This window comes from Klebsiella sp. GG_Kp173, assembly GCF_040062415.1.
Classification (GTDB): domain Bacteria; phylum Pseudomonadota; class Gammaproteobacteria; order Enterobacterales; family Enterobacteriaceae; genus Klebsiella; species Klebsiella quasipneumoniae.
This window is the reverse complement of record NZ_JBEAFZ010000086.1, coordinates 112,537-168,314: the sequence shown is the minus strand read 5'-3', so window position 1 is coordinate 168,314 and position 55,778 is coordinate 112,537. Positions and strand designations below refer to the sequence as shown.

Annotated in this window: 57 protein-coding genes (2 of these 57 only partly in view); 30 read left to right on the top strand and 27 right to left on the bottom strand. The window is 59.4% G+C overall.

Features of this window, described 5'->3' with window-relative positions; genetic code table 11:
* Positions 1-790, top strand: partial view of an N-hydroxyarylamine O-acetyltransferase gene (gene nhoA, locus ABLU50_RS21595; protein WP_004202712.1) — the 3' portion only. Its footprint begins 56 nt before the window's first position; the window shows 790 of its 846 coding nt (coding positions 57-846); its start codon lies off the left edge, out of view; the stop codon is at positions 788-790.
* Positions 791-999: 209 nt separating this feature from the next.
* On the opposite strand, the gene ABLU50_RS21590 is transcribed toward nhoA, so the two are convergent.
* Positions 1,000-1,575 carry a TetR family transcriptional regulator gene (locus ABLU50_RS21590; RefSeq protein WP_004202704.1) on the bottom strand — a complete coding sequence of 192 codons (576 nt, stop codon included), beginning with the start codon at positions 1,573-1,575 and terminating at the stop codon, positions 1,000-1,002.
* 119 nt (positions 1,576-1,694) lie between these two features.
* Between ABLU50_RS21590 and kmrA the strand changes: the two genes are divergently transcribed.
* Positions 1,695-3,194: an efflux MFS transporter KmrA gene (gene kmrA / locus ABLU50_RS21585; RefSeq protein ID WP_060655900.1), complete on the top strand. Its 1,500-nt coding sequence runs from the start codon at positions 1,695-1,697 to the stop codon at positions 3,192-3,194.
* Here kmrA and ABLU50_RS21580 read toward each other — a convergent pair.
* On the bottom strand, positions 3,189-4,079 hold the full coding sequence (locus ABLU50_RS21580) for an IclR family transcriptional regulator C-terminal domain-containing protein (RefSeq protein ID WP_072140467.1): 891 nt from the start codon (positions 4,077-4,079) through the stop codon (positions 3,189-3,191). The two genes, kmrA and ABLU50_RS21580, sit on opposite strands and share 6 nt — an antisense overlap.
* A gap of 117 nt (positions 4,080-4,196) precedes the next feature.
* Here ABLU50_RS21580 and ABLU50_RS21575 point away from each other — a divergent pair, with 117 nt between their 5' ends.
* The 7 genes from ABLU50_RS21575 (at position 4,197) to benD (ending at position 10,452) form a co-directional block, all read left to right on the top strand.
* Positions 4,197-5,360, top strand: coding sequence for a muconate cycloisomerase family protein (locus tag ABLU50_RS21575; protein ID WP_176391547.1), 1,164 nt, complete (start codon positions 4,197-4,199; stop codon positions 5,358-5,360).
* Between the two features lie 19 nt (positions 5,361-5,379).
* Positions 5,380-5,670: a muconolactone Delta-isomerase gene (gene catC / locus ABLU50_RS21570; protein WP_004202698.1), complete on the top strand. Its 291-nt coding sequence runs from the start codon at positions 5,380-5,382 to the stop codon at positions 5,668-5,670.
* Positions 5,671-5,739: 69 nt separating this feature from the next.
* Positions 5,740-6,666, top strand: a complete 927-nt coding sequence (gene catA, locus ABLU50_RS21565; protein WP_087833042.1) for a catechol 1,2-dioxygenase — start codon at positions 5,740-5,742, stop codon at positions 6,664-6,666.
* A gap of 109 nt (positions 6,667-6,775) precedes the next feature.
* The gene (locus ABLU50_RS21560; protein WP_087833043.1) at positions 6,776-8,158 is read left to right on the top strand and encodes a Rieske 2Fe-2S domain-containing protein; all 1,383 of its coding nucleotides are present in this window, start codon (positions 6,776-6,778) and stop codon (positions 8,156-8,158) included.
* Positions 8,158-8,643, top strand: a complete 486-nt coding sequence (gene benB, locus ABLU50_RS21555; protein ID WP_023318372.1) for a benzoate 1,2-dioxygenase small subunit — start codon at positions 8,158-8,160, stop codon at positions 8,641-8,643. The genes ABLU50_RS21560 and benB overlap by 1 nt, the downstream gene beginning before the upstream one ends.
* Positions 8,644-8,652: 9 nt before the next feature.
* Positions 8,653-9,669, top strand: coding sequence for a benzoate 1,2-dioxygenase electron transfer component BenC (benC, locus tag ABLU50_RS21550; protein ID WP_087833044.1), 1,017 nt, complete (start codon positions 8,653-8,655; stop codon positions 9,667-9,669).
* 9 nt (positions 9,670-9,678) lie between these two features.
* Positions 9,679-10,452 carry a benzoate diol dehydrogenase BenD gene (benD, locus tag ABLU50_RS21545; RefSeq protein WP_087833045.1) on the top strand — a complete coding sequence of 258 codons (774 nt, stop codon included), beginning with the start codon at positions 9,679-9,681 and terminating at the stop codon, positions 10,450-10,452.
* Here the strand turns inward: benD and yddG are convergent.
* On the bottom strand, positions 10,449-11,327 hold the full coding sequence (yddG, locus tag ABLU50_RS21540) for an aromatic amino acid DMT transporter YddG (protein WP_004202687.1): 879 nt from the start codon (positions 11,325-11,327) through the stop codon (positions 10,449-10,451). The two genes, benD and yddG, sit on opposite strands and share 4 nt — an antisense overlap.
* A gap of 225 nt (positions 11,328-11,552) precedes the next feature.
* Between yddG and fdnG the strand changes: the two genes are divergently transcribed.
* Genes fdnG through fdnI form a run of 3 tightly spaced genes read left to right on the top strand, consistent with a single transcriptional unit; the run spans position 11,553 to position 16,145 of the window.
* Positions 11,553-14,600, top strand: a complete 3,048-nt coding sequence (fdnG, locus tag ABLU50_RS21535; protein WP_106479190.1) for a formate dehydrogenase-N subunit alpha — start codon at positions 11,553-11,555, stop codon at positions 14,598-14,600.
* An 11-nt stretch (positions 14,601-14,611) separates the two neighbouring features.
* Positions 14,612-15,496, top strand: coding sequence for a formate dehydrogenase subunit beta (gene fdxH, locus ABLU50_RS21530; RefSeq protein ID WP_023318367.1), 885 nt, complete (start codon positions 14,612-14,614; stop codon positions 15,494-15,496).
* A complete protein-coding gene (gene fdnI / locus ABLU50_RS21525) occupies positions 15,489-16,145 on the top strand; it encodes a formate dehydrogenase-N subunit gamma (RefSeq protein WP_087833047.1) in 657 nt (218 codons plus the stop codon). Before fdxH ends, fdnI begins: the two co-directional genes overlap by 8 nt.
* Positions 16,146-16,188: 43 nt before the next feature.
* On the opposite strand, the gene ABLU50_RS21520 is transcribed toward fdnI, so the two are convergent.
* The 4 genes from ABLU50_RS21520 to ABLU50_RS21505 all read right to left on the bottom strand — a co-directional run bounded on the left by ABLU50_RS21520 (position 16,189) and on the right by ABLU50_RS21505 (position 18,220).
* Positions 16,189-16,512 carry a CcdB family protein gene (locus tag ABLU50_RS21520; protein WP_023318365.1) on the bottom strand — a complete coding sequence of 108 codons (324 nt, stop codon included), beginning with the start codon at positions 16,510-16,512 and terminating at the stop codon, positions 16,189-16,191.
* Positions 16,512-16,700 carry a hypothetical protein gene (locus ABLU50_RS21515; RefSeq protein ID WP_023318364.1) on the bottom strand — a complete coding sequence of 63 codons (189 nt, stop codon included), beginning with the start codon at positions 16,698-16,700 and terminating at the stop codon, positions 16,512-16,514. The genes ABLU50_RS21520 and ABLU50_RS21515 overlap by 1 nt, the downstream gene beginning before the upstream one ends.
* 178 nt (positions 16,701-16,878) lie before the next feature.
* A complete protein-coding gene (gene ppk2, locus ABLU50_RS21510; protein ID WP_004202673.1) occupies positions 16,879-17,697 on the bottom strand; it encodes a polyphosphate kinase 2 in 819 nt (272 codons plus the stop codon).
* An 85-nt stretch (positions 17,698-17,782) separates the two neighbouring features.
* A complete protein-coding gene (locus tag ABLU50_RS21505) occupies positions 17,783-18,220 on the bottom strand; it encodes a VOC family protein (protein ID WP_004202671.1) in 438 nt (145 codons plus the stop codon).
* Positions 18,221-18,498: 278 nt separating this feature from the next.
* On the opposite strand from ABLU50_RS21505, the gene araJ reads away from it, so the two are divergent.
* Complete coding sequence (gene araJ, locus ABLU50_RS21500) at positions 18,499-19,653, top strand: MFS transporter AraJ (RefSeq protein WP_087833048.1); 1,155 nt, start codon at positions 18,499-18,501, stop codon at positions 19,651-19,653.
* Between the two features lie 6 nt (positions 19,654-19,659).
* On the opposite strand, the gene ABLU50_RS21495 is transcribed toward araJ, so the two are convergent.
* The 7 genes from ABLU50_RS21495 to adhP all read right to left on the bottom strand — a co-directional run bounded on the left by ABLU50_RS21495 (position 19,660) and on the right by adhP (position 27,950).
* Positions 19,660-20,751, bottom strand: coding sequence for an alkylhydroperoxidase domain protein (locus tag ABLU50_RS21495; RefSeq protein ID WP_087833049.1), 1,092 nt, complete (start codon positions 20,749-20,751; stop codon positions 19,660-19,662).
* Positions 20,752-20,760: 9 nt separating this feature from the next.
* Complete coding sequence (locus tag ABLU50_RS21490) at positions 20,761-21,747, bottom strand: putative FMN-dependent luciferase-like monooxygenase (protein WP_023318360.1); 987 nt, start codon at positions 21,745-21,747, stop codon at positions 20,761-20,763.
* On the bottom strand, positions 21,747-23,363 hold the full coding sequence (locus tag ABLU50_RS21485; RefSeq protein ID WP_087833051.1) for an ABC transporter ATP-binding protein: 1,617 nt from the start codon (positions 23,361-23,363) through the stop codon (positions 21,747-21,749). The genes ABLU50_RS21490 and ABLU50_RS21485 overlap by 1 nt, the downstream gene beginning before the upstream one ends.
* Positions 23,360-24,208, bottom strand: a complete 849-nt coding sequence (locus ABLU50_RS21480; protein ID WP_017900524.1) for an ABC transporter permease — start codon at positions 24,206-24,208, stop codon at positions 23,360-23,362. The genes ABLU50_RS21485 and ABLU50_RS21480 overlap by 4 nt, the downstream gene beginning before the upstream one ends.
* Positions 24,205-25,149, bottom strand: a complete 945-nt coding sequence (locus tag ABLU50_RS21475) for an ABC transporter permease (protein ID WP_087833052.1) — start codon at positions 25,147-25,149, stop codon at positions 24,205-24,207. Before ABLU50_RS21475 ends, ABLU50_RS21480 begins: the two co-directional genes overlap by 4 nt.
* A gap of 10 nt (positions 25,150-25,159) precedes the next feature.
* On the bottom strand, positions 25,160-26,782 hold the full coding sequence (locus ABLU50_RS21470; protein ID WP_004202659.1) for a TIGR04028 family ABC transporter substrate-binding protein: 1,623 nt from the start codon (positions 26,780-26,782) through the stop codon (positions 25,160-25,162).
* A gap of 157 nt (positions 26,783-26,939) precedes the next feature.
* The gene (gene adhP / locus ABLU50_RS21465) at positions 26,940-27,950 is read right to left on the bottom strand and encodes an alcohol dehydrogenase AdhP (protein WP_004202657.1); all 1,011 of its coding nucleotides are present in this window, start codon (positions 27,948-27,950) and stop codon (positions 26,940-26,942) included.
* Between the two features lie 254 nt (positions 27,951-28,204).
* Here adhP and ABLU50_RS21460 point away from each other — a divergent pair, with 254 nt between their 5' ends.
* Together ABLU50_RS21460 and ABLU50_RS21455 are read left to right on the top strand one after the other, a co-directional pair.
* Entirely contained in the window at positions 28,205-28,804 is a 600-nt protein-coding gene (locus ABLU50_RS21460) for an inorganic diphosphatase (RefSeq protein ID WP_004202655.1), read from the top strand.
* A gap of 143 nt (positions 28,805-28,947) precedes the next feature.
* On the top strand, positions 28,948-29,901 hold the full coding sequence (locus tag ABLU50_RS21455) for a helix-turn-helix domain-containing GNAT family N-acetyltransferase (RefSeq protein WP_087833053.1): 954 nt from the start codon (positions 28,948-28,950) through the stop codon (positions 29,899-29,901).
* 34 nt (positions 29,902-29,935) lie between these two features.
* Here the strand turns inward: ABLU50_RS21455 and ABLU50_RS21450 are convergent, their stop codons facing one another.
* The 4 genes from ABLU50_RS21450 to ABLU50_RS21435 form a co-directional block, all read right to left on the bottom strand.
* On the bottom strand, positions 29,936-31,648 hold the full coding sequence (locus ABLU50_RS21450; RefSeq protein ID WP_087833054.1) for an ABC-F family ATP-binding cassette domain-containing protein: 1,713 nt from the start codon (positions 31,646-31,648) through the stop codon (positions 29,936-29,938).
* A 359-nt stretch (positions 31,649-32,007) separates the two neighbouring features.
* Positions 32,008-32,694, bottom strand: a complete 687-nt coding sequence (locus ABLU50_RS21445; RefSeq protein ID WP_087833055.1) for a hypothetical protein — start codon at positions 32,692-32,694, stop codon at positions 32,008-32,010.
* The gene (locus ABLU50_RS21440; protein ID WP_087833056.1) at positions 32,695-33,402 is read right to left on the bottom strand and encodes a glycosyl transferase; all 708 of its coding nucleotides are present in this window, start codon (positions 33,400-33,402) and stop codon (positions 32,695-32,697) included. It lies immediately after the preceding gene.
* A 183-nt stretch (positions 33,403-33,585) separates the two neighbouring features.
* Entirely contained in the window at positions 33,586-35,283 is a 1,698-nt protein-coding gene (locus ABLU50_RS21435) for an NAD-dependent malic enzyme (protein WP_004202648.1), read from the bottom strand.
* 78 nt (positions 35,284-35,361) lie between these two features.
* Between ABLU50_RS21435 and ABLU50_RS21430 the strand changes: the two genes are divergently transcribed.
* Positions 35,362-35,469 carry a hypothetical protein gene (locus tag ABLU50_RS21430; protein ID WP_032425875.1) on the top strand — a complete coding sequence of 36 codons (108 nt, stop codon included), beginning with the start codon at positions 35,362-35,364 and terminating at the stop codon, positions 35,467-35,469.
* On the opposite strand, the gene sra is transcribed toward ABLU50_RS21430, so the two are convergent.
* Both sra and ABLU50_RS21420 read right to left on the bottom strand, forming a co-directional pair.
* A complete protein-coding gene (sra, locus tag ABLU50_RS21425; RefSeq protein ID WP_004202647.1) occupies positions 35,466-35,606 on the bottom strand; it encodes a stationary-phase-induced ribosome-associated protein in 141 nt (46 codons plus the stop codon). The two genes, ABLU50_RS21430 and sra, sit on opposite strands and share 4 nt — an antisense overlap.
* A 177-nt stretch (positions 35,607-35,783) precedes the next feature.
* Complete coding sequence (locus tag ABLU50_RS21420; protein ID WP_087833057.1) at positions 35,784-36,635, bottom strand: Vmh family MBL fold metallo-hydrolase; 852 nt, start codon at positions 36,633-36,635, stop codon at positions 35,784-35,786.
* A 114-nt stretch (positions 36,636-36,749) separates the two neighbouring features.
* Here ABLU50_RS21420 and ABLU50_RS21415 point away from each other — a divergent pair, with 114 nt between their 5' ends.
* Positions 36,750-37,643 carry a LysR family transcriptional regulator gene (locus ABLU50_RS21415; protein ID WP_049116411.1) on the top strand — a complete coding sequence of 298 codons (894 nt, stop codon included), beginning with the start codon at positions 36,750-36,752 and terminating at the stop codon, positions 37,641-37,643.
* A gap of 67 nt (positions 37,644-37,710) precedes the next feature.
* Here ABLU50_RS21415 and ABLU50_RS21410 read toward each other — a convergent pair whose 3' ends face one another.
* A complete protein-coding gene (locus ABLU50_RS21410; protein WP_004202643.1) occupies positions 37,711-37,956 on the bottom strand; it encodes a YmjA family protein in 246 nt (81 codons plus the stop codon).
* A 190-nt stretch (positions 37,957-38,146) separates the two neighbouring features.
* Positions 38,147-39,061, bottom strand: a complete 915-nt coding sequence (locus ABLU50_RS21405; RefSeq protein WP_004202642.1) for an SDR family oxidoreductase — start codon at positions 39,059-39,061, stop codon at positions 38,147-38,149.
* Between the two features lie 658 nt (positions 39,062-39,719).
* On the opposite strand from ABLU50_RS21405, the gene ABLU50_RS21400 reads away from it, so the two are divergent.
* The 5 genes from ABLU50_RS21400 (at position 39,720) to ABLU50_RS21380 (ending at position 42,872) form a co-directional block, all read left to right on the top strand.
* The gene (locus ABLU50_RS21400) at positions 39,720-39,905 is read left to right on the top strand and encodes a general stress protein (protein WP_004143718.1); all 186 of its coding nucleotides are present in this window, start codon (positions 39,720-39,722) and stop codon (positions 39,903-39,905) included.
* Between the two features lie 366 nt (positions 39,906-40,271).
* Complete coding sequence (locus ABLU50_RS21395) at positions 40,272-40,487, top strand: hypothetical protein (protein ID WP_004202641.1); 216 nt, start codon at positions 40,272-40,274, stop codon at positions 40,485-40,487.
* 23 nt (positions 40,488-40,510) lie between these two features.
* The gene (locus tag ABLU50_RS21390) at positions 40,511-41,017 is read left to right on the top strand and encodes a ferritin-like domain-containing protein (RefSeq protein WP_032456113.1); all 507 of its coding nucleotides are present in this window, start codon (positions 40,511-40,513) and stop codon (positions 41,015-41,017) included.
* Positions 41,018-41,033: 16 nt separating this feature from the next.
* Positions 41,034-41,207 carry a hypothetical protein gene (locus ABLU50_RS21385; protein ID WP_023318350.1) on the top strand — a complete coding sequence of 58 codons (174 nt, stop codon included), beginning with the start codon at positions 41,034-41,036 and terminating at the stop codon, positions 41,205-41,207.
* A gap of 39 nt (positions 41,208-41,246) precedes the next feature.
* Positions 41,247-42,872, top strand: a complete 1,626-nt coding sequence (locus ABLU50_RS21380; RefSeq protein WP_087833058.1) for an alpha-amylase family protein — start codon at positions 41,247-41,249, stop codon at positions 42,870-42,872.
* On the opposite strand, the gene ABLU50_RS21375 is transcribed toward ABLU50_RS21380, so the two are convergent.
* The 3 genes from ABLU50_RS21375 to ABLU50_RS21365 all read right to left on the bottom strand — a co-directional run bounded on the left by ABLU50_RS21375 (position 42,869) and on the right by ABLU50_RS21365 (position 45,509).
* Positions 42,869-43,864 carry an SDR family oxidoreductase gene (locus ABLU50_RS21375; RefSeq protein ID WP_087833059.1) on the bottom strand — a complete coding sequence of 332 codons (996 nt, stop codon included), beginning with the start codon at positions 43,862-43,864 and terminating at the stop codon, positions 42,869-42,871. The genes ABLU50_RS21380 and ABLU50_RS21375 overlap by 4 nt on opposite strands.
* 686 nt (positions 43,865-44,550) lie before the next feature.
* Positions 44,551-44,997: a YetF domain-containing protein gene (locus tag ABLU50_RS21370; protein ID WP_004202634.1), complete on the bottom strand. Its 447-nt coding sequence runs from the start codon at positions 44,995-44,997 to the stop codon at positions 44,551-44,553.
* A gap of 8 nt (positions 44,998-45,005) precedes the next feature.
* A complete protein-coding gene (locus tag ABLU50_RS21365; RefSeq protein ID WP_087833060.1) occupies positions 45,006-45,509 on the bottom strand; it encodes a hypothetical protein in 504 nt (167 codons plus the stop codon).
* A 145-nt stretch (positions 45,510-45,654) separates the two neighbouring features.
* Here ABLU50_RS21365 and ABLU50_RS21360 point away from each other — a divergent pair, with 145 nt between their 5' ends.
* The 4 genes from ABLU50_RS21360 to ABLU50_RS21345 all read left to right on the top strand — a co-directional run bounded on the left by ABLU50_RS21360 (position 45,655) and on the right by ABLU50_RS21345 (position 47,750).
* The gene (locus ABLU50_RS21360; protein ID WP_004202632.1) at positions 45,655-46,059 is read left to right on the top strand and encodes a YdeI family stress tolerance OB fold protein; all 405 of its coding nucleotides are present in this window, start codon (positions 45,655-45,657) and stop codon (positions 46,057-46,059) included.
* Between the two features lie 15 nt (positions 46,060-46,074).
* Positions 46,075-46,221 carry a hypothetical protein gene (locus ABLU50_RS21355; protein WP_087833061.1) on the top strand — a complete coding sequence of 49 codons (147 nt, stop codon included), beginning with the start codon at positions 46,075-46,077 and terminating at the stop codon, positions 46,219-46,221.
* Between the two features lie 114 nt (positions 46,222-46,335).
* Positions 46,336-46,767, top strand: a complete 432-nt coding sequence (locus tag ABLU50_RS21350) for an OsmC family protein (protein WP_004202630.1) — start codon at positions 46,336-46,338, stop codon at positions 46,765-46,767.
* A gap of 113 nt (positions 46,768-46,880) precedes the next feature.
* On the top strand, positions 46,881-47,750 hold the full coding sequence (locus ABLU50_RS21345) for an oxygenase MpaB family protein (protein WP_032456112.1): 870 nt from the start codon (positions 46,881-46,883) through the stop codon (positions 47,748-47,750).
* Position 47,751: 1 nt separating this feature from the next.
* On the opposite strand, the gene ABLU50_RS21340 is transcribed toward ABLU50_RS21345, so the two are convergent.
* Positions 47,752-48,438, bottom strand: coding sequence for an ABC transporter substrate-binding protein (locus tag ABLU50_RS21340; RefSeq protein WP_049116415.1), 687 nt, complete (start codon positions 48,436-48,438; stop codon positions 47,752-47,754).
* 222 nt (positions 48,439-48,660) lie between these two features.
* On the opposite strand from ABLU50_RS21340, the gene ABLU50_RS21335 reads away from it, so the two are divergent.
* The 4 genes from ABLU50_RS21335 (at position 48,661) to ABLU50_RS21320 (ending at position 54,413) form a co-directional block, all read left to right on the top strand.
* Positions 48,661-49,602, top strand: a complete 942-nt coding sequence (locus ABLU50_RS21335) for a cation diffusion facilitator family transporter (protein WP_060655881.1) — start codon at positions 48,661-48,663, stop codon at positions 49,600-49,602.
* A gap of 243 nt (positions 49,603-49,845) precedes the next feature.
* A complete protein-coding gene (locus ABLU50_RS21330) occupies positions 49,846-50,763 on the top strand; it encodes a bestrophin family ion channel (protein ID WP_060655880.1) in 918 nt (305 codons plus the stop codon).
* Positions 50,764-51,084: 321 nt separating this feature from the next.
* Positions 51,085-53,385, top strand: coding sequence for an FdhF/YdeP family oxidoreductase (locus tag ABLU50_RS21325; RefSeq protein ID WP_087833062.1), 2,301 nt, complete (start codon positions 51,085-51,087; stop codon positions 53,383-53,385).
* A gap of 146 nt (positions 53,386-53,531) precedes the next feature.
* Positions 53,532-54,413, top strand: a complete 882-nt coding sequence (locus tag ABLU50_RS21320) for a LysR family transcriptional regulator (protein ID WP_023318340.1) — start codon at positions 53,532-53,534, stop codon at positions 54,411-54,413.
* Positions 54,414-54,421: 8 nt separating this feature from the next.
* Here the strand turns inward: ABLU50_RS21320 and ABLU50_RS21315 are convergent, their stop codons facing one another.
* Positions 54,422-55,778, bottom strand: partial view of an MFS transporter gene (locus ABLU50_RS21315; RefSeq protein WP_023318339.1) — the 3' portion only. The gene runs 50 nt beyond the window's last position; only the last 1,357 of its 1,407 coding nucleotides appear in the window; its start codon lies off the right edge, out of view; it ends in the stop codon at positions 54,422-54,424.

The following is a 55,778-nucleotide window of genomic DNA, read 5'->3' as shown; positions in this document are numbered from 1 at the left end:
TGTTTCTATTGATACCTTGCGCCAACTGCATCTGCAGCATAACAGCGCTATCCCTTTCGAAAACCTCGACGTCCTGCTGCCGCGCGAGATCCATCTTGACGACCTGGCGCTGGAAGCGAAGCTGATCGCCGGCCGACGCGGGGGGTATTGTTTTGAACAAAATGGCCTGCTGGAGCGCGCGCTGCGCGAAATAGGCTTTAATGTCCGCAGCCTGCTGGGGCGGGTGGTGCTGGCCAATCCGCCGCAGATGCCGCCGCGTACGCACCGTTTATTGCTGGTGGAGGTGGCGGGCGAGCGCTGGATCGCCGACGTTGGCTTCGGCGGCCAGACGCTGACCGCGCCGATTAAGCTGCTGGCCGATATCCCGCAGCAGACGCCGCACGGCAGCTATCGTCTGGTGCATGAAGGGGATGAGTGGACGCTGCAGTTCAACCATCACGAGCATTGGCAGTCGATGTATCATTTCGATCTAGGTCGCCAGTATGCGTCTGATTATGTGATGGGTAACTTCTGGTCGGCGCACTGGCCGCAGTCACACTTTCGTCACCACCTGCTGATGTGTCGTCATCTGCCGGACGGCGGCAAAATGACCCTTACCAATTTCCACTTTACCCACTGGGAAAATAACCACGTGGTGGAGAAGGTCGATTTTGCCGATGTCTCCGCGCTGTACGAAGGGCTGCAAACCCGCTTCGGCCTGGGCGTGGACGATCCTAAACATGGCTTCAGCGAAGCGGCGCTGGCGGCGGTGATGGCGGCTTTCGATACGCATCCGGAAGCCGGGAAGTAAATTTCCTCATGCCCGGCGGCGCTGCGCTGACCGGGCCTGGGGAAAGATATCGAAGGGAGATAGAAGCGTTTATGTAGGCCGGGTAAGGCGTGGCCGCGATCCGGTAAACTAACGGCACAACGCGTTAAATAGCTTCCGCCAGCAGCCAATGCCTGCGATGGATCTACGCCGCGCCGTATAGGATCGTTATCGTCGCAATTCAAAGTCAGCTAAAACAATTCCAGGGTTATCATCTTATTGACGTAACGGCTAAATGCCGTCTCGTCCAGGGTCTGGGTACCGAGGGCATAAATCCCGTCGAGGCCGCACACCAGGGCGATAAAACGCCAGGCGATATCCGCCGGCGGCTCGGTCGAATGAAACTCACCGCAGGCGAGGCCCTGCTCAACGATCGCCACGGTCTCGGCATGCCACATGGTCATGGTTAGCAGGTAGGCCGCTTTGATGTCCGGGTCGCTGTCGGCCAGTACCTGGCCTTCCCGCCACAGGCGGATATAGGGTTCCAGCCGGCCATCCTCGCTGCCGATCATCGAGAATAACCGCTCGCGCCAGCTGGCGTCCTCGGCCACCAGCGGCATGTCGAGCATCTCGCGGATAAGACGGATGAACACCTGGGACTTCAGCTCGCCGATGGAGGCGAAGTGGTGGTGCAGTTGCCCGGCGGCCACTTGCGCTTCGCGGGCGATCTGTCGGACGGTCATGGCGCTGAAGCCGCCGCGCAGCGCCAGGCGCATGGCGGCCTGCATAATCCCTTCCCGTCGCTCATCCCGCTGTAAATAGTGCATAGAACCCCGCTGATATCTGGCTTTGGCCGAGTGTAACAAAAAGTTGGACATGCGTTCAACAATCCGGCAGGATCGCCATCCTGGACGTGTGTCCAAGTTCTAACATTGAGGTACAAGCTATGTCACGGCAATGGATGACGCTGATGGCGATTTTGCTGGTTTATATTCCGGTGGCGATTGACGCCACGGTGTTGCATGTGGCCGCACCGACCCTCAGCGTCGCGCTGGGCAGCAGCGGCAATGAGCTGCTGTGGATCATTGATATCTATTCATTGGTGATGGCCGGGATGGTGCTGCCGATGGGCGCCCTTGGCGATAAAATCGGCTTTAAACGTCTGCTGCTGCTCGGCAGCGCTATTTTTGGCGTCGCCTCGCTGTGCGCCGCACTGTCGCCGACGGCTCTGACGCTGATTGCCTCCCGTGCCCTGCTGGCGGTGGGGGCGGCGATGATCGTGCCGGCGACGCTGGCCGGCATCCGCAGCACCTTTGCCGAGGCCAGCCAGCGCAATATGGCGCTGGGGCTGTGGGCGGCGGTGGGCTCCGGCGGCGCGGCCTTTGGCCCGCTGGTGGGCGGCATGCTGCTGGAGCATTTCTACTGGGGATCGGTGTTCCTGATCAACGTTCCGATTGTGCTGGTGGTTATCGCCATTAACGCGAAAGTGGTGCCGCGCCAGCCCGCGCGCCGCGACCAGCCGCTGAACCTGCTGCAGGCGCTCATTTTGATTGCGGCGATCCTGATGCTGGTGTTTAGCGCCAAATCGGCCCTGAAGGGCCAGCTGGCGCTGTGGCTCACCGCGCTGGTGGCGATCGGCGGGGCGGCGATGCTCACCTGGTTTATCCGCAAACAGCTGTCGGCGGCCCGGCCGATGGTGGATATGCGACTGTTCACTCATCGCGTTATTTTAAGCGGGGTGATGATGGCGATGACCGCCCTGATTACCCTGGTGGGTTTTGAGCTGTTGATGGCTCAGGAGCTGCAGTTTGTGCATCAGAAAACGCCGTTCGAGGCGGGGATGTTTATGCTGCCGGTGATGGTGGCCAGCGGCTTTAGCGGGCCGATTGCCGGGATGCTGGTGTCGCGGCTTGGGCTGCGCGAGGTGGCGACCGGCGGGATGCTGCTCAGCGCCTTCAGCTTTCTCGGCCTGGCGTTGACCGATTTCAGCACTCAGCAATGGTTGGCCTGGGGGCTGATGACGCTGCTCGGCTTTAGCGTCGCCAGCGCGCTGCTGGCCTCCAGCTCCGCCATTATGGCGGCGGCGCCGAAGGAGAAAGCGGCGGCGGCCGGGGCGATCGAAACCATGGCCTATGAGCTGGGCGCTGGCCTCGGCATTGCCCTGTTCGGCCTGATCCTGACCCGCAGCTACAGCGCCACCATTGTGCTACCGCCCGGGCTGAATGAGACCATGGCGCAGCGGGCGTCGTCATCGATCGGCGAAGCGGTTAGCCTGACCCAGGCGCTACCCGCCGGGGTGGCGGAGGCGCTGATGGCGGCGGCGAAGGCGGCCTTTACCCAGGCGCACAGTCTGGTGCTGGCGACAGCGGGGGTCATGCTTCTGCTGCTGGCCGCCGGGATCTGGCGCAGCCTCGCCACGGTGACGAAGCCGCAGACGGCTCTATAGCTGTAGCGACAGGTCCATCGCCGCGCGGCGTAGCGGGGCGAGGGCCTTCTCTTTTAACGCCGCGGCGCTGACCGTCGCGGCCGGCACCCCGACATTCAGCGCGGCCACCACCTGGCCATGACGCGACAGCACCGGCACCGCCAGCGAGCACAGGCCCACCTCTATCTGCCGGTCGGCGAGGGCATAGCCCTGCATGCGCACCCGATCAATCTCCGCGCGTAGCCCGGCCATATCGCACAGGGTGTGTGGGGTGTAGCGAATGAGCACGGCACGTGACAGTGTCACCTCCAGCTGCTCTTCCGGCAGCGCGCTGAGCAATACCCGACCCATCGACGTCGCCCACGCCGGCAGGCGACTGCCGCGTCCGATATCGACGCTCAATAAATTATTCACCGCCGCGCGGGCAATATAGAGCACATTATCCCCGTCGAGTGTCGCCGCCGAACAGGATTCGCCGAGGGCTTTGCCGAGGCTGTCCAGCGCCGTCTGCGCCACTTTCGCCAGCGGGGTGCCGGCGAGATAGGCATGGCCCACCGCCAGCACCCGGGGGAGCAGCTCATAATGGCGGCCATCCGGGCTATGGACCATGCCCAGCGCGGCGAGGGTATACAGGCAGCGGCGTACCGCCGCGCGGGAAATTTGCGTTTTCTGGCTTAACTGGGAAATGGTCAGCCGCTGACGCTGTGGGGTGAAGGCGTTAAGCACCTCCAGACCGCGGGCCAGAGACAGCATAAAGTTGGGATCGTGCTCGGCCTGCCTGGCGCTCAGCGTATTGGGGATATTGTCGCTCATCGCATCCTTCTCCGTTGCAGCGTAAAGCTCACGGCAGATCACTATACCTTGCGCAAAATGGGGCGCGCTGAATTGTGCCGGTTTTACCACCACGATCACATTAATAACCGTCTTTTAACAAACGCGTCGATAATCGCACAACATTTCGATTATCGCCGTTGACCATCCGCCAGGCCGAACCCTATTGTCAATGGCATAGCCCTCCCCGTTATGGATGTGGGTACAAAAAGTTATACATCTCATCAGGAAGCGAAAATGACTGCCACCGTAGAACGTATTGAGAGCTGGATTGTGGATGTCCCAACCATCCGGCCACATAAATTGTCGATGACCACCATGGGATGTCAGACGCTGGTGATCGTGCGCCTTACCCGCTCCGACGGCATCTGCGGCATTGGCGAGGCCACCACCATCGGCGGCTTGAGCTATGGCGTCGAGAGCCCGGAGACTATCTCGTCGGCGATAACGCATTACCTGACGCCGCTGCTGCTGGGGCAACCGGCTGATAACCTGAATGCGCTGACCGCCCGCATGAACAGCGCCATTAAAGGCAACACTTTTGCCAGGTCCGCCATTGAAACCGCGCTGCTGGATGCCCAGGGCAAAGCGCTGGGGCTGCCGGTGTCGGCGCTGCTCGGCGGCGCGCTGCAAACGGCGTTGCCGGTGCTGTGGACGTTAGCCAGCGGCGATACCGCGAAAGATATTGCCGAAGGGGAAAAACTGTTAGCCGAGCGGCGCCATCAGGCTTTCAAGCTGAAAATTGGCGCACGCGAATTAGCGACCGACCTGCGCCATACTCGCGCCATTGTGGAGGCGCTAGGGGATCGCGCCAGCATCCGCGTCGACGTCAATCAGGCCTGGGACGCCGCAACCGGCGCGAAAGGCTGCCGCGAGCTGGCGGCGATGGGCGTCGACCTCATCGAACAGCCGGTCAGCGCCCACGACAACGTGGCGCTGGTGCGGTTAAGCCAGCATATTGAAACCGCGATCCTCGCCGACGAAGCGGTGGCCACCGCTTACGATGGCTATCAACTGGCGCAGCAGGGCTTTACCGGCGCTTACGCGCTGAAAATCGCCAAGGCCGGCGGACCGAACAGCGTACTGGCGCTGGCCCGCGTCGCCCAGGCGGCGGGTATTGGCCTGTATGGCGGCACCATGCTGGAGGGGACCGTCGGGACTGTCGCCTCGCTACACGCCTGGTCGACGCTGCCGCTGCAGTGGGGCACCGAAATGTTCGGCCCGCTGTTGCTGAAAGACGATATCGTCAGCGTACCGCTCTCCTTTGCCGACGGCGAGGTGGTGCTGCCGCAAATCCCGGGTCTTGGCGTCGAGCTGGATGAAGACAAACTGCGTTTTTACACCCGCCAGGCGTAGCGGGAAACAGGAGAAACAGATGCTATTTAAAGTGGATATGACCGTGAATATACCGCTCGGCTTTCCCGTCGCCGAAGCGGAGGAAATAAAACAACGCGAAAAAGCCTATTCGCAACAATTACAGCGGGAAGGCAAATGGCGACATATCTGGCGCGTCGCCGGTCTTTACGCCAATGTCAGTATTTTCGATGTCAAAGATACCGAAGAGTTACATCAAATATTAATGGGATTGCCGCTGTATCCTTTTATGGATATTCGCGTCGAGGCGCTGTGCCGCCATCCCTCGTCTGTTCGTGACGATGATAGCTAATAATAATAACACCTGACCTCATGCCGGGGTGACCCGGTAAATACCCTACAACGATAAGAGAGAATAATAATGAGTAATGCTTTCGTACAACAAGAAACCGTGCAGAAATTATTACGTGAAGGGGCGGGTTTACATGTCCCTGGCGGAAACGAACGTTTTAAAGCCATTATTCACCGTCTGCTGGAGAATATCTGTACGCTGATCGACGACTATAACATCACCGAAGAAGAGTTCTGGCATGCGGTGAACTATCTGCATGCGCTGGGTGGTCGTCAGGAGGCGGCGCTGCTTGCGGCAGGGCTGGGTCTGGAGCATTTCCTCGACCTGCGTCAGGACGCCATTGACGCAGCGGCGCGCAGGGAAACCGGCACCCCGCGCACCATCGAAGGGCCGCTGTATGTGGCCAATGCGCCGCTGGCCGAAGGTCACGCCCGGATGGATGATGGCGCCGACCCGGGGGAAGTGATGTGGCTGCATGGCCAGGTCAAAGATACCGAGGGCCGGCCGGTGGCCAACGCCATCGTCGATATCTGGCACGCCAATACCCTCGGCAATTACTCCTTCTTCGACCCGAGCCAGAGCGAATACAACCTGCGCCGTCGGATCCGTACCGGCGCCGATGGCCGCTATAGCGTGCGCAGCATCCTGCCTTCCGGCTACGGCTGTCCGCCGGATGGACCAACGCAGAAATTGCTGGATCAGTTAGCCCGCCACGGCAACCGTCCGGCGCATATTCACTTCTTCGTCTCCGCGCCGGGGCATAAACATCTCACCAGCCAGATCAACCTCAGCGGCGATAAATACCTGTGGGATGATTTTGCCTTCGCCACCCGCGACGGTCTGATTGCCGACCCGATTAAAGTGACGGACCGCGAGACTATCGCGCAGCGCGACCTTGAGGGAGAGCACACTGAGGTTTGTTTTGATTTCACCCTGTGTAAAGCGCTCAGCGCCGACGAAGAGCAGCGCGGCGCCCGCCTGCGCGCCAAAGCGTAATCTGCTGTAACGACCCCGGGCACGCGGTTGCCCGGGCCAGACATTGCACCTGAAAGCTAACAATTCACCCGGTTTATTTCATCCTGAATACTGCAGGAGGGACTGACTCATGCAAAAAACGCTATCAGCGCTTAAAGACAAAATTAACAACGCCTTAATTGTCGATCGTGAAAATCATATTTACCGCTGCCACCGGTCGATATTTACCGACCCGCAGCTGTTTGAATTTGAAATGAAGCATATCTTCGAAGGTAACTGGGTATTTCTCGCCCATGAAAGCCAAATTGCCGAACCGGGTGATTATTATACCCTGACGCTGGGGCGTCAGCCGGTGATTATTACCCGCGATAAAAAGCATGAGCTGCATGCGTTAATTAACAGCTGCGCTCATCGCGGCGCCATGTTATGTCGAAGGAAAACCGGGAATAAAAACTCTTTTACCTGTCCGTTTCACGGCTGGACCTTCAGCAATAACGGCAAATTATTAAAAGCCAAAGATGAAAGCACCGGCGCTTATCCTGACACCTTCAAACAGGAAGGATCTCACGACCTGCAAAAGCTGCCGCGTTTTCAGTCCTATCGCGGTTTTTTATTCGGTAGCCTCAATGCCGACGTGCAGCCGCTGGAAGCCTATCTCGGGGAAACTTGTAAAATCATCGATCTGATCGTCGACCAGGCGCCGGAGGGGCTGGAAGTGCTCAAGGGTTCGTCGAGCTACATTTACGAAGGCAACTGGAAGCTGGGCGCGGAGAACGGCGCTGATGGCTACCATGTCAGCGTGGTGCACTGGAACTACGCCTCCACCATGTCGCGACGCAACTATGAAGCGCAAGGCACCCATGCGGTGGACGCCAACGGCTGGTCAAAAAGCCTCGGCGGCGGCTACGGATTTGATAACGGCCATATGCTGCTGTGGACCCGGGCGCTGAATCCGGAGGTGCGCCCGGTGTATGCCCATCGCGAGCGTCTGCAGGCGGAATTCGGCGAACGGCGCGCCGACCAGATGGTCAACGAAACCCGCAACCTGTGCCTGTACCCCAACGTCTATCTGATGGATCAATTCTCCACCCAGATCCGCGTCATTCGTCCGCTGGCGGTGGACAAAACCGAAGTCACTATCTGGTGCTTTGCCCCGAAGGGGGAATCCGACCAGGCGCGGGCGTTACGCATCCGCCAGTACGAAGATTTCTTTAACGTCAGCGGAATGGGGACGCCGGACGATCTGGAAGAGTTCAGCGCCTGCCAGCGCGGCTATCTTGGCGAAAATCTGGCGTGGAGCGATCTCAGCCGCGGCGCGCTACGTTGGGTCGACGGCCCGGATGAACACGCCAGGCACGCGGGTTTTACGCCGCGGCTAAGCGGGGTGAAATCGGAAGATGAGGCGCTGTATATCGCCCATCATCACCACTGGCAAACGGTCATGCTGGCGGCGCTGGAGCAGGAACAGCAGCGCTATGACCAGTCGATCACCCAGCGCGTGGAGGTGGCCTGATGCTGAACCTCGAACAGGTACGCCAGTTTCTCTATTACGAAGCCCGTCTGCTGGATGACCGTCAGTGGGATGAATGGCTCAGCTGCTACAGCCCGCAGGTGATCTACTGGATGCCGGCATGGGGCGACGACGATCAGCTGACGCGCGACCCGCAAAAAGAGATTTCGCTTATCTACTATCCCAACCGGGAAGGGCTGGAGGATCGCGTCTACCGCATTAAAACCGAGCGCTCCGGGGCCAGCACGCCGGAGCCGCGGACCACCCATATCATCAGCAACGTCGAACTGCTGGGGGAGAGCGACGAGGGGCTGGAGGTGCGCTACAGCTGGGTGACCTGGAGCCACCGCTATCAGCACACCGATGCCTTTTTCGGCGCCACCTGCTGCACGCTGACCGAGCAGGACGGCCGGCCGCAGATCGTGCGCAAAACCGTGCGCCTGAATAACGACTATATCCGTCAGGTGATTGACGTTTACCACATTTAAGAGGCGCCTATGACCTTCACTATTGCTCTTAATTTTGAGGACGGTATCACCCGCTTTATTCAATGCCATGCCGGAGAGAAAGTCCTGGATGCTGCCTATCGGCAGAAGGTGAATCTGCCGATGGACTGCTCGGACGGCGTGTGCGGCACCTGCAAATGCCACTGCGCCAGCGGGGAATACGATCTCGGCGAGGAGTATCTCGACGAGGCGTTAAGCGATGAGGAAGCGCAGGCCCGCCAGGTGCTGACCTGCCAGATGGTGCCCACCAGCGACTGCGTTGTCGATGTGCCGGTGGCCGCCGCGCAGTGTAAAACCGCCATGACGAACACCGGGGCGCAGGTGCGACAGGTGAATTGTCTGTCCGATACCGCCATCGAGCTGGTGGTCGCCCTCGATGAGCCGCTGGACTTCCTGGCGGGGCAGTACGTCAACATTCAGGTGCCAGGCACGCCGCACGTTCGCGCCTATTCCTTCAGCTCACGGCCAGGCTCGGCAGAAGGGCGTTTCCTGATTCGTAACGTGCCCGGCGGCATGATGAGCCAGTGGTTAACCCTGCAGGCGCGGCCCGGGGATCGTCTTACTCTCAGCGGCCCGATGGGAAGCTTCTATCTGCGCCACGGCGAACGTCCGCTGCTGATGCTGGCCGGCGGTACCGGGCTGGCGCCGCTGCTCTCCATGCTCGAGACCTTGCAGGCGCAGAACGCCGCGCGCCCGGTGACCCTGATGTATGGCGTCACGCGCGACGCGGACTTGGTGAAGACCGAGGCGCTGGAGGCATTCCGTCAGCAGTTAAACCACTTTCGCTGGCTGCCGGTAGTGGCGGAGGAAAACAGTCCTTGCCCGCAGCGCGGCTTCGTCACCGATCATCTTGACGACGCCATGCTGAATAATGGCGTGGTCGATATCTACCTTTGCGGCCCGCCGCCGATGGTCAACGCGGTCGCCACGGCGCTGCGTGAGCGAGGGATCACCCCGGCGGGCTTCTGGTACGAGAAATTTATCGCCAGCCAGAGCGCGGCGGCATAAGGAGGCAGTATGCGTTTTAGCGATAAAGTGGTCGCCATCACCGGCGCGGCCCAGGGCATTGGCCGACAAACCGCGGAGCAGGCGGCTGCGGAAGGCGCGGCTCTGCTGCTCATCGATCGTTCGCCCTGGGTGCATGAGCTGGCGGCGACGCTGGCTCAGTCCGGCAGTCAGGTGCTGGCGCTGGAGGCGGACCTGGAACAGTGGCCGAGCGCCGAGCAGGCGTTTGCCGACGGGGTGGCGCATTTTGGCCGCATCGATGTGTTAATCAATAACGTCGGGGGGACCATCTGGGCGCGGCCGTTTGCCGAATACCAACCGGATCAGATTGAGAAAGAGATCCGCCGCTCGCTGTTTCCCACCCTGTGGGGCTGCCGCGCGGCGCTGCCGTGGATGCTGAAGCAGGGCAAAGGCTGCATCGTCAATATCTCGTCGGTGGCGACGGCGGGGGTCAACCGGGTGCCTTATTCGGCGGCGAAGGGAGGTGTGAATGCGCTGACCCGGTCGATTGCCATGGAGTACAGCGGCAGCGGTATCCGCATCAATGCCGTCGCGCCGGGCGGGACGGAGGCGCCGCCGCGCCTGACGCCGCGTAACGACGAGCAGCCCAGTGAGCAGGAGAAGGCGTGGTATCAGCAGGTGGTCGATCAGACGGTGGCCAGCAGTCTGATGCACCGCTACGGCACGCTGGCGGAACAGGCAAACGCGATCCTGTTTCTCGCCAGCGATGAGGCCAGCTATATCACCGGCGTCACCCTCCCTGTGGCGGGCGGCGATCTCGGCTAACGGCGGGTCGCGTACCAGCAGAGCAGGGAGCCGAGACACACCATCCCGGCCCCCTGCCAGAACGACCACGAGAGCGCGGCGCTAAGCAGGATCGCCGCCAGCGCGGAGGAGAGCACCGGCGTGAAGTAGGAGGCCGCCGCCAGCAGGCTGACGTTGCCGTGGAGGATCCCCACGTTCCACGCGGCGTAGGCCAGACCGAGCGCCACCGCTACCGTCAGCAGCTTGATGCTGACCGGCCAGCTGAAGACCATCGGCGGCTGCGGCGTGGCGAGAAACTTCAGCCACAGCGTCAGCGCGGTTAACAGGACGAACAGGGTAATGGCATTTTTGCCGCCGGCATATTTGGCCGTTACCGTGCAGTAGGCCGCCCAGATAAAGGCGCCGACAAAGGCCAGCAGATAGCTGAGCGGACTGGAGATGACGTTGCTGATAATCTCCTCCAGCTGCAGGCCGTGCTCACCCCCCAACACCCAGCCGACGCCAAGCAGGGCGAGAAGCAAACCGGGGATCACCAGCCAGCTGCTTTTCTGACCATTGAACAGGATGGCGAACAGGATGGTCAGGCTGGGCCACAGGTAATTGACCATCCCCACCTCAATGGCCTGTTGACGGCTGGCGGCATAGCCCAGGGACAGCGCGAGGCAGATTTCATAGCTGACAAACAACACGCTGCCGGCCAGCAGATAGCGGCGCGGGATCTGGCGCAGGTTAGGGAAACCGACGGTAAAAATCAGCAGCAGGCCGCTGAGGCTGTAAATCATCGCCGCGCCGCCGACCGGGCCCAGTCCTTCGCTGACGCCGCGAATCAATCCGACCATCGTGCTCCATAAAATAATGGCGGCGAAGCCGATAGTCGTGGCTCTCTTTTTCTCCATGCTTATCCTGAGGGTTACGCGAATGCAGCCGGCATATATATCATCTTTTGACCGCCGCGGGGCGAAATTTTCCGCCATGGGTAACCCCTGGGGATTAGTGAAAACGGCCGCGGCTGGCGATTAAGGGGGAGTGGGTTTTGCTCCTTGATTTGACGCAAATTTTCCCGGGATTTTACTGTTAGTTTCCTCCGCGCGATGAATCAACATCCTGCATGGAGGAATGCAATGGACGTCAGCCGCAGAAAGTTCTTTAAGATCTGCGCAGGCGGTATGGCCGGAACCACAGCTGCCGCCCTGGGCTTTGCCCCCAAAATGGCGCTGGCTCAGGCACGCAACTACAAATTGCTGCGTGCGAAAGAGATCCGCAACACCTGCACTTACTGCTCCGTTGGCTGCGGGCTATTAATGTATAGCCTCGGCGACGGCGCGAAAAACGCCAAAGAAGCGATTTACCATATCGAAGGAGATCCGGACCATCCGGTGAGCCGCGGCGCGTTATGCCCGAAAGGCGCCGGCCTGCTGGACTATGTCCACAGTGATAACCGCCTGCGCTACCCGGAGTACCGCGCCCCGGGATCCGATAAATGGCAGCGACTCTCCTGGGATGAAGCCTTCAGCCGCATTGCCCGGCTGATGAAAGCCGACCGCGACGCCAACTTTATGGAAAAGAACGAGCAGGGCGCGACGGTTAACCGCTGGCTTTCCACCGGTATGCTGTGCGCCTCGGCGGCGAGTAATGAGACCGGCATGCTGACGCAAAAATTTGTGCGATCGCTCGGCATGCTGGCGGTAGACAACCAGGCGCGCGTCTGACACGGACCAACGGTAGCAAGTCTTGCTCCAACATTTGGTCGCGGTGCGATGACTAACCACTGGGTGGATATCAAAAACGCGAACGTCGTGGTGGTGATGGGCGGTAACGCCGCGGAAGCCCACCCGGTGGGATTCCGCTGGGCGATGGAGGCGAAGAACAACAACGACGCCACGCTTATCGTCGTCGACCCGCGCTTTACGCGCACTGCGTCGGTGGCCGATATCTATGCGCCGATTCGCTCCGGTACCGACATTACCTTCCTGTCGGGGGTGCTGCTGTACCTGATCGAACATAACAAAATCAATGCCGAGTACGTGAAGCACTACACCAACGCCAGCCTGCTGGTGCGGGATGATTTTGCCTTCGAAGAGGGGCTGTTCAGCGGCTATGATGCGGACAAACGCCAGTATGATAAATCGTCCTGGAACTACCAGTTCGATGAAAACGGCTACGCCAAACGCGATGAGACGCTAAGCCATCCGCGCTGCGTGTGGAATCTGCTGAAGCAGCACGTTTCCCGTTACACGCCAGAGGTGGTCGAAAACATCTGCGGTACGCCGAAAGCGGACTTCCTCAAGGTGTGCGATGTGCTGGCCTCAACCAGCGCCGCTGATCGCACCACCACCTTCCTGTATGCCCTGGGCTGGACGCAGCACACCGTCGGCGCGCAGAACATTCGCACCATGGCGATGATCCAATTGCTGCTCGGCAATATGGGCATGGCCGGCGGTGGCGTGAATGCCCTGCGCGGTCACTCTAATATTCAGGGGCTGACCGACCTTGGCCTGCTGTCTACCAGCCTGCCAGGCTACCTGACCCTGCCTTCTGAAAAGCAGCCGGATCTGCAGACGTACCTGGCGGCCAACACGCCAAAAGCGACCCTGCCGGACCAGGTGAACTACTGGAGCAACTACCCGAAATTCTTTGTCAGCCTGATGAAATCCTTCTACGGCGAGGCGGCGCAAAAAGAGAACGACTGGGGCTTTGAGTGGTTACCGAAGTGGGACCAGGCTTACGACGTTATCAAATACTTCAACATGATGGATAACGGCAAAGTCACTGGCTATATCTGCCAGGGCTTTAACCCGGTCGCGTCCTTCCCGGACAAAAACAAAGTGGTTCGCAGCCTGAGCAAGCTGAAGTATATGGTGGTTATCGATCCGCTGGTCACCGAAACTTCCACTTTCTGGCAGAACCACGGCGAGTCTAATGACGTCGACCCGTCGACGATCCAGACGGAAGTCTTCCGCCTGCCATCGACCTGCTTTGCTGAAGAGGACGGTTCGATCGCCAACTCCGGCCGCTGGCTGCAGTGGCACTGGAAAGGTCAGGATGCCCCAGGTGAAGCACGTAACGACGGCGAGATCCTGGCCGGGATTTACCATCGCCTGCGCGAACTGTACCGCACCGAAGGCGGTAAAGGCGCAGAGCCGCTGCTGAAGATGAGCTGGCGCTATAAGCAGCCGGATCGCCCCGAGTCTGAAGAGGTCGCGAAAGAGAACAACGGCGTGGCGCTGGCGGATCTTTATGACGCCAACGGCACTCTGGTGGCGAAAAAAGGCCAGCTGCTGAACAGCTTCGCGCTGCTTCGCGACGACGGGACGACGGCGTCTTCCTGTTGGATCTATGCCGGCAGCTGGACGGAGCAGGGCAACCAGATGGCGAATCGCGATAATGCCGACCCTTCGGGTCTGGGTAATACGCTGGGCTGGGCCTGGGCATGGCCGCTTAATCGCCGGGTGCTCTATAACCGCGCGTCAGCCGACATCAACGGCAAGCCGTGGGATGCGAAGCGGATGTTGATCCAGTGGAACGGCAGCAAGTGGGTCGGGAATGATATTCCGGACTTCAATACCGCGCCGCCGGGGAGCAACACCGGGCCATTTATCATGCAGCAGGAGGGGCTGGGTCGCCTGTTCGCGCTGGATAAGCTGGCGGAAGGGCCGTTCCCGGAACACTACGAGCCGATGGAAACCCCGCTTGGCACTAACCCGCTGCACCCGAAGGTGATCTCCAGCCCGGTGGTGCGTTTGTATGAAGAGGACGCCATCCGCTTAGGTAAGAGGGATAAGTTCCCGTATGTCGGGACCACCTATCGTCTGACCGAGCATTTCCATACCTGGACCAAGCATGCGCTGCTCAATTCCATCGCGCAGCCGGAACAGTTTGTCGAAATCAGCGAAGGGCTGGCAAAAGCGAAAGGGATTGCCAACGGCGACCGGGTGAAAGTCAGCAGCCAGCGCGGCTTTATTCGCGCGGTAGCGGTGGTGACGCGCCGCCTGCAAACGCTCAACGTCAACGGCCAGCAGGTGGAGACCGTTGGGATCCCGCTGCACTGGGGTTTTGAAGGCGTGGCTCGCAAAGGCTATATCGCTAACACCCTGACGCCGAACGTTGGCGATTCCAACTCACAAACGCCGGAGTATAAGGCGTTTCTGGTCAACATCGAGAAAGCGTAAGGAGCGATTCAATGGCGATGGAAACACAAGACATTATTAAACGCTCCGCGACCAACCCGATCACCCCCGCGCCGCGCGCGCGGGACCATAAGGCGGAAGTCGCCAAGCTTATCGATGTCTCCTCCTGCGTGGGCTGTAAAGCCTGCCAGGTGGCCTGCTCCGAGTGGAATGACATCCGCGATGACGTGGGGCACTGCGTCGGGGTGTACGATAACCCGGCGGATCTTAGCGCCAAATCCTGGACGGTAATGCGCTTTAGCGAGACCGAACAGAACGGCAAGCTGGAGTGGCTTATCCGCAAGGATGGTTGTATGCACTGCGCAGAGCCGGGTTGTCTGAAGGCCTGCCCATCCGCCGGGGCGATTATTCAGTACGCCAATGGCATCGTCGATTTCCAGCAGGAAAACTGCATCGGCTGCGGCTACTGCATTGCTGGCTGTCCCTTTAACGTACCGCGTCTCAATAAAGAGGATAACCGGGTCTATAAATGCACCTTGTGCGTGGACCGGGTCAGCGTCGGTCAGGAACCGGCGTGCGTGAAAACCTGTCCTACCGGCGCGATCCACTTCGGTACGAAGAAAGAGATGCTGGAGGTGGCCGAGGAGCGGGTGGCTAAGCTGAAAAAACGCGGTTATGCCAGGGCCGGGATTTACAACCCGCAGGGCGTCGGCGGCACCCATGTGATGTACGTATTGCATCATGCCGACCAGCCCGAGCTGTATCACAAGCTGCCGAAGGAACCGCAGATCGATACCAGTATCAATCTGTGGAAGGGGGCGCTGAAGCCGCTGTCGGCGGCGGGCTTTATCGCCACCTTTGCCGGGCTTATCTATCACTACATCGGTATCGGGCCGAACAAGGAAGTTGACGACGACGAGGAGGAGCATGATGAGTAAATCGAAGATGATAGTGCGCACGACCTTTATCGATCGCGCCTGTCACTGGACGGTGGTAATCGCTTTCTTCCTCGTGGCGCTGTCGGGAATATCGTTTTTCTTCCCGACGCTGCAGTGGCTGACGGAAACCTTCGGTACCCCGCAGATGGGGCGTATTCTGCACCCCTTCTTTGGCGTGCTGATTTTTATCGCCCTGATGTTTATGTTCGTGCGTTTTGTCCACCACAACATCCCGGATAAACAGGATATTCCGTGGCTGAAAGGCATCGTCGAGGTGCTGAAAGGCAACGAGCATAAGGTGGCGCGGGTCGGTAAATATAACGCCGGGCAGAAGATGATGTTCTGGACCATCATGAGCATGATTTTCGTGCTGCTGGTGACCGGGGTGATTATCTGGCGGCCCTGGTTTGCCCAATATTTCCCGATTCCGGTTATTCGTTACAGCCTGCTGATACACGCCACTTCGGCGATTATCCTTATCCACGCGATCCTTATCCATATGTATATGGCGTTCTGGGTGAAGGGGTCGATTAAGGGGATGATTGAAGGCAAGGTGAGCCGCCGCTGGGCGAAGAAACACCACCCGCGCTGGTATCGCGATGTCGAACGCCTGGAAGCGATCAAAGAGAGTCGTGAAGGGATGAAGTAAGCCGTCTGGCCAGGAGACCCGCTCCAGTTTTGCTGGAGCGGGTTTATGTGTTAGTGATTAATGCGTCCATCGCTGATATCACGGTAGTTCTTTCTTTAGCCAAATTGCAGATAAAATATTTTTTATCCAGCCTTTGCTTTGCCACGCTGGTGATTGCCGGCGTGTTGATGAATAGTTTCTCAAACTCCATATTAATAACCGGGGCGGCAGCATGATAATGGCCAGTCAAATGAGAATGATAGCTCAGCGGCACAATTAAACGTGTACCAAGGTCATTAAAATAATCATGTTGGATTACCATTAAATAAGGTTGAAACGCATTGGTTCTCGGTGATGGGTTACGAAAGATATCAAATTGCGCCGCCATTAAATCCCTCCGAAAAAAGGATCCTCTGACAACAACCCTGCACGGGCAGTGAACTCATTCAGTGCCTTAATGAATTCCTGGTCTTTTCGGCGTTTGTCCGCATCGACGATGGTCAGTGCCTGGTTGCGCGGGTTAACCGTTGTTGCACGATCGCGAGTCTGTGACTTGTTAACGGCATTCTGTTTCATTATCTGCTCCTTGTTGTTGGCGAGCTGATTATCACGCGGTGTGCGATGAAAAGAAATACCTGGTTCGGGTTTGGTTTTTATTTTGCGAGGCAGCTTCCAGAGGAAAGTAATCGCCTGAAATATTAATGGTTATAGTAATAAACCCGGCGCTGGTATTAACCAGCGCGGCGGGAAATAATCAGAACTTCTCCGGAATAAAGCGGAAGGGGAAATTGGTCTGTTTCATTTTACCAATTTTGCGCTTCGGCAGCGTGACATGCTCCACTGGCAAAGCTTCGTAGGGGATCTGCGACAGCAGGTGGGTGATGATATTCAGACGCACCCGCTTTTTATCCTCGGAGCGGGCGACGAACCACGGCGCCCAGGCGGTGTCGGTAGCGGCGAACATGGCGTCGCGGGCGGCGGTATATTCATCCCAGCGATTGAAAGACTTGATGTCCATCGGCGAAAGCTTCCAGATCTTGCGCCCGTCGTCGATGCGATCCCGCAGGCGCCGCTCCTGCTCCTGCGGGGAGACCTCCAGCCAGTACTTGAGCAGGATAATGCCCGACTCGACCATGCCGCGCTCCACCATCGGCGCGCCGTCAAGAAATTTCTGCACCTCCTCCGGGGTACAAAAGCCCATCACGCGTTCGACGCCGGCGCGGTTGTACCAGCTGCGATCGAAAATCACGATTTCCCCAGCTGCCGGGAGATGCTTGATATAGCGCTGAAAATAGAGCTGACTTTTCTCGCGTTCGGTGGGCGAGGGTAAGGCGACGACCCGGAAGATACGCGGGCTGACGCGCTCGGTGATCGCCTTAATGGTGCCGCCTTTGCCGGCGCCGTCCCGGCCTTCAAAGACGATGCACACCTTCAACCCTTTATGCACCACCCAGCGCTGCAGTTTCACCAGCTCCACGTGGAGCTTGCGCAACGCCTTCTCATACGCTTTATTGTCAAGCGGGGCGATCTTCACCGCCGCGTCGACCGGATTACCGCTTTTCTTATTACCCATCGCCATGCTCCGTGTTGCCGAGGTATCCCTTTGAAGTGTAATCCTTCACCGGCGAGGCGGTGGAAAATATTCCGCCCGGGACGGGCTAGCGGGCGCTCCCCGCGGCGATGACTTCCAGTCCCACCCGCTGCCCCCACGACAGCTCCAGGGTGTTACCGTCCGGGTCGGCAAAGAAAGCGAAATAGCCTACCGGATCGCCCAACTGCTCCGGTTCCCGACGCAAAACGCCTTCCCGCCGCGCCTGAGCGACTTTCTCATCGATCTCCGCCTGGGTGGCGCAGGCGACGCCGAGATGGCCGAACGGTCCCAGCGGCGTATCGGCCGGATCGTCACTTTGCACCAGCACCAGGGCGAAAGGCCGGGTGCGGTCGCTGAGCCATGCCACTTTACGCGCCGAGGGGAGGTCGGGTTCGCGCTGGTGAATAACGGTCATCGCCGTATAGCGGGTATAAAAATCGATGCTGCTGGCCAGACAGCGGACGGTAAAGGCGACATGGGTAAAGCCGACATCAACATTTTGCATGGATGATTCTCCCGAGGTGAACGATGTCTCGACTTTACAACCTCAAGTTAACTTGAGATCAATCCGCGATGTCTCCCTGCGTGCCCACCAATTTTTACAGGGGATTATCCACCGCCAGGCGCCTCTGCCGTCGGCAGGAAAGCCAACAGTGGCGCTGGCGAGCGCATGAACGAATCAGGCCGTTGTATGGAGGATACTGCAGTCGGGCGTTTTTAGCTGGTGTGGCGAGGCGGGATGGTCAATAATGCCGGCCGTCTCTCAATACCCCTATAAGATGTATGAAAAAAACGATTTTTTCACTGGCGCTGGGCACTTTCGGACTCGGCATGGCGGAGTTTGGCATTATTGGCGTGCTGCCGGACATGGCGCACGATGTCGGAATATCCATTCCCGCCGCCGGCAATATGATTGCCTGGTATGCCTTCGGCGTGGTGATCGGTGCGCCGATCATGGCGCTGCTCTCCAGTCGGTTTTCGTTGAAATCGGTGATGCTGTTTCTCGCCGCCCTGTGCATTCTCGGCAATACCCTGTTTACCTTCTCCAGTAGCTACGCCATGCTGGCGCTAGGCCGGCTGGTTTCCGGGTTTCCCCACGGGGCGTTCTTTGGCGTCGGCGCGATTATCCTGTCGAAAATCGCGCCGCCAGGGAAGGTGACCGCCGCGGTGGCCGGGATGATTGGCGGCATGACGATCGCTAACCTGGTGGGCGTCCCCGGCGGCACCTGGCTTGGGCATCACTTTAGCTGGCGCTATACCTTCGCGCTCATCGCGGTGTTTAACGTCGCGGTGTTTCTGGCCATCTACTGCTGGGTGCCCACGCTGTATGACCGGGCCAGCACGCGGCTGCGCGAGCAGTTCCGTTTTCTGGCTTCCCCGGCGCCGTGGCTGATTTTTGCCGCCACCATGTTCGGTAACGCCGGGGTGTTCGCGTGGTTCAGCTATATCAAGCCCTTTATGCTCAACGTCTCCGGCTTTGCCGAAAGCCGGATGATGCTGATTATGATGCTGGCGGGGCTGGGTATGGTGGTTGGCAATCTGTTCAGCGGTAAAATTTCCGGGCGCTACAGTCCGCTGCGCATCGCGGCCATGACTGACGGGGCGATCGCCGTGACGCTGCTGCTGATCTTTGCCTTCGGGGAGCATAAAGTCGCTTCGCTGACGCTGGCGTTTTTCTGCTGTGCCGGGCTGTTTGCCCTGTCGGCGCCGCTGCAGATCCTGCTGCTGCAGAACGCCAAAGGCGGTGAGATGCTGGGGGCGGCAGGGGGGCAGATCGCCTTTAACCTCGGGAGCGCCATCGGCGCCTTCTGCGGCGGAATGATGATTGCCCAGGGCTTCGGCTGGAACAGCGTGGCGCTTCCCGCCGCCACGCTGTCGTTTCTGGCGATGAGCGCCTTGCTCATCTACGGTCGCCATCAGCGCCGACAGGCTTGCTAACGACGCTTACTCACGCCAGGGTTCGCCGAGCGTCAGCATCAGCCGGTTGGCCCAGGCGAAAAAGGCCGCTGACTGCAGCAGATCCAGCTGGGCCAGAGTATCCAAGCCCTGCTCATCAAGCGCAGCCAGATGGCTGGCTTTCAGCGCGGGCGGCGTCACCGACAGCGCGGCGGCGACATCGATCTCCGCCTGCCAGCGCGGCGACTGCCCGCCGCGCAGATCTTCTCCCGGCGTCACCGCCAGCAGCGTGTCGACGGCGGTCTCGTCCTTCGCCAGCTGCGCCGCTTTGCGGGCATGCACCGAGGCGCAGTAAATACAGCCATTGATTTTACTGGCCACCGTGGCGGCCAGCTCACGTTCGGCGCGCGGCAATCCCCCTGGGGTATAGAAAATGCCTTTATCAGTCAGCGTCCGATGCTCCAGCACCGGCTGGTTGCGCGCCAGCAGGCGGAAGTAAGGAGAATCGCTATGGCCATATTTGGCCAGGATCGCCTGTTCTTCAGGGCTAAATTCCGCCAGCGGTTTATCCGCCAGCCAGGGTTCCCAATGCAGTTCATCACGGGTGAAACGCACCGGAGCCGCTTTGCCGCTCTGAGTTTGTGGGGTGGTGTGCCAGTACCCGGCCACCACCGGCGTGTCGGCGCTGACGATGGGCTGATGGTTGAGCGCCCGCAGGCCCAGCAGCAGGCGGCTCTGGAAGCCGATAAAGGCCACCAGCTGCGCCAGGGTGACGATGCCCCGCAGGCTCCAGCCTGCTTTTGTCAGAGCGTGCAGCGCGGCGGGGGTCGCTTCGACAGGAGTGAAGGTCAGCAGGCGGGCAAAGGCCAGCGCTGGAACCAGACGGTCCGTGGTCGGGTCGGCAAGGCCGAAGCCGGCATAGTGCGCCGCCAGCGCGTCCGCCTGGTGCAATTTCGCCACCTTCGCGGCCACGGCGAAGCGTTCATCAAGAGGAAAGTCAGTATCCTGCTGGCTGAACAGCACTTCATAACTTCCCTGGGCGTGACGGGTGGCGGCGTCGCGGATTGCGCGCGCCTGATCGAGCGGGGAACCGATGGCGATCTCCGCCAGTTCGGCCAGAATATCCTGACTCAGCGTCATGGTGACTCCTTATCTGATGTGGGGGGCAATATGCTGAGCGATCAGCTCAATGGAACGCAGCGTATCCCGGTGCGAAGGCTCCACCGAGTGCACCTGAAACGAAATATCGGTAGCGCGGGCCAGCACGCTGTCTTGCGCCAGGGAGGCGATAACATGCTCAGGATCGCCGACGTGGGCATCAAGCTGCTGCAGATAGTCAGTGACACTGTCACCTTCTATCCGATGACCCGCTTCCCGGTGCTGTGCCGCCTGTTTGCGCAGGCCGGGTTCGGCGACCTGCAGGGCGTGGGCGTGGCTGTCAGCGACAAAGGCGGTGCGCGAGGCGAGGATCCGCGGCGCAACGCCGTCCGGCAGCGCCGACAGATAGGCGTCGATGATCGGGTTCTGAATGGCGTCCAGCGGCAGGCGCGGCTCACCGGGCGGCCGGGGCTGCGTGCGGGACAGCATCAGCCCGTGTCCCGCCTGACCGGCACGGATGGCGCCCTCCACCGAGAAGGTGGCGATCCAGATTCGCGCCGCCAGCTGCGGCGCCGGCGGATAGAGATGGTTGTCCGGGTGGCTGAGGGTGTCGCCGCGCCAGGCGCTGTGGATCAGGTGCAGATGGTCGGCAAACACCGCTCCGCGCTGCTCACTGGTCAGGCCGAAGGGCAGAAATGAGGTTGGCGTGCCGCCGGAGCCAAACCCCACCTCCAGACGCCCGTCGGTGAGTAAATCCAGCACCGCCGCGTCTTCGGCGACGCGTAGCGGATTTTCCATCGGCAACGTGATAATGGCTGTGCCGAGGCGAATGCGGTCAGTCTGCGCCGCGACGTGGGCGAGAAACACCAGCGGGGAAGGCAGGCCGCCTTCCTGTTCATGAAAATGGTGTTGGGCAATCCATGCGCTGTCGAAGCCGACGCGCTCCGCGTGGCGGATCTGTTCGGCCGCCAGCCGGTAGCGCGTTTGCGCAGAGCCCTGATCGAGCAGACGGGTAAAAAAGCCGAGGCGTTTAGGCATTATGCGTTCTCCGTATAGGGCTGCGCTAAGCGGTGGGAAACCTGGGGGATAGCGGCGATCAGCTCGCGGGTGTAGGCCTGCTGCGGGGCGGCGAACAGGCGGCCAACGTCGCCATGCTCCACCACCTGGCCGGCGCGCAGCACCGTGACGCTGTCGGCAATCCGCCTCACCGTCGCCAGATCGTGGGTAATGAACAGATAGCTCAGACCAAGCTGCTGCTGTAGCTGCTGCAGCAGGGCGAGGATCTGCGCCTGAACGGTGACGTCGAGCGCCGAGGTCGCTTCGTCAAGGACCAGGATCGCCGGCTCGAGGATCAGCGCTCGGGCAATCGCCACCCGCTGCCGCTGGCCGCCGGAAAGCTCCCGCGGCGTCCGCGACAGCAGCTCCGGGGCCAGTGCCACCCGGGCGGCGACGTGCTCCACACGCTGGCGACGCGTCGCCGCGCTGAGGCGCTCAAAGTTTTTTAATGGCTCTTCGATAATCGCGAACAGCGTTTGGCGCGGGTCGAGCGAGGCGAAGGGGTTCTGGTAGACAAACTGGATTTTGCGCCGCAGCTGACGCTGCGCCTCGCGGCTGAGATGCCCGGCGTCGATACCGTCGATGGTCACCTGTCCGGCGTCGGCGCGCTCGAAGCCCAGCAGGATCCGCGCCAGGGTGGTTTTTCCGGAGCCGGATTCGCCCACCAGCGCATGGGTGCTGCCGCGCCTGACCTCAAAGCTGACGCTGTCGAGCGCCTGCAGCGCCTGTTTGCCCAGCGAGAAGCGTTTGCTGATCCCGTCGACGCGAATGGCCGGCGTGGCCAGCGGACGAGGACGATCCGCCGTCAGCCTCAGCGGCGCGTCCTGCAGATCGCGGAGCAGCTGGCGGGTGTAAGGGTGCTGCGGACGCCGGACAATCGTCTCGGTGGCGCCTTGTTCCTGAATCTCGCCCTGGCGAAACACCATGATCCGGTCGGCGCGTTCGGCGGCCAGCGCCAGATCGTGGGTGACAAACAGCACGGCGGTTCCCGACTCGCGACGCAGGATATCGAGCAGGTCGAGAATGCGCTTCTGCACCGTGACGTCAAGGGCGCTGGTAGGCTCGTCGGCAATAATCAGATCCGGCTGCAGGGCAATGGCGATGGCGATCAGCACCCGCTGCTTCATCCCGCCCGACAGCTGATGCGGGTACTGGTCAAGACGCTGTTCCGGGTGGCTGAGCCCGACTTTAGCGAGCAGGTTGAGGACCTGCTGCCGGCGTTCGGCGGCGGAGAGGGATTGATGCAGTTGCAGAATCTCTTCCACCTGCTGACCAATGGTTTTTACTGGGTTAAGCGAATTGCCTGGGTCTTGCGGCACCAGGCTGATGCTCACTCCGCGCAGGCGGTTCAGGCGTTTTGCCGACCAGTCGCTAATCACTTCGCCATTGAGAATAATTCGCCCGGCGTCGCGGCGGGCATTATCCGCCAGCAGGCCGATAATCGCCTGCGCGGTAGTGGTTTTCCCCGAGCCAGATTCCCCAACGAAGGCCAGCATTTCGCCGCGCTGAATGGAAAAGCTGACGTTATGCACCACTTCGCGCCATTCGCCCCGCGAGCGGTAGCTGATGCGAAGATCTTCAACAGACAGAACGTTCATGGGCGTACTCCACTCCACTGGCGGCTAAGACGATTGGCGGCAAGGACCACCGCGACCACGGCGAGGCCGGGGAAGGTGGTCAGCCACCAGGCGGTCGACAGGTAATTACGACCTTCGGCGATCAGTAATCCCCACTCCGGGACCGGCGGCGGGGTGCCGTAGCCGAGGAAGCTGAGGGTGGCCAGAGCCAGCATCGCCTGACCAAACTGCAGCGTTGCGAAGGCGAGCACCGCGGTGAGCGAGTTGGGCAGGATATGACGCCAGAAGATGGCGAGAAAGGTGCCGCCGCTGCCCCGGGCCGCTTCGACGTAATCGCTGTGGCGCACGCGCACCACTTCCGCCCGCGCCAGGCGCGCGAAGCTGGCGATAGCCGCGACGCCGACCGCCACCGCCGCATTCACCGTGCCAAAACCCAGCAGAATGATCACCGTCAGCTGCAGCAGCAGCGAGGGGATGGCCAGCAGGACATCCACCAGGCGCATGAGGGTGGATTCCACGCGTCCGGCCAGTGCCCCGGCGAGGGTGCCAAGGGCGGTGCCGACCACCAGGCCGATGGCGACGGCGATTAGCGCCGCCGACAGAGAATGTACCGCGCCGTAAACCACCCGCGTCCACAGGTCGCGGCCCAGCTGGTCGGTGCCCAGCCAGTAGTGCGCCTGCGGCGCCAGGCGCTGAGCGCCGGGGATCCCTTCCAGTGGGTTAGCGGAGGTAAACCACTGTGGGGCAAGGGCCATTAACAGGGCGGTGATCATCACCGCCCACGCCAGCCACAGGCCTGGCTGCAGACGCACTCTGCGCCACTCCGGGCGGCGGCGAACCGCGATGGCATAGTCGACCAGGCTCATTTCACACCTCCGGTCTGTAATTGGAGTCGGGGATCAAGCCGCGGCATGACCAGGTCGACCAGCAGGTTGATCAGGACGAAACCGAGGGCGGAGATCATCACCACCGCCTGCAGCACAGCAATATCCTGGTTATTCACCGCCTGCTGGGTCAGCTGCCCGAGGCCGCTGCGGCCGAAGATGGTCTCGGTGATCAGCGCCCCGGCAATCAGCTCGCCCAGCAGTAGCCCGGCTATGTTCAGCGCAGGCAGCAGGGCGTTACCCATCACATGGCGCCAGAGGACGCCGGTCTCGCTCATTCCCTTGGCGCGGGCGACCGCGACGAAGGGCTGAACCGCCACCTGATCCATGCTGCGCATCAGGATCTGCGCCAGCGGGGCGGAGATGGGCAGCGCGACGGCGATAACCGGTAAAATCAGCCCTTCCAGCGGACCGGGGTTGATCACCGGGATCCAGCGCAACTGAAACGAAAAGAGCTGGATCAGGGCGATACCCAGCCAGAAGGTGGGCAGCGAGATAAACAGCACCGGCAGCGACTGCAGGAGGTTGCTCAGCCAGCGCAGCCCCGGCAGACGCGAGGCGAAGGCGAGGGTGAACGCCAGGATCACGGCCAGCAGGAAGGCCGGCAGGGCGAGGCTTAAGGTATCCGGCAGGTAGCTGGCAATCAGGCTACTGACCGCCAGACCCGCCTGCAGGGAATAGCCAAAGTCGCCGTGCAGCATTGCCAGCAGCGTGTGCAGGTACTGGCGCCACAGCGGGCTGTCGGCGCCGTAGGCCAGCCGCATGTCGGCGATTTGCGCCGGGCTCAGACCGAGGTCCGGGTTCTGAAACTTGATCAGCACCGCATCCCCTGGCAGCACCTGCAGCAGGAAAAAGGTGAGGGTAAAGGCCGCCCACAGGACCAGCAGCCCCTGACCGAACCGTCGCAGAAGATAAGCGCTCATATCCGGCCTCTTAATGTTTATCCAGCCAGGCGCTGTAGAACGACGGACGACCGACGGCCTCGAAGCTGACGCCTTTCACCCACGGCGCGCCGGCGAACACCTGCGGCTCTTCGAAAATCGGGATCACATAGGCGTTTTCGATCAGATAGCGCTGGGCATCGCCGGTTAACTGCAGACGCTGCTGTGGCTCCACCGCCGCGGAGATGCCGGTCAGCAGATCGTTCAGCTTATCATCGCGGAAGTGCTGTACTTTATCGCTGGAGCCGCCTTTCTGCAGCAGCGCGTCGCGGTTGTTGGGGAAAAACATGCTTTTTACCACATCCGGATCGGCGCGGCCCACTTCCGAAACGGTGAGCGGCGTTTTCTGCGGGTCGAGGTTGTCAAGCGTACGGCTGCCGGCATCCCCGGCTTTGACCGTTAACGCGACTCCCACCTGGCGCCATTGCTGGGCGATCAGCTGCAGCACCTCTTTATTCTGCGGCTGCGGGAGCGACTCATAGACCGTCAGTGCCAGCCGCTGCCCGTCTTTGCTGCGAATCCCGTCGGCGGCCGCTTTCCAGCCGGCCTCATCCAGCAACTGCCGGGCTTTGGCCTGGTCGAAGGTCAGTTTATCGCTCAGATTGACATAGCCGGCGGCAGAGCTGGCCAGCACGGAGGTGGCTTGCGGGTAGTTAGCGGAGAACAGCGTCTCCACCACCTGTTTGGCGTTGGTGGCATGGAGCAGGGCCTGGCGCACCCGCAGGTCGGCGACCAGAGGGTTATCCGGGCGGAAGCTCAGGCTGTCGTTGACCCCGCGGGTAGGGGCGGCGTAGACCTTAAATCCCTGATCGGTCGCCTGCTTTTCATCGTAGGCCTGCACCTGGCGAATAAAGCCCGCCTGGCCGGCCAGCAGCGCGCCGATGCGCACGCTGTCTTCCGGGGTCACAATATAGGTGATGCCGTCGAGGTTGGCGGGCCCCTGCTGGGCGATGTTTTTCGGCCCCCACTGATAATCCTTGCGCGCCACCAGCGTCAGCTCGCGGCCCGGTTTTTCATCCTGCACCACAAAGGGACCGGAGCCGATGATATGCCGGGCATCGCCCAGCTCCTCAAAATTGCGCTGCAGGGTGCTGAGGGACACCAGACCGGAGCCGATGGTGGCGGTCCCTTGCAGAAAGCCCGGCGACGGTTTGTTGAAGTAAAATTTCACCGTCAGCGGGTCGATCACTTCGCTGCGCTGGTAGTTATTGATCACCTCCGAGACAGGCAGGCGGTGGGCTTTATCGCCCAGCCCATAGGTGTCGAAGTTTTTGGCGACGGCGGCGGCATCCAGCGGCGTACCGTCCGAGAAGGTGACCCCTTTGCGCAGGTGGAAAGTGTACTCGGTTTTATCGGCATTACTGGTCCAGCTCTCGGCGATCCACGGCTCAATCTCCAGCGTTTTCGGGTTCTGCCAGGTCAGCTTGTCGGTGATCTGATTGAGAATGCCGCCGTTTGGATAAAAGCCGCCGGCGGGTGGATAGAGATTGGTGTGCGGTTGCTGCTCCAGATAAATTAAGGTACCGCCTTTAACCGGCGTGTCGGCGGCCCAGACGGAAAAGGCGCCGGAAAGAAACAGCGCGGCCAGCGCGGGCAGGCGAAAATGACGATGCATGGTGAATTCCTTTGTTATCTATTGTCTTGCCATCATCGGGCGCGGCTAAAAACAAAGGAACCAAGGAATTGCGCTAAGCATTTGCGGAAATTGCATTTACTTTTCGCGGCGGGAAGCGAGGGGAAGCGCCTCTCCCGGGCGGGAGAGGCGCTGGCGATTAGCTACGCAGATCGATAACCATACGGCCGCGGATCTGACCCTGCTCCATCTCTTTAAAAATGGCGTTGATATCTTCCAGCGGGCGCAGGGTGACTTTCGGCACCACTTTGCCTTCGGCGGCGAACTGGAAGGCTTCCACCAAATCCTGACGGGTACCGACCAGCGAGCCGACCACTTCGATGCCGTCGAGCACCAGACGTGGAATATCGAGGCTCATTGCTTCCGGCGGCAGGCCTACCGCCACCACGCGGCCGCCGGCGCGAACGGCATCCACCGCCGAGTTAAAGGCCGCTTTAGCCACCGCGGTCACCACGGCAGCATGCGCGCCGCCGGTTTTTTCCTGAATCACTTTCGCCGCATCTTCATTGCGCGAGTTAATGGTCAGATCGGCGCCCATCGAGGCCGCCAGCTCCAGCTGGCCGTCGTTGACGTCGATGGCGATCACTTTGGCGTTAAAGACATTCTTGGCATACTGCAGCGCCAGGTTGCCCAGGCCGCCGAGGCCGTAGATAGCGATCCACTGGCCCGGTTTGATGTGGGAGACCTTAACGGCTTTGTAGGTGGTGACCCCGGCGCAGGTGATGCTGCTGGCGGCGGCGGAGTCGAGGCCGTCCGGGACTTTAACCGCGTAGTTGGCGGTGACGATGCACTCTTCCGCCATGCCGCCGTCGACGGTATAACCGGCGTTTTTCACCGAGCGGCACAGCGTCTCGTTGCCGCTGTTACAGTATTCGCAGTGGCCGCAGCCTTCGAAGAACCACGCCACGCTGGCGCGATCGCCCGGCTTCAGGGAGGTGACGCCAGGGCCGACTTTTTGTACTACCCCGATCCCTTCATGACCAAGAATAACGCCGGTTTTATCGCCAAAATCGCCGTTTTTCACGTGCAGGTCAGTATGACACACGCCGCAGCATTCCATTTTCAACAGCGCTTCGCCGTATTCCAGCGGGCGCAGCGTTTTTTCCGTAACGTTAACCTGATGGTCGTGGGTAACAACAGCTGCCTTCATGCCTGTCTCCTTGTGAGGGGAATGATTAATTTTATTAATGCAATACTACCTAATAAGGATTAGACGCTATGGGGGAAAAAAACAAGGCGCTTTAGTATAGGATGTGGTTTTTTGCTACAACGATAGCACAAAATTCAGACAATACCTCTAATTTTGGTAGGTAATAATAGCGTCACTGAATGGTCATGTTTTCTTCATCACTCAACTCTATTGTTTTGCGCATCAATTTCTTATAACAACAGAGTGATACATCAATGCATCTGGTCAAAACGCTCCTCACTGCCGGTCTGCTTTTTTCCGCCGCCGCACAGGCTCACAATGTGCTGGAATTCCCGCAGCCGGAAAACAATCCCGAAGAGTTTTACGCGGTCACCGAGATCCCGGCTGGCGGGATCATTAAGTATGAAACCGACGCCAAAACAGGATTTATCATCGCCGACCGCTTTCAGTCGATGCCGGTGGCTTACCCGGCAAACTACGGTTCATTAACCCAGTCGCTGGCCGGGGATGGCGACCCGCTGGACGTGGTGTTTTACACCCGCGCGCCAATGGCCCCGGGCACGCTGATTAAGCTGCGGCCGATCGGCGTCCTTAAGATGGTAGACGGCGGTGAGAAAGACGACAAAATCATCGCCGTGCCGGCCAGTAAAATTGATCCCACCTATGACGATATCAAGACCATCGCCGATTTGCCGAAAATCGAGCAGCAGCGGCTGGAGGCCTTCTTCCGGGTCTATAAAGAACTGCCGGAGGGGCGGAAAAAGGTCGAGCTGGCTGGGTTTAATGATGCCGCCGCCGCGAAGCAGGAGATCAAATCGGCCTGGGAAGCCTGGAAGGGGAAGAACCCGCAATAATATTCATCGCGGGCGCAGTCCGGCGCCCGCAGCATTCCATCATCCGATACGCTACCCAGCCGTACTGGAGGGTTTATCCTCTTGACGCGTCCTGCAATAGATGGTTGTATAATACAACTATATCTTGATCTGGACGCATCGCTATGGCTGACACCTCCTTAATCCAACAGATCCGTACCGCCTCACGGTTAATGGTGCGCGAGCTCGGTTTTATGAACACCACGCTGGCCGCCACCCACTATTCGCCGTCGGCGGTGCATACCCTGCTCGAAGTGTCGGTGAGAGGGGCGATGACCGCCGCCCAGCTGGTGACTTTGCTGGGCCTGGAAAAATCGAGCGTCAGCCGGATGGTTGCCCGTCTGCTGGCGGCCGGGGAGCTGGAGGAACGTCCCTGCGCGGAGGATGCGCGGTCTAAATCGCTGGCGCTGACCGCCAAGGGGCACGATACGGTGGCGATAATCAACGCGTGGGCTACCCGCCGGGTGGTGGAGGCGTTAGGCCATCTGGATGAGCCGCAGCAGCGGACCGTCGCCAGCGGACTGGCGGCCTATGCGCAGGCGCTGGCGCAGTGTCGGGATATCGCGCTGGCGGATACGACCCCGCAGATTTCGCTGGTGACCGGCTATCAGCCGGGGATGATCGGCCGGATAGCCCAGATGCACGGGGAGTATTACGCCCGGCACCATGACTTCGGCGCTTTTTTTGAAGGCAAGGTCGCCAGCGGCGTGGCGGAATTTGCCACCCGGCTTTCCTCGCCGGCCAACCAGATCTGGCTGGCGATGCGCGAGGGGAAGATTGTCGGTTCGGTGGCGATCGATGGCGAGGATCTCGGCCAGCAGCAGGCGCATCTACGCTGGTTCATTCTCGATGACAGCTGTCGGGGAACCGGCATTGGCAGGCGGCTCCTCAGTGAGGCGATGGCTTTCTGCGATAGTCGTCAGTTCAGCGCCGTTCAGCTGTGGACGTTTAAAGGTCTGGACGCGGCCCGCAAACTGTATGAGTCCTTTGGCTTCACGTTAACCTGCGAATGGCAGGGGGATCAGTGGGGAAAGGTGATGACCGAGCAGCAGTTTACCCGGCCAGGCAACGCCGGCTAAGGGCGGGGTGCCTTAGCCGGCGGGGGGGCGAAGATTACCCCAGTTGATTAAGCAGCCGGGCGATCTCCTCTCGCCACTGCGCCTGCAGCGCAGGCTTTTGATGTTTCGGCTTACGGGCCATGTCGTCCGCCAGCCATTGCTCCAGAGCGATCAGGCGCGCCAGCAGCGCTTCTTCATCATCAGCCGCGAGTGACGGCTCCTGAGGTGAGGAGGCCACTGTCGTGGTGGAGGGCTGCGCCTGCAGACGGGCATAAACCTCTTCCAGACTGTGCCACTCCGTTAGCCCGGCGCTGTCGATCAGCCAGAAGCGGTTACAGCTTTCGCTAATAAGCTGGCGGTCATGACTAACCAGCAGCACGCCGCCGGGGTAGTCGCGGAGCGTCTGCGCCAGCGCAGCTTTGCCCTCCATATCAAGATGGTTGGTGGGTTCATCCAGCAACAGCAGGCTGTAGCGCGCCAGCGACAGGCCGACGAACAGCAGCCGCGACCGCTCACCGCCGCTGAGGGTGCTGACCTTCTGACCATGCCTCGCCCAGCCAAATCCGGCGGCGATCAGCGCCCGTTTCCGGGTGTCCGCCGACGGGGCGAACGGCGTCAGGGCGTCGAGCAGGCTGGCATCGTCCGGCAATTGCGCCAGCGTCTGGTCGTAATACCCGGGGTGAAGCCGGGGGTGCAGACGCAGCCCCGGAAGAGGCGATGCGTCGTTCATCTGCTGCCACAGCAGGCGCAGCAAGGACGATTTACCGCCGCCGTTGCGCCCCATGATGGCCACGCGATCTCCGCTGCGCAGTCGCGCCACGCCGGTGGTAAACAGGGCCGGCAGTCCCGGCGCGGGGGCCACCGGCAGCCTGTCCATCTCCAGCAGGCGGTCCGCCGGCAGGGCGTCCCCTTGCAACACCAGGCGCCACGGCGGGCCGACGCTGAGCTCAGTCTGCTCGTCTTTCAGGCGGGCGACCTGCTTCTCCATCTGTTTGGCTTTGCGGGCGAGATCTTCGTTGTCATACACCCGACCCCAGGTGGCCAGCCGCCGGGCGCTGGCGCTGACCCGGTCGATCTCTTTTTGCTCGGCCTTATGACGTAATGCGGCGCTTTCATCCTGCTCCTGCAGTGCCTGACGGGCAGCGCTGCAGGGTAAGGCGAAGCTGTGCAGCGTCTGGTCGCGAAGGATCCAACTGGCATTAGTTACAGCATCCAGTAAGGTGTTGTCATGTGACACCAGCACGAAGCTCCCCTGCCAGGTTTGCAGAAAGCTTTCCAGCCACAACAGGGTGGGCAGATCGAGATGGTTGCCGGGCTCATCCAGCAGCAGCAGGTCAGGCTGGCGGATCAGCGCCCGGGCCAGCAGCAGGCGCGTGTGCTGCCCGCCGCTTAGGGTGCTGGTTTGCTGCGCCATCACCGCCGGCGTGAATCCCATCTGCGCCAGCAGGCGTTCGGCCAGCCAGCGCTGGGCTTCCCGGGCGTCGGCGGGTAACGGGGCCAGCACCGCCTGAAGCAGTGACTGCGAACGCAGCGCCTCCGGCTGATGCTGTTCAACGCGGGCCATCAGACACTGACCGGCGAGCGAGACGCTGCCCGAGGTGGGCGCGAGGGTGCCGTCCAGCACCTGCAGCAGGGTGCTTTTGCCACAACCGTTATGGCCAATGAGACCGATACGGTCGCCTTTCTTCAGGGTGAAGGAGAGGGTGTTAAACAGCGGCCCAAAAGCCGTCTCCACGTGGAGCGCATGGGCAGTTAGTAATGTACTCATAGTCAACTTACTCAAGAGTTACAGGCATGCGAATGCCTCGTCAAAACTCGCTGACGATAACCCGGTAAGCCGGAGAGAAGGGATTCTGTGAAGGGTCTTCGCTCAAGCCAAAGTTATCGCAGCACGATACCGATAACGCTTGAGCTGGCGCCATTGCCTAAGGCATGTGAAACAATAAACATTTCACAATACAGCATGGGGGCCTCCTTTTATATTCAGTAAGTGAATGGGTGACGGCAGTGTAGTGGGGAAAGGAAAAATGCGCCAGTGACAAAACTGGCAGGGGGCGTCCCCGCCAGCTTTCGCCTGCGCCACTTTTGCCTACGAAGCCGGGTTGGCGCAGAGGACTTATGTGTTTGCTAGAACATGATGGGAAACCAGCGGGCGTGGTCGCGGGTATATTCCGTCATCGCCTGGGGATCCTTTATCGCCTGGCAGGGAGCCTCGAGAATATTCGGATACTCATCCGGATACCAATCCTCTTCGGTCGTTAAGGTAAAAAAGCGAGACTCCCGGTGGGTTTCACAGGTATAGGCGTTTTTAATATTGTCGGCTTTGCGATATCCCTTGGGATCGCGATATTCGATATACACTTTGTACTCAGAGCGGGTACCCCGCCACGCGCCCGGCTCCGGTTTCTGCCAGCGGACCGTCTGGTAGTAGCGCTCCCGCTCGCCGTAGCGATAGACGGTGGACTCCCCGCCGGGAATAAGGTCGGGCTTCAGGAAGAGGAACATCAGCCCCGCCAGCAGCAGTAACACCGGTGGGAGAGTGTGGGTCAGCAGCCGCGGCGCCCGACGGTTAACCAGCAGCAGCCAGAGCAGCGGCGGGATCAGGCTGACGATAACAGCGAAGAGGATTTTCGCCGGCGTGTAGAGTTCATGCACCGACACCTCGCCGGCTTTTGCCGCGTAAAGCGCCTGCTTATCGCCGAAATACCAGTACTCGCCGTGAAAGGCGCTAATGGCGCTCACCAGCAGCAGCCCGCTAAACAGCCCCAGCCAGACCCGTAATAGCGGTTGCAGAACGATTTTTTGCTGGCTCATTTAGGCTACCTCACCAGGGAGAGGGGCGATCGGGCGGGCAATCATGATTGCCGTGTCGCTGAGCGCGTTCAGATCGTTTACCGGAGCGCACTGGCGAGCCATGACCTGCGGATCGCGGTCCGGAAACCAGCCCTCATTGAATGACAGGGTGTAAAACTGGGTATGCCGCTGCACTTCACAGCGCCAGGCGCGGCGAAGATTGTTTCTGTCGATAGGCCAGCGGGGATCTTTCGCTTCAACAAAAATCTCATATTTAGAGGGCTGAGTGATACGTTGGTTAGAATTTGTCTTCATCCAGAAAATAGCAGTGTAATAAACGTTGTGTTTCCCGTACTGAATACTGGCATCCCGTCCGGGGGTGACCTCCGGATGGAGGAAAATAAAGGTCCCGGCGGTAATCAGTACCATCAGCGGGAATAGCGGATGCTGTATCGGCCGCCAGGGAATATTACGCACCGCCAACAGCCAGACCAGAGTCAGAAACAACACGTAGAGCAGGGCGAAGAAGAATTTACTCGGCGTATAGATGACGATATCTACCAGATCGCCGGTGGCGGGCTGATACTGCTCAGCGCGCGGGGTGAGCATCCACATATCGCCGCCAGAGAGGCACAGGCCGGCGATGATGGCGATACCACCCGTGAGGAGTAAGACAATCCGGATCAGAATAGCATTCGCTTTATTCGCGTCAGGGGTAAATTTTTGCATTTCACATTCCGTTGTGAGGGGGTGAGAAACAACTATTTTGCACAGCGGAGGGCGCGCGGCAAATGCTATCCGTTTTCTATTTTTACGATAAATGAATATGGGCGGAAAAGGCGTTTCTGTGGCGGGAAATATTATCCGGACGCTATTAATAACCGGGCCGATCGTTCGGCCCGGTGAGCGCGATTAAATTGAGGTGCGGCGGTAATTACGATATTCCGGCAGCCAGAAATTATCGCTGATGGACTGCAGCAGCGCTTCTGCGGAGGTTTTCACCGCCACGCCCTGCTCCTGAGCCACCTTACCGACCGCGAAGGCGATCGCCCGCGAGACGGTCTGGATATCCTTCAGCTCCGGCAGCACCGGACCTTCACCGTTGTTCACCAGCGGCGAGTGTTTCGCCAGGGTTTCGCTGGCGGCCATCAGCATCTCGTCGGTGACCCGCGACGCGCCGGAGGCGATCACCCCCAGACCAATGCCCGGGAAGATATAGGAGTTGTTGCACTGGGCGATGGGGTACTGTTTGCCTTTGACGGTAACCGGGGCAAACGGACTGCCGGTGGCGACCAGCGCCTCGCCGTCGGTCCAGCTCAGGATATTCTGCGGCGTGGCTTCCACCCGTGACGTTGGGTTGGAGAGCGGCATCACGATTGGCCGCGGGCAATGCTTGTGCATCTCGCGGATAATCTCTTCCGTGAACAGCCCCGGCTGACCGGAAACGCCGATCAGGATGTTCGGTTTCACGTTGCGCACCACGTCGAGCAGGGAAAGTACATCGTTAGTGGTATCCCAGCCCTGCAGATGTTCACGTTTCTGCACCAGCTTGTTCTGGAACGGCAGCAGATTAGGCATGCCGTCGGTTAACAGGCCAAAGCGGTCAACCATGAACACGCGCTGGCGGGCCTCTTCTTCACTGAGTCCTTCGCGGACGATCTGGGCGATAATTTGCTCGGCGATGCCGCAGCCGGCGGAGCCCGCCCCGAGGAAGACAATTTTCTGTTCGCTCAGCTGACTGCCGGCGCCGCGGCTGGCGGCGATCAGCGTCCCGACGGTCACCGCCGCGGTACCCTGGATATCGTCGTTAAAGGAGCAGATCTCATTGCGATAGCGGTTGAGCAGCGGCATGGCGTTCTTCTGCGCAAAGTCTTCAAACTGCAGCAGCACGTCCGGCCAGCGGGCCTTAATCGCCTGGATCACGTCGTCAACGAACTGGTAGTACTCGTCATCGGTAATACGCGGGTGGCGCCAGCCCATATACAGCGGATCGTCCAGCAACTGCTGGTTGTTTGTCCCGACGTCCAGCACGATGGGCAGGGTGTAAGCCGGACTGATGCCGCCGCAGGTGGTGTACAGCGACAGTTTGCCGATCGGGATCCCCATCCCGCCGATGCCCTGGTCGCCGAGGCCGAGGATACGCTCGCCATCGGTCACCACAATCACTTTGACGTTATGGTTCGGGACGTTCTGCAGAATGTCGTCAAGATTATGGCGATTCTGGTAGGAGATAAAGACGCCGCGGGCGCGACGGTAAATCTCGGAGAAACGTTCGCAGGCGGCGCCTACCGTCGGGGTATAAATAACCGGCATCATCTCTTCGAGATGGTTGCCAATCAGGCGATAGAAAAGGGTCTCGTTGGTGTCCTGGATGTTACGCAGGTAAATGTGTTTGTCGATTTCTGTTTTGAATCCCTGATACTGGATCCAGGCGCGTTCCGCTTGCTCTTCGATGGTTTCAACCACTTCCGGCAGCAGGCCAAGAAGGTTGAAACTGCTGCGCTCTTCCATACTGAAGGCGCTGCCCTTGTTGAGCAGGGGGAATTCAAGCAGAACGGGACCCGCGTAGGGGATGTACAGGGAACGGTTTTTCTTATGGGTAAATTGCATCGCACTAACTCCTTGATCGTGTCCACAGTCCCGGCGCGGCGATAAGCGAAGGGCGGGTGGAAAAGCAGCGGGCAGAGTATAGAGCAGAAGGTCTTCAAGCGGGTAAACAAGCCGTCAATTGCCATAAAAAAACACCATCCTGGCAACAGGACGGTGTTGTTTATCATCACTCAGGCTGAAAATTAACCACCGCGGCGTTTGCGGCCGGTAGCATGGATATGGTTGAGGGTGGTTGCTTCATCGCCTTCCAGCACCACTTTTTTCTGCTGGGAAAGCTTGTAGTTCAGACCGAGAAGATGACGTGCCTGATGGTTCGATTTCATTCTGACTCCTTTATCCTGTTCTGGTTTCAAGGGCAAACCCGGTGGTGACCGGATGAAATGTAACCCAAAGTTGGCCGCACGTTTTTTATGCGGCCACAGGTAGGGTGGTCCATTTTCAGGGCAATAGCAACCTCAGTGCGCCAGATTAAGAACAGTCTCCCTCGCGCAGCGCCGGCGTTACCACTTCATCTCGCCGGTATTAACTTTGGCGCTGAGCTCCAGCGAGCTGGTTTCCGCCAGCCCTGGCCACTGTGTCTCCATTGCCTTGATCACCCCGACGGAATCCTTATGTGTCTGCAGCGCTTGCTCAAACTGCTGGAGGTAGGTTTTGGTAAAGCGCACCGCGCTGTCACCCTCCGGCGGCGTGCCGAGGTAATGTCCCGGGATCACCTGCTGCGGGTGCAGAGCAATCATCTGGTCCAGCGTAGTGCGCCACTGCTGTCGACTGGCCGGCGTCTGGGTGTCGGCGGTCCAGAGATGCATGCCCCAGGCCACGCCGGTGCCGCCGAGGATCGTTTTGTTCGCACGGATCCAAACGAACGCCGCGTAGTCATGGGGCTGCATAATCGTCACTTTTTCGCCATCGATGGTAAAGCTGTTGGCTTTCAGCGCCTGCGGGACGTATACCTGCGTCGGCGCGCCGTCTTTCATCTGTGGTCCCCAGTACGCCAGCTTTGCCGCTTTGGTGGCTTCAATATGTTTAACCACTTCCGGCGTGGCGACCACTTCCGCCTGCGGGAAGGCTTTCACCAGCGGCTCAAGGCCAAAATAGAAGTCAGGATCGCCGGAGGTGATCACAATCCGCGACAGCGGTTTGCCGTTTTTCTTGATCATGTCTACCAGCTTTTCGCCGTCTTTGACGCTGAACTGGGCGTCAAACAGCACCGCTTCATGCGGGCCGGAAACGAGGGTGGAGTTGACGGCAAAAAGACCTTTCTCCTGAGGGTTGTAAGTCTGCAGCGTCAGCGGCGCCGCGAAGACCGCGCCGCTGAACAGGGCGGTGGCAATAGCAAGAGCAGATAATTTCATGATTCATTCTCAATGACAGGGGAATGCGTAGCATTGTACGGATTTCGCCATTTGATAGAATTCCTGAAATAAGAGATGCTGAGTTTCATAAATCGTGCAGATAAAGGGGGCGTGATGGACAGGGTAATTGCGGCGCAGGTGTATCTGCGAATTTGCGAACTGGGAAGCCTCAGCGCCGCGGCGCGCGCGCTGGGGATGTCGCGCCCGATGGTCAGCCGCTATCTGGAACAGATGGAGAGCTGGGCCGGCGCCCGGCTGATCCATCGCTCAACCCGGCGGCTGACACTGACCCCGGCCGGGGAGAAGGTATTGCTCAAGACCCGCGGCCTGACGCGGATCGCCGATGAAATCGCCGGCGAACGCCAGCGTGCCGACCCCAGCGGCACGCTGCGGGTGGCGTGCGCGCATTTTACCGCGATGCAGCTGATCTCCCCGCTGCTGCCGGATTTTCTTGCCCGTTATCCGCTGTTGCGTCTGGAGCTGGATATCAATAACCATCCGGTCAGCCTGATCGGCGAGCGCATCGACGTGGCTATTCGCATTACCGATAATCCGGAGGCGGGGGCTATCGCTCGCCGCCTCGGCGTGTGCCGGTCGCTACTCTGCGCTGCGCCGCGCTGGCTCCGCCAGCATGGTCCGCTGACGACCCTTGACGATCTGCAACAGCATAACTGCCTGTTATACAGTCATTTTGCCGGCCAGCGCTGGCAATTCAGCGATGCACAGGGTCAGGAGGCGTCGGTGGCAGTGAACGGTAATCTGAGCGCGGGGATCTCTTCCTTACTGCTGGAGGCGGCGGTCGCGGGGTGCGGCATCGCGATGCTCCCCGAACTGGAGGCGCGGAGCGCGATTGCCAGCGGCGCGCTGGAGGTGGTGCTTCCTGACTGGACGCCGAAGGCGCTGAGCGTTTACGGCATCTATCTTTCCCGCGACTATCAGCCCGATGGGCTGCCGCTGTTTCTGGATGCGCTGCAGCGACGTCTGGGGAAAACGCTCGCCGATGCCTGAGCAACGGCGTCGCCTTCAGCGGCAGCGCCGGCGGGCGGTTGCCCTGCCGGAAAGCCGGGGATGAGTCTTACTCATTGCCCCACTGATTCAGGAAGTTGGCGATATCGTCAATACGGCGTTCGTCAATGGCCGCCTCGCGGGCCATCTCCTGCTGCGCTTCTTCATCGATCTCTTCGTTGTTGGTTAATCGCGCAATCAGCAGCTGAAAATAGCGCGCCAGCGCATCGCGTTCCTCATCCTTAACCGGGGCAGCCGCTTCGGTCTCGTATTCGTCCACGATGTCATAAAATTTCAGGGGGATGTCGTTACTCATCTGTCGTCCTCAGGATTGGCGTCAGGGCCGGGGTTAGCGCACAGCGGCGGGCGGGTATCATAGCACGCAGCCGATCGGCTGCAGCAGAGGAAAAATCGCCGCGGCGGCGAGGTGAGAGGGCAGATATCGCTCCCCGGGGGACGGAGGGTAAAACCGGCGCGCGATGCCGCACGCCGGTCTGCCAGGAGGCTTAGACTACCCCGTCTCCACCGTCAGAGCACCACACCTGGCCGGAGGTATATGAGCAGGCATCGGATGCCAGGGTGACGTATAGCGGGGCGATCTCGACCGGCTGCCCCGGACGCCCCATCGGCGTGTCTTTGCCGAACTGTTTCACTTTCTCGTCCGGCTGACCGCCACTGGACTGCAGCACCGTCCAGTAAGGGCCGGGGGCTACGGCGTTAACGCGAATGCCGCGTTTTGCCACCTGTTTGGCCAGCGATTTGGTGAAGATCGCCAGGCAGGCTTTGGTCTGGGCGTAATCGAGGAGGATCGGACTGGGTTTATAGGCCTGCACCGAGGTGGTGTTGATGATTGCGCTCCCGGCCTGGAGATGGGGCAGTGCGGCGCGGGTGATCCAGAACGGCGCGTAGACATTGGTCTTAAAGGTGGCGTCAAAGTCTTCGGTGGTCAGCTCCTCAAGGGTCTCACAATATTGCTGACGTCCGGCGTTATTGACCAGGATGCTCAGGCCACCCAGCTGTTGCACCGCGTCGGCCACCAGCGACTGACAGAAGGACTCGGAGCGAATATCCCCCGGCAGGGCCACCGCGGTGCGGCCTTCGGCTTTGATCAGAGCGATGACTTCATCGGCGTCCTCTTGCTCCTCCGGCAGATAGCTTATGGCGACATCGGCCCCTTCGCGGGCAAAGGCGATCGCCACCGCGCGGCCAATGCCGGAGTCGCCGCCGGTAATTAGCGCTTTCTTACCGGCCAGCCGCCCGGTGCCGGTGTAGCTGGTTTCCCCATGGTCCGGTGACGGCTCCATCTCCGCATCCAGACCCGGCGGGTTCTGTTCTTGCTCCGGGAACTCCGGACGTGGAGCCGTCTCTTCTGGCAACATGGAGGTGGGTAATTTCTTCATGGGCGGTTTTTCATCTTGCATAGTCATCTCCTTCAGACAGAACGGGCCAGCTGTAAGGATAGGTCAGGTTCCCCCGTCGCCAGACCCCGGATGACTCACCCAGGGCCAGTGAATGGCCGCGAACAGACGCATTGTTATTCCTTAACCGTCTGATCCCCGGCGTATTTAAGCAAATAGCGCTGCGTTATCATTGCCGGGGATAAATTAGGATTATTCCATCATGACTTAATGCAGGCTGGCTATTTTATTTGCTGCGCGGCGGAGGTTTTTTAAAGGTGGAGAGGGAGACGACGTGAAAAGGGGAATAATAGGGTAATCCGCTACGCATGGATAATAATGGCATACCTCTTTGGTGTTAATTTTTGGAAGGGTGGCAGTCCGGGATTAGTAGAAACATTTATTCATCAGATTATTTTCATTAGTTTACAAACGTGAACCAATGTCCGCAGTACAGTTCACAAGGTACACATAACCCAAAGCGAATAAGGGAGTTGCGTAAAAATTAATTTTTATTACCGCTTCGTTGTGGTTAATTTATTTTGTCGATGCGCTGGGTGATGGCCAAAATTAATTTGACTCCTGCGGGTATTCCTCTAGTGTTAGGTATCGAGGGCGATGATTTGTAACAGGGTCATTTTCCATTTACCAACCGATATTGATCAAACCAAAGGTGAAAATTATGGCAGAGCATAGAGGCGGTTCAGGTAATTTTGCAGAAGATCGTGAAAAAGCATCCGAAGCCGGGCGTAAAGGCGGGCAGCACAGCGGCGGGAACTTCAAAAATGATCCTGAGCGTGCATCCGAAGCCGGTAAAAAGGGTGGTAAGAACAGCCATGGCGGCGGCCGTAAATCCGGCGACAGCTGATGACTGATGACCTGTGACGCCGTTATGACGGTGTCGGGAAAGAAACCTGTGGGCCTGTGGGTCCGCAGGTTTCTGTTTATTTGCAAACGCTTCCCTCAGCTATTGTCTATTCTCCGCGACGGGAAAAGAGGTGCAGGATAATTCAATTACAGCCATCTTAACAATTAAATACTGATTACCGCAACGGCATTGTGCCGGCGAAGCGCTAAGAGTGAGTAAATAACGGTTCGGAGCAATACGTAACAGTACTGCTTTTTATCGCTGTGCAAAAGTAAGCTATTTTAAGCCTGGTGTCAATCGTCGGACGCCAGGGGCGGGTAGCAACACATCCGCTTGCTAAATATTGTTCAGATCTAAGGTAATAAAATGAAACTGACGCCGGTATTTATTAAGCGCTGTCATCTTGTGGCCGCCGTTATGTGGGTGGGCCTGGCGATACCCTCGTTAATCTGGTGGAAAGACAGCGTCCTGTGGGTCATTCTCATCAGTATTTATGCCAATATTGTTGGACATTTATCCGGATATAGCGCAGCGCGAGCTGACCAGGCGGCGGAAGAGAATGAAGATTCCCCGTCAAAATAAATAATTAACGATCAGAGGTGTATATGACGGATAGTGAAAATTACCACAACTGGCTTCGCGATGCCCATGCCATGGAAAAACAGGCCGAGTCACTGCTTATGGCCACCATCAGACGCCTCGATAATGAACCGCAACTGCGAACCCGCCTTGAACAACATCTTTATGAAACTCGTCGGCAACTGTCTGCTCTGCAGGACCTTATCGCCCGCAACCATATTTCCCGCTCGGCGCTGAAGGATGCGATGAGCCGGGTCGCAGCCCTGGGCCAGACTATCGGCATCATGCTACCCGGCGATGAGCTCATTAAACTCATTATCACCGCCTACGTTTTTGCCCATTTTGAGGTCGCCTGCTATACCGCTTTATTAACGGCGGCGAAGCGCGTGGGGGACCATAGCGCGATGCCGACTCTGGAAGGGATCCTTGCCGAAGAGAGAGGGATGGCTGACTGGCTGCTGCATCATCTGCCGGCGCTGACCGGACAATATCTGATGCATAACTCTCTGCCCGGCGTTGAGGCCGGACAATAAGCCGCCGGAGTCAATCATGGTTAAGCGCCACACCATCGCGATCCTCGCCACAGACAAAGCGGTTCCGCTGAAATTAACCGCCAGGCAGCAGGCGCTGGTGGACGCGGTGGCGAACAGGGTGCCACCTGCAGAGCACGGCCCCGTATCGCCAGTCGACAAAACGCGCACGAAAACCAGCAGGGCGCGCTGAGGACGCTGACAGTGGCGGGCAGAACGCAAGGTGATAGTGATGCAACAGGAAGAGTGGTTTCACAGAGCGGTCATCTATCAGGTTGACAGTGCTCTGTTTTACGACGCCAACGGCGATGGGTTTGGCGATCTTGCCGGTATACGCCAAAAGCTGCACTACATTCGTAGCCTGGGGGCGACGGTGCTCTGGCTGACCCCTTTCTATCTTACCCCACTGCAGGATGATGGCTATGATATCAGCGACCATTTGCAGCCCGATCCCCGTTTCGGGACCATCGCCGACGTGATTGAGCTGATTGCCCGCGCCCGGGAGCTGGGGCTGCGGGTGATTGTTGAGCTGGTTATCCAGCACACTTCTGCCCAGCACCCGTGGTTTCAGGCGGCGCGACGCGATCCCCGGTCGCCGTGGCGGCCATACTATCTTTGGGCCGATCGGCTGCCGGAGAACGACGATCCTCCCATGTTTCCCGGCGTTGAGGAGAGCGTCTGGAGCTGGGACGACCAGGCCGGACAATACTATCGCCATATGTTTTATCGCCATGAGCCCGACCTGAATCTCGCTCATCCGCCGGTGATCGCTGAAATTGAAAACATCATCACCTTCTGGCTGCAGGCCGGGGTGTCAGGATTTCGCCTCGACGCGGCGTCACATCTGGTGAAGCAGGCCGGGAAGGGCGAAGAGGCGCGGGGCTACCCGCTGTTGACGCATCTCCGGCAGGTCGTGCAGCGCCTCAATCCCGACGCGATACTGTTGGGTGAAGTGGATGTGGAAGTGGAAGATTATCGCCATTATTTCGGCCGCGGCGATCGGCTGCAGATGGTGCTCAATTTTTGGCTTAATAAATATCTCTATGTCAGCCTGGCGCAGCAGCGCGCCGCCCCGGTAGTGAAAGCCCTGCAGGCGATGGTGGCCCCGCCGGGCGGATGCTGCTTCGTCAACTGGCTGCGTAACCATGATGAACTGGACCTTGAGGGGATTGGCGAACGCAACAAACGCCAGGTTATCCGCACCTTTGCCCCTGATAAATCGATGTCCGTTTACCAGCGCGGCGTGCGCCGGCGGCTGGCGCCGATGCTGGATGGCGATACCCGACGCATCGCGCTGGCCCATGCCATCCTGCTCGCGCTGCCTGGCGTGCCGGTGATGCGCTATGGCGACGAGATTGGTATGGGCGACGATCTGCGCTTACCGGAGCGCTACGCGGTCCGAACGCCGATGCAGTGGTCGGGCGCGCCCAACGGCGGCTTTTCCCGGGCGGCGCCGGATGATTTGCCGGTGAAACCGGTGGCCAGTGGACGGTTTCGCTACCAGCGGATCAATGTCGAAGCGGCGTTGCGCCACCCCCGGTCGCTACTGCATCGGGTACGCAATATGGTGCTGGCGCGCACGGAATATACTGAACCGGGATCCATCCCTTTTACCCTTATTACGGTGAAGCCAGCCGCGGTGCTGGGCTTGTGCTATCGCAGCGAATCGCGGGAGGTGCTGATGCTGGCGAACTGCAGCCAGCAGGCGGTGGAGGTCCAGCTCCCGCCGCTGGCCGAGGGTTACTGGAGCCCGATCCTGGAAGATAAGTTCTACCAGGACGGGCTATACGGCGGAGAAAAGGCGCGGCTGGCGCTCTCCGGCTATGGTTACCGCTGGTTCAGCCGCAGCCTGCTTTAGCGCCGTCTTCCTGGTCGGCGGAACAATGCCCGCAGGGCCATCGTCGCCACCGCCACACCGACGCCGGCAGCCACTTTACCCGGAAGATCGGCGCTGATGGTCACCGCTTTACGCCGCGCGCCATCGTTAAAGGGGCCGTGTCCGGGATGATTGCCGCGCACTGGCGTGAACAGGTCGTCCTGATGTTCTGCCGGCTTCGGCTGGCCGGTAAACTGTCCCTCCCACGCTTTTTTCACCATCAGCCGATCAAGCAGACGGGGGAAGAAGATCTGGCCGAGGATCGACTGGATGGTGCTTTTCCCCACCCACAGCTCGTTCACCGGCCGCTGGATCACGCTGTAGATGGCCTCAGCGGCGACCTCCGGCTGATAGACCGGCGGTACCGGCTGCATGGCCTGCTCCATTTTGTTGCGCGCCCAGCCAAACTGAGCAGTGTTCATCCCCGGCAGCTGGACCATAGTCAACTGGATGTGGCTTTTCTCATGCAATAGCTCGGTGCGCACGGCATCGGTGAAGCCGCGGATCGCTGCTTTAGCTCCGCAATAGGCCGACTGCAGGGGGATCGAGCGCCAGGCCAGCGCCGATCCAGCCTGAATAATCACCCCCCGATCCCGGGGCGTCATGACCTCGAGCGCCGCGCGGGTGCCGTTGACATAGCCGAGATAGGTCACCTCCGTCACCCGGCGAAATTCGTCGTCGCTCATCTGCCGAAAGGGCGCCAGCACGGTGGTCATGGCGTTATTGATCCAGACGTCGATGGCGCCGAGGGTGGCTTCCACCTCGGCGGCGGCGCGCTGCACGGCCCCGGCATCGGCGACATCGGCGCTCATCGCCAGCGTTTTGACGCCGAAACGTTCACAAGCCTGCTGCGTCTCCTGCAGACCCGTTTCATCGCGGGCGATCAGCGCCACGTGATACCCTGCGCGGGCGAAACGCAGCGCGGTGGCTTTTCCTGCCCCGGCGGTTCCGCCGGTAATAACCATCACGGACATAGTGACCTCATTAATTGTTTCGCTATCGTAAATTTAAGCTGCACGGATCGAATCATTATTAAGCATAAATAACGACGGTGAGGTGGGAAATATCCTGGAATAAGCGCAGTGTGAATCAGACGACATATCCTGATGACTCTGGCCTGTTTCTGCATAAGCAGGCGTTAAGGTTCTATAATCTGTAAGATACTTGACAACCCGCGAGGAGGAAAAATGTTGACAGTAAACACGCGTAGCGTTGAAAAAGAAGAGGACGACGCCACCCGCGCCCCGGAATCGGGGGATAAACAACCGGAGCGCGATAAATAGCTAAGCCGGTGTTATTCCTGCCCCGGCGGTTCCGCCGGTAATAACCATCACGGACATAGTGACCTCATTAATTGTTTCGCTATCGTAAATTTAAGCTGCACGGATCGAATCATTATTAAGCATAAATAACGACGGTGAGGTGGGAAATATCCTGGAATAAGCGCAGTGTGAATCAGGCGACATATCCTGATGACTCTGGCCTGTTTCTGCATAAGCAGGCGTTAAGGTTCTATAATCTGTAAGATACTTGATAACCCGCGAGGAGGAAAAATGTTGACAGTAAACACGCGTAGCGTTGAAAAAGAAGAGGACGACGCCACCCGCGCCCCGGAATCGGGGGATAAACAACCGGAGCGCGATAAATAGCTAAGCCGGTGTTATTCCTGTTCCGGAATAATGGATATCTGGCCGTTACGTTCGAGAATAGCGAATTTGATCGCTTTCAGTTCATAAATCCCATGGTGCTGCCTGGCCGCCAGCAGGATATCATCGACAGAAATATTGACGAGCTTCATTTTCTCATCGATGACAGCACCATTTTCCACTACGATAACCGGCGTGCCATCCAGAAAATTTTCCGCCTGGGCAAATTTTTTCTTAATATAGCCGAATAAAATATCAATACTGACCAGGGTGACGATAGTCAGCATCGAACCGGTAACGGAATAGTCTGTGCTGAGCATCGCCTGCTGGGTCGCTTCACTGATAATCAGCAGCAGTATCAGGTCAAAATTGGTTAACTGCATCAGGGTTCGTCTGCCGGCAATCTTGAAAATAATCAGCAGGATCAGATAGATTGCTGCGGCTCTGAGGACCATTTCCATCGCGACTCCTACGGATAGACAAACTGTTGCCAGCTGACGGCAGGGCGATCGTTGACTGCCGCCTGCAGGGAAATATTGCCTGTCGTTTTGGGGGTAATAGATAACCATACCGATTGCGGCGAGCGGCTGGTTGTCCGCTGATACACCAGATGTAATTTCCCGTCGGCACTGTACATCTTATCCGGCTGCGGGCGGATATCGCCAACCTGGTAACGGGTTAATAACGTGGCGGCGAAACTGATCGTCGTGTCATTTTCCTGCGTGGGTTTGATCTGAATATTCAGTTCGGTTTCACTCATCAGTCTGGCATAACGCTGGTAATCGACGCGTAATTCACCTTCAGGGCTTTCCCGGTGCGCCTCACTGAAATATCCGGAGGACCACAGGCCGCTTAATGCGGTAAGAATGATGAGGCTGAGAATAATTATCCCATAGCGCCTGAAGCGATATTCAAAGCGGAGGGCCTGTTGATTCTCGTCGACGATGTGACAAGGTTGTTGATTCTCAATCATTATTATTTTCCCCGCGTTTCGTTTCGCCATCAGCGTAACGATAAGGACATTCTTATATTAGACGATATCAGAACAATTGACTTTGTAAAAATGGCCAGCCTCAGCCAGGCTTTAATCTGTTCATCAGCAAAAACAAGGAGGCATGATGAAAAAATTAGCCTTGGCCATGGCCTGTTTGTTTGCCGCCGCCGTCGCGCAGGCGGACGATAAAGGCGGTTTTAGCCAGGATGCCGCGCCGCCGCCGCCGCACAAACTCGATGACGGCTATCGCGGCGTCGAGGAGGGGCGGATTATGACCGTTGAGCAGGCGAAAACCATGCACGACGGCGCCACGGTTTCACTGCGCGGTAATCTGCTCACCCGACAGGGGGATGACCGTTATCAGTTTCGCGATAAAAGCGGCACCATCACCGCCATTATTCCGGTTGCCGCGTTTAATGAACAGCACGTAGAGCCTGACGATCTGGTCAGTATTAACGGCAGCCTTGATCGCAAAATGACGCCGCCGGTAGTACGTATCGATCGCCTGCTCAAACAGTCGCCTAAGTAAGGGGAGCTTACCGGTATGAGCACAACATCCCACCCGCATGACGAGGAGCGCGGGAAGCACCCTGCGCGCGAGGCATCTGACGAACATGGCGAAGTGCCGCGTAAACGGGACGACAGCGAGGATGACAAAACCGATCCTTACCATCCTCACGATGGCCGTTAGCGTCATCCGCAACGGGAACTTTTTGGGAACGCTGATGCGGCGGGCCGCAGAATAGAAGCAGGTTCAGCATCAGGCACTATACTTTTTGTTCGACATCATCACAGGAGGAGTCATATGGCGATTCATAAGAAAGGTCTGGCGCACTGGGAAGGCGATCTCAAGCATGGCAAAGGCACCGTGTCGACGGAGAGCGGGGCGCTGAGCCAGCAGCCCTACGGCTTTAATACCCGTTTTGAAGGGGTGAAAGGCACCAACCCCGAAGAGCTGATCGGCGCCGCACATGCCGCCTGCTTCTCGATGGCCCTATCGTTGATGCTCAGCGAAGAGGGCTATACCGCGACGTCCATCGACACCACCGCAGTGGTCACCCTTAATAAAACCGACGGTGGGTTTGCAATAACCGACATCGCGTTGCAAAGCCAGATTGTCCTGCCCGGCGTTGCGCCGGCGGCGTTCGATGAGATCATCCAGAAAGCGAAGGCCGGCTGCCCGGTATCACAGGTGCTGAAAGCCAATATCACCCTTGACTACCAGCTGAATCCATAAGCTGTTGTGCCCGCACTCTGCGGGCACCGTTCCCGCGATCTCTCTCCCTGTCACTGCCTCCGCTGCGCAAAAGTGGTATCTTTGGTCCTTTGGTAAACGTAAGGGACTCCAGCATGATCGGCATTCGCGGAATGATCGAGGCGCAGGTGCTCGGCCTGACCGGCATGGCGTTAAAAGAGATTGATTTTGAACAGCCCAAAGGGGAGCCGGGGCTTTTTGGTCCGCAATCAGCCATCTGGCAGGTGCACGGCGATTTTACCTCAATGCTGTGCGGCGGCATTAGCGCGCTGTTGCTGCAGATGCTGCACCCCCTGGCGCTGGCCGGCGTCTGGGACCACTCCCGTTTCCGCGAGGATATCTTTGGCCGCCTGCGTCGCACCAGTCAGTTTATCTCCGCTACCACCTTCGCCGCCACCCCCGACGCCGAGCGGTTGATCGCCAAAGTGCAGGGGATCCATCAGCGGATCGCCGGGGTGGACAAGGACGGCACGCCGTATCAGGCAAGCGACCCGGCGCTGTTGACCTGGGTGCATGTTGCTGAGTGCAGCCGCTTTATGGCCTCCCACCTGCGCTACAAGCGGACGGTGGTCAGCGTCCAGCGCCAGGAGGACTATTTTCGCGAGTCGGCGGAGATCGCTCGTCGGCTGGGAGCCAAAGATATTCCCCAGACGCCGAATGAGGTCGCGGACTATCTTGAGGCGATGCGGCCGCAGCTGCGCTGTGACGAACGTACCCGGGAGGTAGCCGAGGTACTGCTCACCACCCGTCTGCCGGGTCGCCTGAGTCAGCCGGTTGGCCAGGTGATGATGCGGGCCGGGATCGATCTTCTGCCGCCATGGGCGCAGGAGATGCTGGGACTGTCGCTGTCGCCGCTGCAGCGGCGCACGACGCGTCTGATGGTACTGGCGATCGCCCGCGTGCTGCGCGCCTCGGTACGTAACGGCGCCTGGCATTGCGCCATGCGCCGGATGGCGGAGGCGTGATTCAGCCCGCCTTGCCCAGGTGCCGGGCAATCAGCGCCTCCAGGCTACCGTCCGCCCGCCATTCGTCCAACGCGTCATTCACCGCGTTAAAGCGGACCACATCATCCCGGGCGACGCAGATGGCCTGCTGGATCTCGGTAAAATTATCCGCTAAGACCCGCACCCCCGGATGGTGGCGCGCTGTCGCCTCCAGCGGCTGACGGATGCCAGCGACCATATCCCCTTCACCGGCGAGGAAGGCGTCGATGGCCTCCTGCGAGGAGGGGAGACGATTCAGGCTGGCGTGCTGCAGATGGCGGGTGAGCCACAGATCGTAGGCGGCGTTTTGCCCGACGTTAATCGTGGTTGCCGGGCGATCCATATCGGCCACGCTCTGGCAGGGCGAACCGGCTCTCACCAGCGCGGTCCCCTGAATGGTGATATAGGGAGAAGTAAAGCGCAGGGTCGCCTCCCTCGCCGGGTCGATGGCCAGAAAGGCGATATCCCAGCGTTCGCCGCCGGCGTCGGCCACCACTTTACCGGCGGCAGGATAGGTGACGAACTCGGCGACGACGCCCCAGCGCTGCGCCAGTCGATGGCTGAGCTCGGGGGTAATGCCTGTCGGCTCGCCGTTTTCTCCAGGATGGGCCAGTACCGCATTGCCCAGATTAATGGCAAAACGCAGCCGGGATGGTGTGATTGCTGACATCGCTGACTCCTGTGGTGGCTAAGAGAAGGTGGCCCGACCTGTTGGTCGCCAGTGATAAGATAGTCCATCCGCGCGCGGTTGTACCTCCGGGGCCACACTTTCAGAATACAGTAATTAACGACCGCAGCGATTTCGTTAAACAGCAAGGCAATGGCTTTTATATTGTTAAGCATAAACTCAGCTTGTCAGTTTATTCTTCCCGCTCACTGAGGGAGAGAAATAATGGCACAACATAATTTTGAAAATGATAATAAATATCATCAGCGTTCTGAGCAGGCGCGAAGGAGTACCCTAATTAGCGTGGTGGTCAATATTTTTCTCTCCGCGTTGCAGATTGCGGTGGGAATATATTCTGGTTCCCAGGGGTTAATTGCCGATGGCATGCACTCTTTTTCCGATCTGCTCGCCGATGGCGTCGTGCTGGTGGCGAATAAAAAGAGTCGCCGACCGTCTGACCACGATCACCATTATGGCCACTGGCGTTATGAGAACGGCGCCTCTCTGGTCCTCGGCGCGATCCTGGTGCTGGTCGGGGTCGGTATGCTGTGGTCTGCCGCGGGTCATCTCGCGCAACCGCAGACGATTCCGCCGGTGCACAGCGTGGCGCTGTGGATGGCGCTGACGGCGCTGGTGGTCAAAGAGGGGCTGTTTCGCTATATGCTGGCGGCCGCCAGGCGGCTGAACTCCTCGCTGCTCATCGCCAACGCCTGGCATGCCCGCTCAGACGCCGCGTCATCCCTGGTGGTGGCGCTGGGGATTATCGGTAATCTGGCCGGGTTCGCCTGGTTCGACCCGCTCGCCGCGCTGGCGGTAGGGCTGGTGATTACGCGGATGGGCTATCGTTTCGCCGCCACCGCGCTGCACGATTTAATGGACCGCGCTGTCGATGAAGAGACGCAGCGGGCAATCGCCGGCACGCTGCGAGCCACGCCGGGCGTGGCGGGTCTGCACGATTTGAAAACCCGTAAGGCGGGGGATCTGGTGCTGGTGGATGTCCATCTCGAGGTAGCCGGAGAGCTGTCGGTCGCTGAAGGGCATCAGATTGCCCGGCAGGCGCGGGAGCGGGTCATGGCGCAGCATCCGGTGCTTAATGTGATGGTGCATCTCGATCCCTGCGCGGCGGTTGCCAGTTCGCCGGGGGAGGCAAACTGCCTGACGTCATAAGCGGAAAATAGACTGGCTCAGCGGTTATTTTATCCCTGAGCCATTATTCCTCGCCCCTTCCGCCCGCGCATTGATTGCCTGAACGATAAATAAGGCTCATACTGAGCCGGCCATTACCATCGCTAAATAATGGCGCAGATCTGCCCGTTGCAGTTAACGATAAAATAAACCAATCGGTTCATAGATAATCTCTATTCTTTATTTCGAGATAATGACCAGAGCGGTAATTCAGGAAGTCAGACAATGATCATTCGGCCAGAACAACACTGGTTTCTTCGCCTATTTGACTGGCACGGCTCCGTGCTGTCAAAAATCATCTTTCGTCTGCTGCTTAATGTGCTGATGTCCATCATCGCCATTATCAGCTATCAATGGTACGCGCAGCTGGGGATCCACTTAACGGTGGCGCCGTTCAGTCTGCTGGGCATCGCGATAGCGATTTTCCTCGGCTTTCGCAACAGCGCCAGCTACAGCCGCTTCGTCGAGGCGCGCAATCTGTGGGGGACGGTGCTTATCGCCGAACGCACCCTGGTGCGCCAGCTGCGCAATATCCTGCCGGCGGAACACGATGCCCATCAGCGCATCGTCAGCTATCTGGTGGCCTTCAGCTGGAGCCTGAAGCACCAGCTGCGCAAAACCGATCCGACGGCTGACCTGCGGCGGCTGCTGCCCGAGGAGAGGGTGACGGAGATCCTCGCCAGCTCGATGTCCACCAACCGGATCCTGCTGCTGGCCGGTAACGAAATTGGCCAGCTGCGCGAGGCGGGCAAGCTGAGCGACATCACCTACGGGCTGATGGACAATAAGCTCGATGAGCTGGCGCACGTGCTGGGCGGCTGCGAAAGGCTGGCCACCACCCCGGTGCCGTTCGCCTATACCCTGATCCTGCAGCGCACCGTGTACCTGTTCTGCACGCTGCTGCCGTTCGCCCTGGTCGGGGATCTGCACTACATGACGCCGTTTGTCTCGGTCTTTATCTCCTACACCTTTTTATCCTGGGATTCGCTGGCGGAAGAGCTGGAGGATCCTTTCGGCACCGCCGCCAACGACCTGCCGCTGAACGCGATGTGCAACACCATTGAGCGCAATCTGCTCGACATGACCGGTCAACATCCGCTGCCGGAGACGCTGCGTCCGGACCGTTACTTCAACCTGACCTGAACCCCTGCGCGCCGGGCAGTTTCCGCTGCCCGGTCATCACTTTCCCGTCCCCGCGTGACCCGCCGCGCAGAGGGCGGCGATAAAAGCAAAATTTGCAAATAAGTTAAATTTAACACCCGATAGATAACATCAATTATACAGATTTGTGGCGTATGTTATTATTCGGTTAACAAACGCAGTACCTACGCTTTCCCATCGTACTATCCTTGAGAAACAGCATTCTTATCAGGTGACGCCGCGCACACCACGCCTCGTCGCCGGGGTCGTCGCACGCTTTTTTTCGGCCGGCGGCGGCCAGAACAGAGCAGCAGGAGTAAAAAGATGACCAATAAAAGACGCGCGGTTCCCGGTGTTCACCCCTATGACGGTCCGGCAGGCGGGTGGGGCGCGCTGAAGGCCACGGCCATTGCCGTGCGTACCCAGATGGATGCCTTCGAGGCGCCCGCCACGCTGCTGCGAACTAACCAGCCGGATGGGTTTGACTGCCCGGGCTGCGCCTGGCCGGATAAAGAGCATAAATCCACTTTTCAGTTTTGCGAAAATGGCGCCAAAGCCGTTACCTGGGAGGCGACCACCAAACGGGTGACGCCAGCGTTCCTCGCGGCTAACACCGTGACCTCCCTGCTGGCGAAAAGCGATTTTGAACTGGAGGGCTATGGCCGCTTAACCCATCCTTTGGTCTACGACCGCGCCAGCGATACCCTGCGACCGGTGGCGTGGGAGGCGGCCTTCGCCCGTATCGGCGAGATCCTTCGCGGCCTGCAGCCAGATGAAGTTGAATTCTACACCTCCGGACGGGCCTCCAATGAAGCGGCGTGGCTGTTTCAGCTGTTTGCCCGCGAGTACGGCACCAATAACTTTCCCGACTGCTCTAACATGTGCCATGAATCCACCAGCGTGGGCCTGCCGCAGTCGATCGGCATTGGCAAAGGCACCGTCTCCCTCGATGATTTTGACCAGACCGAACTGGTGATCTCCATCGGCCATAATCCGGGCACCAACCATCCGCGGATGATGGGCACTCTGCATGAGCTTTCCCGCCGGGGTGTGCCGATTATCGTTTTTAACCCATTGCGTGAGCGGGCGCTGGAGCGTTTTGCCGACCCGCAGAACGTGATGGAGATGGCGACATATCGCTCGACGCCGATCGCGTCGACCTACTACCAGGTACGGGCCGGCGGCGACGCGGCGGCGCTGAAAGGGATCGCCAAAGCGCTGCTGCAGCTGGAGGAGGAGCAGGGCCAGGTGCTCGACCACGCGTTTATTGCGCAACATACCCAGGGGTTCAGCGCCTTCGCCGAGGATCTGCACGCCACCCGCTGGCAGGACATTGAGCAGGAGTCCGGTCTGACGCGCGAGTCGCTAACCCAGGTCGCGGTGGCTTACGCCAAATCCACGGCCACCATCGTCACCTACGGCATGGGCATCACCCAGCATAATAAAGGCACCTCCAACGTCCGGTTGATTGCCGACCTGCTGCTGATGCGCGGCAATATCGGCAAGCCGGGAGCCGGGATCTGCCCATTGCGCGGCCATTCAAACGTGCAGGGAAACCGCACCGTCGGGATCAGCGAAAAACCCACCGCGGCCTTCCTCGACAGCCTGCAGCGGGTGATGGGGATCGCGCCGCCGCGGCATCATGGTCACGATGCGGTGAAGGCGCTGGAGGCCATGATCGCTGGCGACGCCAAAGCCCTGATCTGCCTCGGGGGCAACTTCGCCGTGGCGATGCCGGATCACGAACGCGCTTTCCCGGCGATGCGCAACCTTGAGCTCAGCGTTCACGTCGGCACCAAGCTCAACCGCTCGCACCTGTTGACGGCGAAAGAGACCTTTATTCTGCCGTGTCTGGGCCGCACCGAGCTTGACCTGCAGGCCAGCGGCCGACAGTCGATCACCGTCGAGGATTCGATGTCGATGGTACATGCCTCCTCAGGCAAGCTTAAGCCCGCCTCGCCGACGCTGCGCTCGGAGCCGGCGATTGTCGCCGGTCTGGCGAAGGCCACTCTGCCGGCCAGCAAAGTCGACTGGCTGTATCTGGTGGAAGATTACGACCGCATTCGCGATCTGATCGAACAGACCATTCCGGGGTTCGAGGATTACAACCAGCGCATTCGCCACCCCGGGGGCTTTCGCATGCCGCTGCCGCCGACCGAGCGCATCTGGCCTACCGCCACCGGCAAAGCCATGTTCTCGGTTTTCAAAGGTGTGCATGAGAACGTGGTGGTGGAGGGCGAGGATGTGATGCGCTTAGTGACCCTGCGCAGCCACGACCAGTACAACACCACCATCTACGCTATGGATGACCGTTACCGCGGCGTTTTTGGCCGTCGTGACGTGCTGTTTATGAACGAGCAGGATATGGCCGCCCAGGGCCTGGAGCATGGCGATCGGGTGGATATCCACACCGCGCTGCCGGGCAGCGCGTTGACGCTCAGAGATATCACCGTGGTGGCCTACGGCATCGCGCCCGGCACCGTCGGCGCCTATTATCCGGAAGCCAATGTGCTGGTGCCCTTGAACTATCTGGATGAAGAGAGCGGTACGCCTTCCTATAAGTCAGTCCCTGTCCGCCTGACGCTGCGCTCGAAAGAGATCCGCCCGCTGGCCGGCGTGCGTTAAAGAAGCAGGGCGTTGGGCGGCGTCGCGCCGTCCTGCGCCCCGTCGCCCCTCCTGTCCTCGCTTGAATTTATCGGTGATGAAACTAACATTCTGGTAACCTGTGTGCGGCCCCGGGGGTGAACGGCGGGGTTCAAACGGGAAAGAGAATGGATATTAAGCAACTCAAGTATTTGATCGCGCTCGATCAGACGCGCCATTTTGGCCAGGCGGCGGCAGCCTGCCATATTACCCAGCCGACCCTCTCCATGCGCATTCGTAATCTGGAAGAGGAGCTGAACCTGACCCTTATCCAGCGCGGGCAGCGCTTTGAGGGTTTTACCCCGGAGGGGGAGCGAATCCTCGCGTGGGCGCGGGCGGTGCTTGCCGCCCATGACGGCCTGGCGGCGGAGGCGGCCATCTGTCGCGGGCAGATGGTCGGCCAGCTGCGGGTTGGTATGGTGCCACTGGCGAGCCTCAACCCGATGCAGCTGATTAAACCCCTCGCGGAGAAATACCCGGCGCTGCAGTTCAGCCTGCTGTCAATGACCTCGGAGCAGATTATCGATGGCGTCAGCCGCAACCAGCTGGACCTGGGGATCTGTTACCTGCAGCATCTGGATGAACGCCTGTTTAAGATCGCCCGGCTGCCGCAAACCCGGATGGGACTGCTGCACGATAAACGCCATTTCGACTTCAGCGCCGGGACGCCGGGCTGGGATACGCTGGCGGCGCTGCCCCTTGGCTTTCTGACCAAGGGAATGTACTACCGGGAATCCATTGAAATCAGCTTTAAGGCCAAAGGGCTAACCCCGACGTCTGTCTTTGAAAGCGATTCAACGTTTCAGATTATCCAGGCGGTGCAGGCGGGGATCTGCTGCGCCATTATGCCGCTTAACAACGGCCTCGAAGCACTAAGCGATAATCTTGAGATCCTGCCCATCGCCGAAAGCCAGGTCGATTCGCAGCTGGCGCTGATTATGCGCCAGCAGGAGCCGGTCTCGTCCCTGGCGGAAAAATGCTTCGCCGAGGCGCAGGGGATTTTTGGCTGAGGCCAGCCTCAGATATTCTCCAGTCGAATGCCCCGGGTTCTCGGGCCGAAGATCCCCACCGACAGCATCACCATCAGCATACTGACGACGATAAAGCTAATCACCCCCGGCGTGCCGGCATATTGCAGAATAATGCCGATCAGGATGCTGGTCACCGCCGTCGAGAGACGACTGAACGAGTAGCAGAAGCCGACGGCGCGGGCGCGAATATGGGTCGGGAAGACCTCGGCCTGGTAGGCGTGGTAGCTGATGGTCAGCCAGGCGTTGGACCAGGTGATCATAAACCCGCAGATCACCAGCAGGATAGGATTGTTTTGCAGCGCAAACAGGGTGCCGAAGATGACGGTCATCAGCGCGGAGAGTACGATCTGCCACTTGTTCTCAAAGCGATGCACGAAGCGGGTGCAGAACAGGCAGCCCAGCGGATAGGCGAGGGTGATAAAGAAGGCGTACAGCAGACTGTGGGTGATACTGGCCCCCTGACCGGAAAGCAGCGCTGGCAGCCAGTTGCCAAAGCCGAAGAAACCGATCGCCTGGAAGAAATTCATCACCATCAGCATCAGGGTGCGCTGCCGATACTGCGGCGCCCAGATTTCGCGGAAGGTGCCGCGTTTGACGACGCTCTGTGCCGCCTGCGCATGCTTCGGCGACGGCGTCAGGCCGCAGCGGGCTTCCATGGCGCACATCACCGCATGCGCCTCATCATGCCGCCCTTTGCTTTCCAGCCAGCGGGCTGACTCCGGCAGCTTTTTGCGGATAAACCAGATCGCCAGCGAGAACAGCGCACCGAAGATGATCACCCAGCGCCAGCCGCTGAGGCCGAAAAGGGTGGTTGGCACCAATATCCAGGACATCAGCGCTACCGCCGGAACCGACAAGAACTGAATAAAGAAGGCAAAGGCGAAGGCTTTATTGCGCAGGTGGGTAGGTACCCATTCGCTGAGGTAGGTGTCAATGGTCACCAGCTCAATGCCGAGGCCGATTCCCACCAGAAAGCGGAAGAAGATCACCCCTTCCGCACTGCTCTGGGTCGCCATCAGCAGCGAGAAAAAGCCGTACCAGGCGAGCGCCACCATAAAGGTCAGGCGGCGCCCCAGCTTGTCCGCCAGCGGCGCCAGCAGACTCGCGCCGATAAACAGCCCCATAAAGGTGGCGGAGGCAAAGGCCGCCTGATCGGCGATGCCAAAGATCCCCGCCGCGCCGGTGTGGAAAATACCCTCCGCCAGCAGGCCCGCGCTGATGTACCCGGTCTGGAACAAATCGTAGAGCTCAAAGAAGCCGCCGAGGGAGAGTAGGGTGATAAACGACCATAACCCGAAGGAGGCGGGCAGCGCGTCAATGCGTCCGGTTAAGCTGGCGTGCGGT

Coding starts and splice junctions, on each gene's coding strand:
- ABLU50_RS21590 (WP_004202704.1), bottom strand. CDS start 1,575: ATGCACTATTTACAGCGGGATGAGCGACGGGAAGGGATTATGCAGGCC.
- kmrA (WP_060655900.1), top strand. CDS start 1,695: ATGTCACGGCAATGGATGACGCTGATGGCGATTTTGCTGGTTTATATT.
- ABLU50_RS21575 (WP_176391547.1), top strand. CDS start 4,197: ATGGATGTGGGTACAAAAAGTTATACATCTCATCAGGAAGCGAAAATG.
- catC (WP_004202698.1), top strand. CDS start 5,380: ATGCTATTTAAAGTGGATATGACCGTGAATATACCGCTCGGCTTTCCC.
- catA (WP_087833042.1), top strand. CDS start 5,740: ATGAGTAATGCTTTCGTACAACAAGAAACCGTGCAGAAATTATTACGT.
- ABLU50_RS21560 (WP_087833043.1), top strand. CDS start 6,776: ATGCAAAAAACGCTATCAGCGCTTAAAGACAAAATTAACAACGCCTTA.
- benB (WP_023318372.1), top strand. CDS start 8,158: ATGCTGAACCTCGAACAGGTACGCCAGTTTCTCTATTACGAAGCCCGT.
- benC (WP_087833044.1), top strand. CDS start 8,653: ATGACCTTCACTATTGCTCTTAATTTTGAGGACGGTATCACCCGCTTT.
- benD (WP_087833045.1), top strand. CDS start 9,679: ATGCGTTTTAGCGATAAAGTGGTCGCCATCACCGGCGCGGCCCAGGGC.
- yddG (WP_004202687.1), bottom strand. CDS start 11,327: ATGGAGAAAAAGAGAGCCACGACTATCGGCTTCGCCGCCATTATTTTA.
- fdxH (WP_023318367.1), top strand. CDS start 14,612: ATGGCGATGGAAACACAAGACATTATTAAACGCTCCGCGACCAACCCG.
- fdnI (WP_087833047.1), top strand. CDS start 15,489: ATGAGTAAATCGAAGATGATAGTGCGCACGACCTTTATCGATCGCGCC.
- ABLU50_RS21520 (WP_023318365.1), bottom strand. CDS start 16,512: ATGGCGGCGCAATTTGATATCTTTCGTAACCCATCACCGAGAACCAAT.
- ABLU50_RS21515 (WP_023318364.1), bottom strand. CDS start 16,700: ATGAAACAGAATGCCGTTAACAAGTCACAGACTCGCGATCGTGCAACA.
- ppk2 (WP_004202673.1), bottom strand. CDS start 17,697: ATGGGTAATAAGAAAAGCGGTAATCCGGTCGACGCGGCGGTGAAGATC.
- ABLU50_RS21505 (WP_004202671.1), bottom strand. CDS start 18,220: ATGCAAAATGTTGATGTCGGCTTTACCCATGTCGCCTTTACCGTCCGC.
- araJ (WP_087833048.1), top strand. CDS start 18,499: ATGAAAAAAACGATTTTTTCACTGGCGCTGGGCACTTTCGGACTCGGC.
- ABLU50_RS21495 (WP_087833049.1), bottom strand. CDS start 20,751: ATGACGCTGAGTCAGGATATTCTGGCCGAACTGGCGGAGATCGCCATC.
- ABLU50_RS21490 (WP_023318360.1), bottom strand. CDS start 21,747: ATGCCTAAACGCCTCGGCTTTTTTACCCGTCTGCTCGATCAGGGCTCT.
- ABLU50_RS21485 (WP_087833051.1), bottom strand. CDS start 23,363: ATGAACGTTCTGTCTGTTGAAGATCTTCGCATCAGCTACCGCTCGCGG.
- ABLU50_RS21480 (WP_017900524.1), bottom strand. CDS start 24,208: ATGAGCCTGGTCGACTATGCCATCGCGGTTCGCCGCCGCCCGGAGTGG.
- ABLU50_RS21475 (WP_087833052.1), bottom strand. CDS start 25,149: ATGAGCGCTTATCTTCTGCGACGGTTCGGTCAGGGGCTGCTGGTCCTG.
- ABLU50_RS21470 (WP_004202659.1), bottom strand. CDS start 26,782: ATGCATCGTCATTTTCGCCTGCCCGCGCTGGCCGCGCTGTTTCTTTCC.
- adhP (WP_004202657.1), bottom strand. CDS start 27,950: ATGAAGGCAGCTGTTGTTACCCACGACCATCAGGTTAACGTTACGGAA.
- ABLU50_RS21460 (WP_004202655.1), top strand. CDS start 28,205: ATGCATCTGGTCAAAACGCTCCTCACTGCCGGTCTGCTTTTTTCCGCC.
- ABLU50_RS21455 (WP_087833053.1), top strand. CDS start 28,948: ATGGCTGACACCTCCTTAATCCAACAGATCCGTACCGCCTCACGGTTA.
- ABLU50_RS21450 (WP_087833054.1), bottom strand. CDS start 31,648: ATGAGTACATTACTAACTGCCCATGCGCTCCACGTGGAGACGGCTTTT.
- ABLU50_RS21445 (WP_087833055.1), bottom strand. CDS start 32,694: ATGAGCCAGCAAAAAATCGTTCTGCAACCGCTATTACGGGTCTGGCTG.
- ABLU50_RS21440 (WP_087833056.1), bottom strand. CDS start 33,402: ATGCAAAAATTTACCCCTGACGCGAATAAAGCGAATGCTATTCTGATC.
- ABLU50_RS21435 (WP_004202648.1), bottom strand. CDS start 35,283: ATGCAATTTACCCATAAGAAAAACCGTTCCCTGTACATCCCCTACGCG.
- sra (WP_004202647.1), bottom strand. CDS start 35,606: ATGAAATCGAACCATCAGGCACGTCATCTTCTCGGTCTGAACTACAAG.
- ABLU50_RS21420 (WP_087833057.1), bottom strand. CDS start 36,635: ATGAAATTATCTGCTCTTGCTATTGCCACCGCCCTGTTCAGCGGCGCG.
- ABLU50_RS21415 (WP_049116411.1), top strand. CDS start 36,750: ATGGACAGGGTAATTGCGGCGCAGGTGTATCTGCGAATTTGCGAACTG.
- ABLU50_RS21410 (WP_004202643.1), bottom strand. CDS start 37,956: ATGAGTAACGACATCCCCCTGAAATTTTATGACATCGTGGACGAATAC.
- ABLU50_RS21405 (WP_004202642.1), bottom strand. CDS start 39,061: ATGCAAGATGAAAAACCGCCCATGAAGAAATTACCCACCTCCATGTTG.
- ABLU50_RS21400 (WP_004143718.1), top strand. CDS start 39,720: ATGGCAGAGCATAGAGGCGGTTCAGGTAATTTTGCAGAAGATCGTGAA.
- ABLU50_RS21395 (WP_004202641.1), top strand. CDS start 40,272: ATGAAACTGACGCCGGTATTTATTAAGCGCTGTCATCTTGTGGCCGCC.
- ABLU50_RS21390 (WP_032456113.1), top strand. CDS start 40,511: ATGACGGATAGTGAAAATTACCACAACTGGCTTCGCGATGCCCATGCC.
- ABLU50_RS21385 (WP_023318350.1), top strand. CDS start 41,034: ATGGTTAAGCGCCACACCATCGCGATCCTCGCCACAGACAAAGCGGTT.
- ABLU50_RS21380 (WP_087833058.1), top strand. CDS start 41,247: ATGCAACAGGAAGAGTGGTTTCACAGAGCGGTCATCTATCAGGTTGAC.
- ABLU50_RS21375 (WP_087833059.1), bottom strand. CDS start 43,864: ATGTCCGTGATGGTTATTACCGGCGGAACCGCCGGGGCAGGAAAAGCC.
- ABLU50_RS21370 (WP_004202634.1), bottom strand. CDS start 44,997: ATGGAAATGGTCCTCAGAGCCGCAGCAATCTATCTGATCCTGCTGATT.
- ABLU50_RS21365 (WP_087833060.1), bottom strand. CDS start 45,509: ATGATTGAGAATCAACAACCTTGTCACATCGTCGACGAGAATCAACAG.
- ABLU50_RS21360 (WP_004202632.1), top strand. CDS start 45,655: ATGAAAAAATTAGCCTTGGCCATGGCCTGTTTGTTTGCCGCCGCCGTC.
- ABLU50_RS21355 (WP_087833061.1), top strand. CDS start 46,075: ATGAGCACAACATCCCACCCGCATGACGAGGAGCGCGGGAAGCACCCT.
- ABLU50_RS21350 (WP_004202630.1), top strand. CDS start 46,336: ATGGCGATTCATAAGAAAGGTCTGGCGCACTGGGAAGGCGATCTCAAG.
- ABLU50_RS21345 (WP_032456112.1), top strand. CDS start 46,881: ATGATCGGCATTCGCGGAATGATCGAGGCGCAGGTGCTCGGCCTGACC.
- ABLU50_RS21340 (WP_049116415.1), bottom strand. CDS start 48,438: ATGTCAGCAATCACACCATCCCGGCTGCGTTTTGCCATTAATCTGGGC.
- ABLU50_RS21335 (WP_060655881.1), top strand. CDS start 48,661: ATGGCACAACATAATTTTGAAAATGATAATAAATATCATCAGCGTTCT.
- ABLU50_RS21330 (WP_060655880.1), top strand. CDS start 49,846: ATGATCATTCGGCCAGAACAACACTGGTTTCTTCGCCTATTTGACTGG.
- ABLU50_RS21325 (WP_087833062.1), top strand. CDS start 51,085: ATGACCAATAAAAGACGCGCGGTTCCCGGTGTTCACCCCTATGACGGT.
- ABLU50_RS21320 (WP_023318340.1), top strand. CDS start 53,532: ATGGATATTAAGCAACTCAAGTATTTGATCGCGCTCGATCAGACGCGC.